Below are 55573 nucleotides of genomic sequence, written 5' to 3' on the forward strand. Positions count from 1 at the left end.
GGAGTGTCTCATTCCGTCCCAAAACCGGCGGCTGACCAGCGACTACGCGCTGTTTCGGCAACTGTTGCCAGCCTTTTGGGAAGCTTGTGGGGGGCGAGCCGACCCGCTGGTTCCGTCCTTCATGCCACTGTGACCGCACATGTGCCCGCGCTCGTAGCCCGCAATGGACCCCGACAGGTTGACTGTCACGCATGGTCACCGCGTCGGCAGCCCGGGCGGCACCCCGGATGCGGATCAGTCACGGGCTCTCGGCGTCGTAACACCTGGTGTTACGGTAATGGCATGGCGATTGTACGTTTCTCGATCAGCATGCCGGCCGAGGTGCGTGACCGGATAAGGGAGCACGCCGCAGCCGCCGGACTCGACGTTTCCACGTTTCTGGCGATCGCCGCCCAGGCGCAGATGGATCAGCAGGATCGGGTGAGGGAGATCTTCGAGCCCTTCCAGAAGGCGCGCGCGGAGGCCGAGGAGCAGGCCGGTGCGGGTGTCTGGGCGGGCGACGACATCGAGCCGACAGAGGCGGAACAGGCGGAGGTCGACGCGATTCTCGGCCGTACACCGCGCGGTGAGGCTGCCGCGTGAACGTGGTCGTGTACGACACGGGCATGCTGGTGGCGCTGGTCGGCCAGGACCGCCGGGCGCACATCCTGCACAAGGGGTTCGTCACGGCCGGCGGGCACAAGCCGATCGTCGCTGGTCCCGCACTGTCGCAGGCATGGCGGACAAGCCCGAAAACGGCCTACGCGTGGAAGCGTCTCCTCGCCGATGTCTTCGTGTACCCCGTTGACAGGACCCGGTACGCCGACGGTCTTCCGCCGCGCTGTCTCCCGTGTGCGGGCGGAGTGAACATCGAGGGCTGGAAGACACTCGGCGACATGATCGGTTCTGCCGCACTGCCGCCGAAGAAGCGCCCCGACCCGGTGGATGCCCTGGCCGTCTTCATCGCGGCAAGTCACGGCGGAGGCAGCGTTCTCACCTCCGACCGCGACGACATCGATGCGTACGCCGCCACACTGTCCGGCGGCAACGTCCTGGCCGTGGCCGTTTGACGTGCCCGACCGGTGTCCCGCCCACATCATGGTGCTGGGACGTCGGTGTCCGTCGGTTCTTTTTCACAGGGGTCGTGCAGTGGGGGGCGCCTCGAACGATGGCGGCGCGTCGTTCGTCGGGGTGCCCGTGTCAGGGTGATCTGGCGGACGGCCTGGTGGAAGCACGCGAGAGCAGAGATCCCCGGCAAGGCCGCTGATGTGATGTCGAGGAAGGTTTTGGGCGCCTCGTCGACGCACAAGAGGATGGCGATCGATGAAAAGAGAAGGATCACGCACCAGGAGTGCATTGTGCGGCGCTGATGCAGTGCGGCCCGGAGGACGGACAGTGAGGCGACCAGCCAAGGTCCGTACACCAGCAGGGGCCACCACGCCACGATGTCGCTCTGCATACGGGACATGGCCATGACGCGCAAAGGATCGTAGGCGGCCATCCCGCTGAAAAAGCTTACCGCGGAGGCGATGATCGCCGTCAGCGTGGCAATGAGGTAGCTGGTGGTTTGGAACGCGCTCAGGCGCTTGCGCTCACGAACCTTGCGGTGACCTTGGCTGATTTTCCGCAAGGGCGGAATTTCCGCCGTGATTTCTTGGAGGTTCCACAGGGGCGTGTTGGCGGTCGGGGTCGTGATGGATGTCTCGTCGCGGGCTGCGGGGATTCTCGGGAGCTGATCCGCCATGGCGTCCTGGAGCACCCAGGCCAGTTCTTCGACCGGATCCCAGCCCGCGTCCGGTGGCACCAGAGGTGCCGAGAAAACCTCGGTCGTGGGCGGGTGTCGGTGGCGGCCCGTGCCTCTGTCGCTGGACATCCGCAGGTCATGGGCGGAGTGCATTCGGGGATGATCGAATTCTTCGTCGTACATGACGCGGCCTGATCATTCCCTGCCTTAGAAGGCGTGCAGACCTTGGAATCTGGCCCATCGCCGGGTGAGATCAGCTTCTAGTGTGCTCATCACGTCCAGGAATTCCCGCAGAAGGGGTTCGGTGACCGCCAGTACGACTGGAAACCCACCCCGCGTCAGTGTGCCGTTCGTGGCGGCTGATGAGTGTACGGGGGCGGGGTTGTAGCTGTAGGGCCCCAGCGTCACCGTCACTCCACTGGCTTTCCGGATCTCCCTCTCTTGCTCGGCGAGAGGGTGTCGGAGCCGTTCCATGGTTGCCTCGGTCATGTCCCAACTAACGTCGTTTCCTTTCAACGGATGTGCGGCGAAACGGGTGAAGGAATTCTGGGTAATTATTTTATCTAGGGGTCATTCGGGCTCGTATATTCCTGTACGAAAAGCGCGATATGACTCCTGGTTGATCAGCGAATATGTGAGGTTGCGAAATGGAATGAATGTTTCTTCTTGTGGCTACCGTATGAACAGGAGAGGACTGGTCCTGTGCGTGGCCGAGACGGGGTGGGCGGGACGTCCGGGCCCCCTCCCGTCGCCGTTCCTTCGGTCGAATTGACCGGGACATGGCCTGTCATGGACTGCTCTTGGTTCCTGGACGGCCGGTGTGCGGCCACGATCTACGCGTGTAGCCATCGACCGCTCAGGAGTTCCCCCATGCCCATCTCGCCCCTGAACCGCCGCCAGTTCATGCACAAGTCGGCGGTCACCGGTGCCGCCGTTGCCGCCGCCGGGACCGTCGCGGCGGCGCCCGCGCAGGCCGCCGACCGGGTCGACGGCGCGCACTGCAAGCCGCCCCGCACCTGGTCGTTCTCCATCCTGGGCACCACCGACCTGCACAGCCACGTCTTCGACTGGGACTACTACACCGACGCCGCCTATACCGACAAGGCCGGCAACTCCGTGGGCGTCGCCCGGGTGGCCACGCTCATCAAGCAGCAGCGCGCGGAGAAGGGCGAGGACCGCGTGCTGCTCGTCGACGCGGGCGACATCATCCAGGGCACGTCACTGGCGTACTACTACGCGCGCGTGGACCCCATCACGGGCGAGAAGGGCAAGCGCGGCCCCGAACACCCCATGGCCGTCGCCATGAACGCCATGCGCTACGACGCCGCCGCCCTCGGCAACCACGAGTTCAACTACGGCATCGACACCCTCCGCAAGTTCGAGAGCCAGTGCCGTTTCCCGCTGCTCGGCGCCAACGCGCTCGACGCGAAGACCCTGCGCCCCGCCTTCCAGCCGTACACCGTCAAGCGCATCCGGGTCCCCGGCGCACCGGACATCAAGGTCGGCATCCTCGGCCTCACCAACCCCGGGATCGCCCTGTGGGACAAGGACAACGTCGCCGGGAAGATGGCGTTCACGGGACTCGTCGAGCAGGCGAAGAAGTACGTCCCGCGTATGCGCGCCCTCGGCTGTGACGTCGTCTTCCTCACCGACCACTCGGGCCTGGACGGCAGTTCGTCGTACGGGAACGAGCTGCCGTACGTCGAGAACGCGTCGAACCTGGTCGCGGAGCAGGTGCCCGGGATCGACGCGATCCTCGTCGGGCACACGCACACCGAGGTGTCGTCGTACACGGTGACGAACAAGGAGACCGGCAAGGACGTCGTCCTCTCCGAGCCGTACTGCTACGGCATGCGCCTGACCGTCTTCGACTTCGAGCTCGAACTCGAGCGCGGCCAGTGGAAGGTGACCAGCACGAAGGCGAAGACCCTCGACCCCAAGGGCGTCGAGGAGGACCAGCAGATCACCAGGCTGCTCAAGGCCGACCACGACCTGGTGGTGAAGTACGTCAACACGCCTGTCGGCACGTGTACGGCGGACCTGTCGGCGGCGGAGGCGTGCTGGAAGGACGTACCCGTCATGGACTTCATCCACCAGGTCCAGATGGCGACCGTGGCCGGCGGCCTGTCCACCGCGGACGCGGCCCTGCCCCTCATCTCCGTCGCCGCGCCCTTCAGCCGCAGCGCGGACATCCCCAAGGGTGACGTCACCATCCGCGATGTCGCCGGGCTCTACATCTACGACAACACCCTGTACGGCAAGAAGCTGACGGGTGCCCAGCTCAAGGACTACCTGGAGTACGCGGCGAAGTACTACCGCCAGGTGCCGGCGGGCACGGCGGTCGACACCGCCACGCTGACGAACGCCAACAACTTCTGGGACTACATGTACGACACGGCCGCGGGCGTCGACTACGACATCGACATCGCCGCGGCCGAGGGCTCCCGGATCAAGAACCTCTCCTACAAGGGCGCGCCGGTGGCGGCCGACCAGGTTTTCGTCGTCGCGGTGAACAACTACCGCGCCAACGGCGGCAGCGGCTACCCGCACATCGCCGCCGCCGACATCGCGTACAGCTCGACGAACGAGATCCGCCAGCTGATGATCGACTACGTGACGACCAAGGGGTCCTTGGACCCCGCCGACTTCGCCGTCACCAACTGGAAGCTGACGCAGGGCGGGACGCCGGTGTTCGCGGGCTGAGCCTCAGAAGCCCAGCTTCCACTTCTGGTAGCCGCCGTCGTTGCAGCCGATGGCGTAGGCGGCTCCGTTGTAGTCGCTGTCGGCGCAGGTCTTCGTCCACACGTTCAGGAGGCTCACCTGGTTCCAGCCGAACGTGCTGAGGCACAGGCCGTTGCCTTGTTCTTGACCTGGACGAGGTTGTAAGTGGAGTGGGACTCGTAAATGACCTCCCAGGTCTGGTGGTCGTCTCCTGTCTGACAGGGATTCGTGTAGACGCGGCCCACTCCACCCTCGTCGCCGGAGGCGGCGTCCAGACGCGGCCCGTCTCCCAGTTGCGCAGGAAGTTCGCAGCATCGCAGCGCTCCTGCCAGCGATAACGTCAAAGGTTCGATGGCTGCCCCGCGGGTCATGAACGCTGCCCGCTCTCCTCTCCCGACGACGACCTCCCGTCCGGCCAGCACTGATCCCCACTAAAGAAACGCTTGCGTTTCGATCGGGGGCGACGTAGCTTGTCGGTACGAAACCGTTTCGTATCGATGGGAATACGCGATGACGACCTCACCAGTGCTCCTGGCCGTCGCTCTCTCCCTCGTTTCCGCGCTCTGCTACGCCACCGCCGCCGTGGTCCAGGAGCGGACCGCCGCCGGAACGACCAACCTGCGCGGCGCGCTCGCCCGGGGGTCCTGGTGGGGAGCGGTGCTCCTCAACGGCGGCGGTGCGCTGCTGCACGTGGTTGCCCTGCGGTACGGGCCGCTGAGCCTCGTACAGTCCCTGGGCGTACTCACCCTCGTGGTCGCGGTGCCCCTGGGCTCGCTGGTCGCCCGCCGCCGGACCTCGGGCACGCAGTGGCGGGGCACGGCCCTCACGCTCACCGGTCTGACCGCGCTGCTGACGGTGACGGCCTCGGGCGGCACGCCCGACACCCTGAGCACGACCGGCCTCCTGGTCGTCGCGCTCGCCGCCGCCCTCGTCATCGCGGCGCTGGTACGCCTGGCCTCGGGCCCCTCCTCGCAGGCCGGCCTCGCCTTCGCGGCGGCCTCGGGCATCGCCTCCGCGGTCGGCTCCACCTTCGCCCAGAAACTCGCCGTCGGGACGACGCTGTCGTGGGACGCGGCGCTGGTCGCGGCGCTCACCGTCGGCTTCGCCGCGGGCGGGCTGCTGCTCTCCCAGAAGGCGTACGGCAGCGGCCTCGGCGGTCCCCTCGCGCTGCTGACCCTCGTCAACCCGGTCGCGGCCTCCGCCATCGGTGTCGCGCTGCTCGGCGAGGGGTTCCAGTACGGCGCGACCGGCACCCTGCTCGCCCTCGCGGGCGCGGTGGCGGCGGGCCGGGGGGTGGTCCTGCTCAGCAGGCCCCAGCATGAACGTCCCGTCCGCAGCGAGGCGCGTGTCTCGCAGCTGCGTCCTGCCCCGATCCTCACCGGCTCCGGTGTCGGCACCGGCGTCGGCACCAGCCGGGCGGCCTGAAATGGAGAACACGAAGATGATGATGATGACGACGACGACCATGGCGATGCCCGCGATGCCCGCGATGCCCGCCGTACCCGCGACGATCGTTCAGTCGCGGCCGTCGGCGGCCATACGCCCGGCGGGACTCGTGGACGTACCGGCACTGGTACGCATGATCGCGTCACCCCTGCCCTCGCCCACGCGGAGTGCCATGCGGCTGGTGCTGGCGCACTACGCCCTCGAGGAGGGCCGGATCTGGGTGGCCGAGCGGTCGGACGGCGGGCTTCTCGCGGCTGCGGTGTGGCTGCCGCCCGGGGTCGGGTCCGAGCCTCCCGACACCCGCTTCAGCAGTCTGCTCGCCCGTGAGCTCGCCATCGCCCCGGAGGAGTGCCCGGCCCTGCCGATGTGGCTGAAAGACGTCGGGCCCGAGGAGCCGCACTGGAAGGTGTTCGTCGTCGGCGCGCTGGACGACACGAGCGCCTGGGACCACACCGTGGCCGCCGATCTGCTGGCTCCGGGCCTGCGTGCCGTGGACGCCGACGCCATGGACGCCGTAGCGATCACGATGTCCCCCAGGCACGGGGACCAGCTGCGGTCCCTCGGGTTCCGCGGGCCGCGCGAGGTGGCCCTGGGGCCGGACGCGAGTGCGTGGCTCACGAGTCGACGTCAGTGAAACCACGCAATCGACTACGCAACTGATGAGCCGGGCGCCCGTGCTCGATCTCCACTGGCTAGCCTCACCGCATGCCTATCACCGTTGAGCAGTTGGCCGGATATGTGGACCGGGACCTGGACGCCGACCTGGCACGATGGTTTCCTGACGCGCCGCGGGCCGACATCCCGGCGTCGACCCGCCCGGTCGAACCGTTCCTCGCCAGGCTCCCGGGCGACGCCGCGACCGCGTTGGCCGGCTTCGACCGCAGGGTCCGGTCGGGAACCGTGCCGGCAGGCTTCCTCGACATATACGACTGGTCGTACGCCTTCGACTTCGCCGACAACGACTGCCAGATCCTCGACTCCGACTACGAGACGGAGCTTTCCGACGACGACGTGTGGTCCATCGGTGCCGACGGAGGAGGCAACTACTACGTCGTGCTCACCAACGGGCGGGTCGCGGTGTGGTTCCACGAGGAGGAGGTCATAGAGGACGAGACGCAGTTCGACAACCTCGACGTCTTCCTGTGGTCGGTCGTCCGATACCGCGCCGTACGGGCCGGAGTCCTCGAACTGGCAGAGGTCGAGGCCGACTTCCGCGCCCTCGGGCAGCCCGGAATGCTGGCGGAAGGGACCGGCCTCCTCGCCTCGCTGGTGTGAACGGACATGCGTCGGCATGGCCAGCGCCGGGCACAGGGCGTGCGGGGAGTCAGAGGCCGAAGGGGTCATTCCTGCCGGCGGGCCGGATGACGGGGGGTTGATTGACGGAGTCGTCGACGCTGGGGAGTTGGGGGGCGGAGTCCTGAGACTCGGGGGGCTGGTGTTCGGCGGCGTCGGTGCCGGCGTCTGCGGGGGCGAGGCGTTTGACCTTGCGGCGCCGGGTCCTGCGGGGCTGGGGGTCGGGATGCTGCGGGTCGGGAGGCTGGGTGTCGTCGGGCTGGGCGTCGGGATGCTGCGGGTCGGGAGGCTGGATGCCGGAGGGGTCGGGGTCGGGAGGCTGGATGCCGGAGGGGTCGGGGTCCGGAGGCTCGAGGTCGTCGGGGGAAGGTGCGTCGTCGATGGCAGCCCGTATGCGTTCGGCTCGTTCCGCAAGGTGCTGCCGGGTCACGTCGAGGACCGGATCGCCGGTGTGTGAGGACAGCGCCTTGAGGTGGTTGTCGGCGGCCTGGTAGGCCCAGCGGGCCCAGTCCCGCCTGGAGGCCTCGTGGTCGTCCCGCAGGCACATCTCGGCTTCGTCCAGCGCCGTACCCACCGCCACCGTCAGCAACTGGGCCTGCGGGACGGTCAGGGAGCCCGGCCTGTTGGTGAAGGCGTTGTGGAGCTCCTCCCGTGACGGCAGCAGGATGCCGGCCACCGAGGTTCCGACGGAGAGCACGGCGGCCGTGATGCCGCCCGCGACCGGGAGCAGCAGCGGCGCGCAGGCCACGGCGGTGGCAGTGGTGACGAAGGGCAGCAGACGGCGGGAGACGCGCAGTACCCCGCGGACGAGGGCGTGGGTGTGCCCGTGGGTGCCGGTGTGCTGGGCGTCGGCGATGCTCCGGCTGATGTCTGCCAGCGCCTCTCCGGCGTCGCGCAGTCGAGCTTCCGTTCCCCCTGCGGTGAGGTCGAAAGCGGCTTCCGTCAGCTGACCGAGCAGGACGGGGAGGGCGGGCAGGGGTGGGGTGACGTAGCCGGAGTGGACGAGCAGGGCCGGCACGGCCAGCCGCAGTGCGGTGGCGATCTCCCGGCTTTCCGGAAGAGGCCGGATCGCGACCGCCGCCGGGAACCGGGCCAGGACATCGATGAGGGTGCGGGCGCTGTCCAACAGCTCCTGGGCGGACCGCACATGGACGGCGGCGGGATAGCTGTACCGGTGGCTGACGGTGAGGTTCTGGCAGCGCTGGACGAAGTCGCTGTAGGCGACCAGCACATCATCAGGTGTCGGGTCCGGCATTTCTGTCCCCCTGGCTTTGGTGTCAGGGGTGAGTGTCCGTACAGGTGTCCTGGTTCGTCCAGATCTGCTCCGGCCACTTCGTGCTCTGATCGGCAGGTGGAATTCGGTGTGTTCCGACTCGTCGAACACGACCAGCGGCACGGCCGCGTCGATGCCATGGGCGGACCCAACGCTCTATGACGTACGGCGACTTGTGTCGACGTCGGCCGTCTTCGGGCCGCACGCGCCGCTGGCGACGGTGGCCGGTGGGGAGGCGGGTGCCGGGTCCAGGGCGTCACGGACGGCGGTCAGGATGTCCTCGGTGTCGGCGCCGAGCGCTCGGGCGGCGGAGGTGAAGTCCCGTGCCAGAGTGGTGAGTTGATCCGCGTCGTGGGTGTGCGGCCCGGACGGGAGGGTCGCCACCCGGGTGCCCGCGCCGCGCCGGGTGCGGATCAGTTCGGCGGCCTCCAGTTCGCGGTAGGCGCGGGCGACCGTACCCGGCGCCAGACCGAGGTCGGTGGCGAGCTGGCGCACGGTCGGCAGGCGCTCCCCCGCGGCCAGCCGGCCGGTACGGATCAGCGCGGCCAACTGCGCGCGGATCTGCTCGTACGGCGGTACCTGGCTGGTGGTGTCGACGCGGACGGTGGGGTCACTCATCGTCGAAGTCCCCCTCGCCGGCTGCCTCGTCGTCGACCGCCCGGGGTGCCACCACGGTGACCAGCGACCACCCGAAGGTGAACAGGCCGAGAAGGCTGAGGGGACTGATCGCCGCGATGGTGGCGGCGCCCAGCGGACCCGCACAGGCCTCCTCCGTGAGCGCGACAAAGATCATCAGTACGACGAGCAGCACCTGGCTCGACACCAGCAGCCCCCAGGCTCCGGTGATCGCCCAGGCGCGGTCGCGGCGCTGCTGGTCGTCGCCCTGACCGTGGGTGATGCGACGCAGGGCCCAGACGCACACGGGGGTTCCGACCGCGAGGGCGGCGAACATGGGGCCGCTGTAGTACAGGCCGGGCCAGGGTCCGAGGGAGGTGCGCATCCCCTCGCAGGTGACGTCGAGGACCCGCCCCGCTCTGCCGGCCTTGCCGGGATCGGCGGAGGCCGTGACCGCGCCGATCACCAGCAGGGTGATGAGGGACGCGGCCTGCAGAAGAATCAGAGGCGCCATCCGGGGCGGCACCTGATCCCGGACCAGACGCGGGGCGAGACTCGCGGTGCGTACCGCTTCCTCCGGGCGCAGGGTCAGGGCGTCACCGAGCAGGACACCGCCCACCGCGCACAGGCCGAACGCGGTGATGGCGAAAACGAGGGGCATCGCGATGTCGTCGCTGTCCATCGCGATCAATTGCTGCGCGACCACGATGCCGATGGCCAGACCGGACCAACGGGCGTAGTACTCGGCGTGGTCGAGGAACCGGGACTGGAGCGGGACGGTGTCGAGCATATGGAGATCCCCCCAGATCATCGAACATCTTGTACCAAGGAGTGGGTACAAGATGCCCCGGCCGGGATCTTGTGTCAAATGCTCGATACAAAAGGCGAGTTCGATGGGACGGCGGCGGGTGCACGCCCCAACTGCTCGACGCCGGGGTGAGGTTCAGGGCGTCGAGCGGTTGCGATACGACAGAGCGTCAGGGGCGTTGCATCACCCGGTCCACGACGGCGTCGACGGCCACGTAGGACCACTGCTCGTAGGTCTTGCCTCCTGCGCTGCGCTGATCGCGCATGCCGAGGTACTGATACGACTTCGCGTCGAAGACCAGCACCCTTCCGCCGTCCGCCCAGGGAGTGCCGGGCGGGCCGATGTACTGGATGCCGATGCCCGGGCGGCCCCCCGCGTCCGTCCGGCCCGGCAGCACCTTGACGCCGGGGACGGTGGCGAGTGCCTCGAACGCGGCGGGGCGCAGTCCCTTCGGCAGAACGGCCTGACGGAGTAGGCCGGAGAGGTAGAACTGGACGAACGGCCACTCGTCGGCTGTCACCGGTCGGCCGTAGTCCGGCTTCCCGACGAGGTCGCGCAGTGCGATCGGCAGCCTGCCCGGGTGGGTGGGCAACTGCTTCAGCTGCGACCATCTGCGCGGCGGCCAGATGCGCTGCCCCGGCTGGTCCGGCGGGACCCACTGGGTGTGGCCCAGCTCGCTGACGTAGGACTTCTTGGAGCCGTCGACCGAATTCCAGCTCTCGTCGACGTACGTCCTGCTCCGGCCGCCTCCGACCGGCGTCTCCTCGATGATCTCCTTGGTGTAGATGAACTGGTCGTCGCGCGGCGCGATCGGCATTTCGTGACTGCGTTCCTCGGCCGCCGCCGTTCGCAGCACGGTGGCCGCGCTCACGGTCTGGGTGTGGGGCGAGGTTCCCGTGTTCTGTGCGACCACGACGGTCGCGGTGACCGCCGCAGCCGCTACGGCGGCCACCGCGATCCGCAGCAGCGGGCGGCGGCCGATGGCCGTGGGAGCGGCGGACAGGGGGGCGGTGGGAGCCTGCATCGCCTGGAAGAGGCGGAAGCGGACACGGGTACGGACGGCGTCGGTGAGGGGAGGCGCGTCCGCGTCCCACTCCCTCAGGAGATCGAGTTCATTCATCGTCGGATTCCTCGGATTCCTCTCGAAGAGCACTTGGATCAGATCCGCCCAATGCCTCGCGAACCTTGCCGCGGGCTCTGTGCAGCCGCGACCGGACGGTGCCCACCGGCACCCCGAGGGCGCGGGCCACCTCCTCGTAGCCGAGGTCTGCCCAGGCGACCAGCAGCAGTACGTCCCGGTGGCGGGCGGGCAACCGGGCGAGGGCGCCCGCGAGTTCGCGTCCCACCGCCTGTGCGCTGACCCGCGCCGCCACCCGGTCCGCGACGGCCTCCTCGGCCCGGCCGCCGGTGGCATCCGGGGGCAGCCGGCTGAGCGCCTTCAGGCGTCGGGCCTCGGCGCGTCTGTGGCGGCTGATGAGGTTGGTCGCGATACCGAACAGCCACGGGCGGGCGCCGGCCTGCGCCGTGTCGTACCGGAAGCGCTGCTGGAACGCGGTGGTGAAGGTCTCGGCCATCACGTCCTCGGCCGCTTCCGCACCGAGCCGGCGTGCCGCGTATCCGTACACCGAGTCGGCATGGCGGTCGAAGAGCGCGGCGAATGCCTCGGGCTCGTCCCACGACCGTTCGACCACCGAGGCGTCACTGTCCTGCCCCAGCCTGACAACTGGCTCGACGGTCACCGGGCCTCCTTTCGTCGATTCGCCCACGCTGAAGTCCTGGGCTGTCACGGGTACTTCGCCGATGCCGGGAATCCGGTTCCGCACGCGTCGAGGAGCCGGGTCGGGTGACGGCCCTGACCTGCGTTCTTTCGGCCTGTTCGAAACTCGTGGACCGGCGTCGTCCCACCGAGCAATCTTTACTTCCGTCACAGGAAACGCACACCTCGGGAGAGACGACATGCGCACCAACCGTTCAGCCCTCGTGCTCGGCACTCTCGTACTCGCCGCCGGAGGAGTCCTCGCGGGAGCGCCCTCCGCCGGCGCCGCCGCCGCCGAGAGCAACTGCAACTACATCGCCGACAGCGCCCGGCCCACGGTTCACCCCGGCGACAAGGGCAACAACGTCCGCCAGGTGCAGTGCCTCATCAACTTCTACAGCAACTACTCCGAATACCTCACGGTGGACGGGGACTACGGCCAGAACACCGCGGCCGGCATCTTCTACGTGCAGACCTGTAACGGCACCACGGGCGGCGCCGACGGCATCGTGGGTCCCAGCACCTGGTCCCGTCTCTACAGCCCCAAGGCCGCCTGCGCGCTGTAGGCCCGTAACGGCGCTCCTCCGTTCCACCAGCTGTCCGCTTCCGTTCGAAAGATTCCTGGGATTCGAGGGATTCGAGGGAGCGGACAGCTTCGACCGGCCCGGCCCCCCCACAGAAGGAATCCCGCGATGACGGACCCGAACCCCGCAGATTCCCGACGCCCGGCCCACTCGGCCCACCCGGCCCAACCGGCCCACCCGGTGCCCTTGGTGCCGCGCCGCGTGTTCCTGGGTGCCCTCGGAGCCGCCGGAGCGTTGAGCGTCGTCCCCCGGCTGCCCGCCTCCGCCGCCACCTCCGCAACCTCCGCCGCCTCGGCCGCGTACACCTTGCTGTCGCGCACGGACTGGGGCGCGGACGAGGCCCTGCGGTACGCCGCCGACGGTACGGAGATCTGGCCGCCGGAGTACTACCCCGTCCAGACGCTCACCGTGCACCACACCGCCGACGGCAGCACCGATCCGGATCCGGCCGCGGTGGTGCGGGCGATCTACCGCAACGACACCGTGGGCAAGGGCTACGGCGACATCGGGTACAACTTCCTGATCGACAGGAACGGCCTGGTGTACGAAGGGCGTTGGTCCGGAACCGACGGTACGGCCGCCCATGACGCGACCGGGCGGATGGTCACCGGCGCGCACGTCCAGGGATACAACAGCGGGAACCTCGGGATCGCCCTGCTGGGCACGTTCACGACCACGCCGCCGACGACCGCCGCGCGCACAGCGCTCGTCCAGCTCCTGGCCGACCTCGCGGGGCGCCACGCGCTCGTCCCGACGGGTAAGGTGCTCTACCGCAATCCGGTGAGCGGAGTCACTCGCGCGGCGCCCGTCATCGGCGGTCACCTCGACTGGGCGGCCACCGACTGCCCGGGCACGATCTGGTCCCAACTACCCGCTATACGCACGGAAGTTGCCGCCCTGACAGCCGACTGACGGCTCGGCCCGTACACGTCATTGTCATCATGGGGCCGGTGGGGCATTCTCAACCCCAGCGGACAGCAATGACGCATGGGACGCATGGGACGCATGGGGGGACCGTGCTGAGGATCCATTTCACGGCGGAGGATCTCTCCCGGACCAGACTCGCCGAACGCCCCGACCCGTTGTGGGAGATCACCGCCAGCCTGCACCGGCTGCAGTCCAAGGAAGGGCGCTGGGCCCATGCGGCCTGGTACCGCGACGCCTGCGACGCCATCGCGACCCAGAAGCTGGGCGCCGTCGTACGTACCCTGCTGTTTCCGCTGTTTCCGCGCGCGTCCTACTTCCCCGACTTCCTCACGCCGGGCGAGGCGGGCCAGGGGCTGCGAAGCGGGCTCGGCGCCATCCTCGACACACCGCCCGCCCGGGTCCGCCACGAGATCGGTCTGCTGGCCCAGGTGCGGAAGGTGCCGAGCGAGATGTACCGCCTGGCCGACCGCGACACCCGCGAGGACCTGGTCACGGCGCTGCGCAGGTATCACGAGGCTGTCATCGCTCCGTACGACGACCACATGCAGGCCCGTATCGACGCCGAGGGCGCGCGCCAGGGCCGCGCTCTGCTGCACGGCGGAGCGGAGGTGCTGCTCGGAGGCCTGGGACCGGCCATGCGCTGGAAGGCGCCCGTCCTCGAGGTCGACTATGTGGGCGGTATCGATCGTGACCTGCGTCTGGACGGTCGCGGTCTGCTCCTGATCCCCTCGTACTTCTGCTGGCAGAAGCCGGTCTCCTTCGCCGACCCCGACCTGCCGCCGGTCCTGCTCTACCCGCTGGCCCCGGCCGACCGCGCGTCCCGTCCCGGCCCGTGCGAGGCTCCGCTGTCGGCACTGCTCGGACGTACCCGCGCCGCGGTACTGCTCGCCGTGACGTACGGAGCCACCAACTCGGAGATCGCCCGAGCGGTGTCGGTGTCCACCGCCAACGCCAGCCACCACACCACGGTGCTGCGCGACGCGGGACTCATCGCGAGCCACCGCCATGCGAACACCGTCCTTCACACCCTCACCCCACTCGGCGCCTCACTCCTGCGCCTGCCCGACCAGGACCGCAGGGTCACGTCGCAGGAGAGCCAGGGGTGAGCGGCGCGGGTGAGGGGGGACTGGCCGGGAAGGTCCCGTCGTACTGCCATTCCCCGGTGCTGCCCGCAGTTGGCCCTCGGCCGGCCGTACTCACGGCGCGGGGCCTCGGGAGCTGTACAGCTGTACGCGGCAGCTGAACCAGTTCATCAACCATGGGGAGCTGTGGTGGGACGCCGAGTTCTCCTGCGACAGCTGTGGCACCTGCCTGTGCGAGCAAGCGGGGCGGGGCCCAACTCCTCACGACGTGCGGGAGGCCCTGCTCGCGGCACACGGTCCCGCCAGACTGCGGTTGGCCGGGCCGGTGCCCAGTCTTGTCCCGGCGCTGAAGGTCTTCCGCGAGGCGGAGGCCGTGTCGTTGTCACAGGCCCGAGAGCTGGCCGAGCGCCTGAGCCGCGACGGGGTTATGGGCACGCTTTCCGAGATGGAACTTCTGAGGATCCGACTGCGACTTCGCGGTGTTCCTGTGGTCATCGACAGGAGTGGGGGTCGGTCTTGACGCAGTCGCCGGTGCTGTCAGTCCGAAAGGTGTGGGTCGGGTGTGATCTGCCAGATGCTGACGAGTTCCGAGCGCGGGGTGACCATGTAAACGAAGAAGCCGCCGTCCACGAACGCGTGCTTCGCCCCCTCGTCCAGGTCCTGGTAGGCGGGTCCGTGCAGGTACAGCGCCTCGGCGGCGCGGACCAGTTCCTCGACCTTCTTCTCTACCTCGCCGAGGAATGCGGACGGCGCACCGGCCGCCACCGTCTTCTCGTCCGGCACATACTCCCAGGCCCAGCTCATGCCCCGCGTACCGCCTCGGCCGCGTCGCGGTAAATTCCGCTCGCGATGATCAGGTGGCTGCGAGCCTCGTCCGGTGTGGTCGCGATGTGGGCGAGGTACTCCGCCTGATGGTAGGCCTTGGCGGTCTCGGGGTGGCGCTCGATCTCGATCAGCGAAGCCCAGTGGGCCAGATAGGCATGGAGGGGCCTGATCGAGTCCTGTTCCAGGGCGGTGGCCAGCGCTTGTTCCTTGGCGTGGTCGTAGGCGGCCAGGAGGTGTGGAGCGATGACGGCGCAGGCCGCTCGGAGGGCCGCAGGGTTGAGGTCCGGGCGGGGGATGACGGGAGCGTCACCCGTTTCGACGTGCTGTGAGCGCATGCGGCCGTCCCCTTCGTGTTGCCGAGGCCATGGACATCTGGACTGTATCGCGGGCATGGGAAATCCAGTCGCTGTTGACCAGGGCTCCTGAAAGCATTCCGGCATGAACACCGACCCCGTCGACCCCGTCGACCAGGCCCGGCGTCTCGCCGACGACCGTTTCCCCGATGCGCTCGCCGTGATCCTTGCCGGGGCGACGGCTGCCGGGCGGGGTACCGCCAGTAGCGACCTGGACTTGTTGGTTCTCGTCGACGACGGTGGGGAGACCCACCGGGAGACGATGCGGTTCGAGGGGCGGGTCGTCGAGCTCTTCGTCCACACCCGTGCCGGTCTCGTGGAGCTCTTCGCGGCGGACGTCGCCTCGCGGCGTGCGGTCCTGCAGAGCATGTACGCCGCCGGAATCGTCCTGGTCGACAGGGACGGTGAGGCCGGGCGGGCGCGTGCCCTGGCGGAGGCGGACCTCCGGGAGGGGCCGCCGGCGCTGGGCCCTGACGCGGTCGAGACGAAGAGGTACGGGCTGACGGACGCGCTCGACGACCTCGCTGACGCGAGCGACCGCATCGAGCGTCTGGCGGTGGCCGGCGTCGTTCTCGACGCGGCGGCGGAACTGCTCTGCGACCACCACCACGCCTGGATCGGCGGCGGGAAGTGGTTGCCGCGCCGCCTCCTGGCGGCGGACGCGGAGCGCGGCGCCGCCCTGCTGCAAGGCCACCTGACCCTGTGCGAGTCGGGAGACCCCCTGCCCATGATCGACGCGGTGTCGGAGATCCTGGTCCTGGTGGGCGGCCCTCTTCGGGAGGGGTACCGCCGGACCTGGCGTGGCGTCATCGAATCGACTGCGACCGCGGCTGCGGCCGGACCACCCGCACCCTGAGCGGCTCTCCGGAGGGGATTGCGTGGCCTCGTACCGGCTGCCGTCGGCCCTGTACCGGCTGACAGACAGGCTCTGCAGACCGGCTCCCGTTTATGTGAAATCTGTCATGATGTGATGTTGATGCCGCTTTTGTAATGTGCGGGCAGATCCGCACGACGTGGCTGGAGGCGACGGATGTGACCGTGATGACGTCACGGGCGGGGAACCTGCCCGCGGCGTTCAACACGTTCGTCGGCAGGCGCCATGACATCACCGAAGTGCACCGCGTCCTCGGCTCGGCGCGGCTGCTGACGCTCACCGGGCTGGGCGGCGTCGGAAAGACACGGCTGGCATTGGAAGTAGCGGCCAGGGCCGGGAACGCCTTTCCTGACGGGGCCTGGCTGGTGGACCTCGCACCCGTGCGGGAGCCCTCGGCGGTGGCGAGTGCGGCAGCCGCCACCCTGGGGATCGTGGAGCAGGGCACCCGGCCCACCCTCAGCCGGCTTGCCGAGCACCTGGCCGGGCGCCGAGCACTGATCGTCCTGGACAACTGCGAACACGTCGTCGACGCTTCCGCCGAGCTCGCCGCCGCGCTGCTGGCGGCCGGCCCCGGGGTGTGCGTCCTGGCGACGAGCCGGCAGACGCTCGGCATCGCCGGCGAGCACGTGTTCACCGTGCCGCCCCTGAAGGTGCCCGACGACGCGGTCGAACTCCTGCGGGACCGGGCCACCGCCGTACGGCCCGACTTCCGTGTCACCGACGCGAACTGGGACGCGGTCACCCGGCTGTGCGCGGACCTGGACGGCCTGCCACTGGCGATCGAGCTGACGGCGTTCCGGCTGCGCACGCTCAGCGTGGAACAGGTGGTGAACCGGCTGGCGGACCGTTTCAAGCTGCTCACCGGCGGCAGCCGGACCGTACGACCCCGACAGCGCACGCTGCGCGCGTTGATCGACTGGAGTTACGAGCTGTGCTCCCCGGCCGAGCGGCTGCTGTGGAACCGGCTTTCGGTCTTCGCCGGCGGCTTCGGCCTGGACGCGGCCGAGGAAGTCTGCGCCGACAAGGGCGACAGGGGCGACGAGGGCTATGCGGGCGTCCCCGCGCACGAGGTGCTGGACCTCCTCGACCGGCTGGTCGCCAAGTCCGTCGTCCTGCCCGCCGGGCACGAGGGCCAGGGGCCGCCGCGCTACCGGCTGCTGGAGACCATCCGTCAGTACGGCCAGGAGAGGCTCGCCGAGTCCGGCGAGGAGGAGCGCCTGCTGCGGCGGCACCGCGACTTCCATCTCGCTCTCGCCGAGCGGATCGCCGACAACTGGTACGGCCCCGGCCAGGAGGAGGCCCTGGCCCGCCTGCGCGTCGAGCACCCCAATCTGCAGGCGGCACTCCGCTACGACGACGACCCGCAGGCCACCCTCTCGCTGACCGCGGCACTGCGCTTCCACTGGTGCGCCGGCGGATTCCTCGGCGAAGGACGGCGACAGCTCGAGCGGGCGCTCGCCGCCGCGCCCGAACCCACCCCCGCCCGTGCCCGGGCGCTGTGCGCCGCGTCCTGGGTGGCACTGCTCCAGGGCGATCATGTGGCGGCCGAACAGTGGCTCAGCGAGGCCGGTGAGCTGGGTGAGCAGCAGGACGATCCGGTGGTGAGCGCGGACGTCATGACCTTCCGCGGCTCATTGGCGGCCTTCCGGGGGCGGCCGGAGGAGGCTGTGAGCCTCTTTGAGGACGCGGTCGCCGCCCGTCCGGCGGCCGAGGGGGGAGCCTCGGCGGTCTTCCCGCTGTTCCAGCTGGCCGCCGCACGGATCAGCCTCCGGGACCCGCGCGCGGTGGAGGCCGGCCGCCAGGCGGTCGCCCTGGCGGAGGCGCGCGGTGAGCGGTGGGGTCGTGCGCACGCGCTGTGGACGCTGGCCTATGACGCCCAGGAGCGCGGCGACCTGGAGGAGAGCCTGGCGCTGATCCGGGCCGGGCTGGAGATCGAGCGGGGCTTCAACGAACCGCTCAGCGCCGCGCTGATGCTGGAGACGCTCGCCTGGGTCACCGCTTTGCACGGTGAGTACGAGCGGGCGGGACTGATGCTGGGTGCCGCGCGCAGATTGTGGCGGGACACCGGCACCAGCATCTCCGCCTTCGACCCGGTGATGGCCGAGCACCACGCACGGTGCGAACAGTCGATCGTACGAGCTCTGGGCCCGGAGGCATACGAGCGGGCCCTCGTCATCGGAGGCGCCCACGACAGCCCGGCCCGCGCCATTGACCATGCCTTGGGCACGAGCACCCCGACCCCGGCTCCAGCCCCGGCCCCGGCCCCGGCCCCGGCTCCAGCCCCGGCCCCGGCCCCGGCTCCAGCCCCGGCCCCGGCCCCGGCTCCTGCCTCGGCCCCGGCCCCGGCCCCGGCTCCTGCCTCGGCCCCGGCCCCGGCTCCTGCCTCGGCCCCGGCCCCGGCTCCTGCCTCGGCCCCGGCCCCGGCTCCTGCCTCGGCCCCGGCCCCGGCCCCGGCTCCTGGCTCGGCCCCGGCCCCGGCCCCGGCCTCGGCTCCGGCCTCGGCTCCGGCCCCGGCTCCGGCCTCGGCCCCGGCTCCGGCCTCGGCCCCGGCTCCGGCCCCGGCTCCAGCCTCGGCCCCGGCTCCTGCTCCAGCCCCGGCCTCAGCTTCGGCTCAGGCTCCGGCCTCAGCCTCGGCTCAGGCTCCGGCCCCGAGCGTCCTCAGCGGCCGGGAGCGGGAGGTGGCCGCGCTGGTGGCCCAGGGCATGAGCAACCGGCGGATCGCCGCCGAGCTCTCGCTCTCGACGCGCACGGTCGACTTCCACGTGGGGAACATCCGGGCGAAGCTCGGCTTCGGCAGCCGGGCGCAGGTGGCTGTCTGGTGGGCCAGGCAGGAGCCCCCCACCTCGTAGAAGTACCGGGTCGGCGGAAAAACCGGTATTCGCACGAGTAGTGGGACAGATACCCCGGGCCCGACTCTTGTGCCACGTCACGGCGGGCCGAACTCCCGGCGCACGGCGGCCTCGAAGGCCTGCCGGGCACCGCGCCGTGAGGGGGGTCGTGATGCGCCGGTACGCGCCTGCCGCAGCCGTCCGTAGACGCCCCGAAGCGGTCAGCCGCAATCCTGCACATCACGCACCTGGGGAGCGCAGAGCCCATGAACAGACGTGTCATCGACGAGGCCCCCGCCTCGCACCGTGAACCATCGGCCGCGCCGCCGCGCCGGTCCCTGAGCCTGGTCAGCGGCGGCCCCCTCGCCAGGCCCCGCACCATCACCCTGCTGGCCGCCCTTGTGCTGGGGCTGATCGCCACGCTGGTCGGCCCCATGGGGAAGGTGCCGACCGCACGTGCCAGCGACGGCAACCCCGTGTTCCGGATCGGGATCGACGACGGCATCGACTACGTCGGCTTCATCAACGAACTCCGCAGACGCCTCAATGACGGCCTCACCTCCAGGGTGCCCGGTGCCGGGGATTCCTACATGGTGCAGCACACCAACACCACCCTGGCGCCCGGAACGAACTTCCCCGCAGGCCGCAACCGCCACGATGCGTACCTGCAAGTGGACATCCAGATGTGGGGCAACCCGAACTTCGTGCGGCTGCAGTTGCAGCGGTCGAACCTGTACATCATCGGCTGGTGGGACCGCAACAACGTCTACCACTACACAGGCAGCCAAACCGTCCCGCAGGAGGAGCGCGAGCGCATGGACCACGGCGCGATGCGCAACGCCTCGTCCATCCGTAGAGCCCCCTTCGGAGAGAACTACGTCAGTATCGAGGGCGAGGCCCACGAGGACCGCGAGTGGATGCCGGTGAATCGCGACACGATCAGCGCTGCTGCCTGGTATCTCTTCGACGCCAACAACGACCAGAACATGGCGCGGGGATTCCTGAGGATGGCCCAGTTCGTCGCGGAAGCCGCCCGGCTTCGCCCCATGCGGGACGGCATCGCCTTGGTCATGGGCAATGCCGCGACCTACCACATACCTGCGGGATTTGTCTGGCTGCAAAACAACTGGGGCCGTCTGAGCGACCGCTTCAACTGGCTCCTCGGCATGCCCCAGGGCTACCGCGACACCCAGCCCATCAGAGCTTACAGACGAGATGCGTGGGGCGATGCCGTGCAGATCGTCCTCTACACGGCGATCCAGTACGCGCAGTACGTCCTCGGAATAGCGAATGGGCGTAGATGACTCCTGCGATCGCGGCTCGCGCGGAAGTCCCGCGCAAGAGCCGAGGCCTGCGAACCCGCGGCTGACACTTCGCCGCGCCCCGACGCCGACGGGTGTCGAACCGTACTTCTGTGCCTGCCCTCTTCGGGCCCGTCCGGGCGGGAACGCCCAGTACCGGGCCGTCGAGGTCGACAGCTACGTGCAGCTCTGAAAGGAAAGACGATGCGAAGAAGGATTCCGGCAGGCACGGTGCCCGCCGTCGGCACCGCCGACCCCACCCCGAGACGGCGGCGGAGGTCCGCCGGTCTCGTCGCCACCGGCCTGTGCCTGTTCCTGGGCGCCGGCACTGCACTGATGACCGCCGCCCCCGCACAGGCCGATATCACCAACGGTCTGATCCTGGACTACAAGCTGGACGAAACCTCCGGCACGGTCGCCCACGACTCCTCCGGCCAGAACCACGACGGCACGGTGGGCGGCACCGCCGACTGGAAGGGCGATCAGGGGCTGAGCTTCAACGGCTCCAACACCTACGTCAAGATGCCGGACAACATCATGGCCGGTCTGAACTCGATCACCGTCGACTTCGAGACGTGGATCGACCCGACCATGGGCAAGCCGTACTTCCTGTACGGGATGGGCAACAAGAGCGGCACCGGTATCAGTGGCTACGGCTATCTGTTCACGACCGGCAACGAATTCCGCACCGCGATCACGCCGAGCACCTACGCCTCCGAGCAGAACACGCGCCCGTCGGACACGACGTACCAGCTGACACGCGGCATGTGGAAGCACATCACGTACACCCAGACCGGCACCACCGGCATCCTGTACGAGAACGGCGCGGAGAAGGCCCGCAACACCAATGTGACGATCACGCCCGGCTCGATCGGCAATGGGACGACCGTCGCGAACTACATCGGACGGTCGCTGTTCGCCAACGACAAGTACTTCAAGGGCCGGATGCGCGACTTCCGCCTTTACAACCGGGCGCTGTCCCCCTCCGAGGTGCTGACGAACGCCGGTGCCACCGAACTGGAGTGGGCGCAGATAAAGGCCATCACCTCCTACAACGGCGCGCTCACGGCCTTCCAGGACAACACCGGGTACGGACCCGTGATCATTTTCCCCAAGGACTACGCCGGTGACTGGAACAACCCGGAGATGCCGCCCGGGTGGACCGACGAATACGGGAACACCCCCACCTCCTGGCCCGACTTCACGCGCGGGATCAGTCAGCTGTTCACGACCGACGACCTCTACGCCATCGAGGACGCGGTCACCGCTCAGGTGCAGCCGAACGGCGACAGCACCTACCGGCTGGACATCTCCTACGACGGGTCGATCGACCAGGTCGTGGTGAAGACCAACGCCCCCTCCTCGGTCACCGACCCGTTGACCACCCGGTACCCGGGCAAGCTCCGGATCGAGAGTGACAAGGCCCCGGACGGCAGGTGCGCACCGTACGAGACCGCCACGGCCAACGACATCGCCGACCCCGCAGCGCCGAAGAGCGGTGTCAGTGACGGACGGACCTCGCTGCAGTGGCAGCAGGTCCAGGCCCTGGCCGACTACAACTGCGCGCTCACCGCGTTCGACGACCCCGCCGTCGGACCGGTGATCGTCTTCCCCTCCGACTACACCGGCGACATCAACAACCTGGCGAAGCCGCCCCACTGGACCTCCACGGACGCGCAGCTTCCGACCGACTGGCCCACGCCGACCACCGCGAAGAGTGCTCAGTTCACCTTCGCCCAGATCAAGGCCGTCCAGACCGCGGCCGTCGACCGGATCGCGGGCGCCAGCAGTGACACCACCAACTACGGTGTGACCGTCCGCTACGACGGCGTGAACGACAAGGTCGTGGTGCGGACCGACGCTCCCGCGTCCGTCACCGACCCGCTGGTGGCCGCCTACCCCGGCAAGGTGGTGATCAGCACGATGCCGGCGGCCACCTTCAGCGACAGCTAGAAGGCTGCTGAAAGTCTTGTCGCGGGGCTGTCCGGCCGGAGGCCGGGCGGCCCCACAGCCGTCTTCTAGTCGCGCTGCGCCGCGAACAGTTCGAGGTGCGCGCAGTAGGGGCAGCGGAAGGCGTCGATCTGCCAGTGCGGCCGCCCCATTCTCTTCGCGCCGCCCAGCGGGCCTCGCTCAAGGGCGCCCTCGATCCACCGCGCGAACCCGCGAGCGCCCTGCCCGGAGTCCTCGACGAAGCCCTGCTCCAGCCCCACGGCACCGCACTGCGTGCACCGTATGTTGTTCATCGGCCACCTCCGGAAGTCGATCTCCTGGGAGCAGGCTAAGTGCCCGGACAGCGGGGTGGGCAAAGGGGATGCCACGCTGGTCAGCGGGTGGGTAAAGACCGTGGCAAAGGACGCTCACAGCAAGATCGTCCGGAGAAAGGAGAGTTCGTTACGGCCGAGAACGAAAGACAGGACAATGACGCCTACGTCCCCCAAGCGTTCCCGTCGAGCAAGGATCGCGGCCCGTGTCGGCATGGTGCTGACCGCCATCGCGCTCGCGCTCGGCATCACCGCCGGAACGGCCCTGGCCGCCACACCGCAGTACAGCGGCGACTTCAGCTGGCGCGCCACGGCGGTGAAGCGGCTGGCGAACTGCGCCTCCACCCACTGGTACAACGGCACGCAGCAGGCCGCGGCCTCGACGGGCGACGCCTCGACCGGGAGCAAGCTCACCGCCTGCGACGGCGCCGCGTCCGACTCGTACTGGGACGGCATGCACCTCCTCGCCGCCACCGCCCTCACCATCAACGGCAGAAAGGTCGGCTACCGCTCGGACCAGAGCTGCCCGACCAAGCGCGGCTTCCAGTACATCAAGTGCTGGTACGTCGGCGGCAAGACGAAGGGCAACCCCGTCATCACCGTCTCCATCCTGTCGACCGGCATCGGCGGCCAGGACGTGGCCGTGGACTGGTACTACCTGTAAACGATGAACGCGGCCCAGGCCTCACCGGCGACGGTGAGGTTTGGGCCGCCGGGGTTTTTGGAGTCGCGGATGTGTATCGAGGTGGTGGGGGAGTGGGGGCAGGGGGCGATCTCTACGCAGTCCCCGCCACCGCCGTCGCTGTAGCTGGACTTGAACCACCGCAGTGCATGGGCATCGCTCATTGTTCTTCTCCTGCCAACCGTTCGATGAGGCTGAGTGAGTCGTCGGGGCTCAGCGCTTGTGCGCGGATCTTCGCATAACGGTGGGCCAGTTGAGCTACTTCCGGTGGGTTACTTACCAGAATGCCCTGGTCCTCGATCTCCATGAAGACAACGTGGTCGTGGTCCTCGGTGACGACAAGTTTCATGGGGCCGCGCTCACCCGCGTGAGTACCGCGCAGCCCGCGGTTCATCGGGAGCACCTGCAAGCAGATGTTATTCCGTTGGGCGTCGTCGGCCAGCGAGCGCAGTTGCTCGCGCAGAGTGGCCCAACTGCCGAAAGGTCGCCGCAGGACGCTCTCTTCGAGGATCAGCTCGATCATCGGGGCCGGATCTCGTTCGAAGAGCGCTCGGCGGGCGACCCGTGCCTCGACGAGTTCGTCCTCCTTCTGTGCGGAGACGGGCGGATAGCTGCCGTGGATTACGGCCCGGGCATACGCCTCGGTCTGGAACAGCCCGTCGAGAACGAAGCTCGCGTACGAGCAGATGGTGACCGCGCCCCGCTCCAACCCCGCCATGCCCCGAAACCGCGCCGGATACTTCTCCAGCAACATCCACTTCCGCGCCTTCTCGAAGACCCCGAGTCCGCCCCCCAACACCTCCTCCAGCTTGACGAGCATCTTGTCGCTGGCGGGCTGCGCGCACGTTTCCATCGCGCTGATCGCTGACGCCGTGTAGCCGATCAGCTTGCCCAACTCCTCCTGCGTGTACCCCATTTGCTCGCGCAGCGCCTTCGCGAGGGCGGCGACCATGTGTGCCGTGCCGCCCGCTTCCACCTTGTTGCCCGAACTCGCCATCCGGTCACTCCCGAACTCAACCGAACTCAACTGGTCACCACCGACCCGCGTCGATTTCCGACAGCTACGCACCCTCGACGCAGAGTTATGGAAGAAGCTAGACCTGCCCACCCAGACTGTCCCCATGAACACGGAAAGTGACGAGGTAAACCTCGACGACCCCCCACTCGCCCCGGAGATTGCCTGGGTCCCGCCCACCGGCATCCAACTCCGCAAGGCAGGCGTCCAGTTCGACGCCGTGCGCGTGGACGGTGACGAGGGCAGAGCTGCGGCGGACCGGCTGGCGCGGATGACCGGCGGGGCGCCGGGGCCGGTCGTGGAGGAGGCGAACGGGAGCCGTGCCGTCTACTTCCTCGTACCCGTGGGCGCGACCTCCCACCGGGCCTGGCCGCCCGGGGTGACCTGTCTCGCGTCGGGGCCGGGCCGCATCGCCTACATTCCCGTCCCGGCACTCAACGGGCAGACGTGGCCGCTGACTTGGCGTTATCGGCCGACGGTGAGGGATCACTTCGTGCACGCGCTGCTCTTGAAGGCGGCGCTTCACCCCGAAGAGTGAAGAACGCGAACTTCCGCCCGGGGAAAGCCCGTTCAGCTTGCTTTCGCCGCTCTGCGTGCCCCTAGAGTCGCGGCAACGGAAATGCCCCCGCGGTGCGCCAACACCCGGGGGCTCGACATCGAGAGACAGACCTCCCAATGCGCATTCATCGTACGACGCCCCCGCGCGCCTTCGTGGTCCCCTTCGGTGCCCTTCTCCGCCAACGGAGTCTCTCCCGGTGTGCGGTAGGCGTACTGGTGTACCTCCTGAGCGGCGTCCTCGCCACCGTCAAGCGGCGCCAGGAAAACCGCACCCAGACCGCCGCCGCCCTGCGTGAGCTGGAGGAATCCCGGTATCTGCGGCGGGTGACGCGCAAGGTCGAGAGGGCCGGGCAATTCGCCATCGTCAACGAGGTGTTCGGCACCTTGTGCGAGGGCGGGGCCCCCGCGGGTGAATCCGAAGAAGTTCGGAATCTGACCCGAGCGCCGCTGCGGCGGCCTGCGCCCGCGTAGGCGCAACACAGACTCCCGGCCGTACATCCGTGCGGCCGGGTCAACCCACCCGGAAGGAAGCAGGATGACCGCATTGCTTGAGCGGCCCGATACGGTATACCGGCGGTATACTTGCGTCATGGCTGACACCACCGTCAAGGTCGACCCCGCAGTCCGTGACCGTCTCATGGTGCTCGCCCGCGAGCGCGGGATGACCATGCGTGACCTCATCGCCGAGTTGGCGGGAGTCACGCCCACGCAGGAGGAGCTGCGGAAGCGGTACGAGGAGACCAAGGCGTACTGCGAGACGCACTTCGGGGTCACGCTCACCGACGAGGACCACGACAGGGTCGAGAAGGTGTGGCAGGACCTGGAGGCCGGAGTGGAGGTGGAGAGCCTGTGAGCGCCGCCAAGGGGGCCACGGGTCCCGGATCGACCGGTGTCGTCTTCGACGAGTCGGCACTGCTGGCGCTCGGGTCGGGGAACTCGCTCGCCTCGCAGTTCGTCGCGAACACCGAACACGGGTCCGTCCGGCATGTGTACGTGCCCGCCCTCTGCCTCGCCGCCGCCGACGGCATGCGCAAGGGGCTGGCCGAGCACATCGGCGCCCTGCCCGCCGTCGAGATCGTCGAGTTGGACTTCGCGGGCGCGTCCACCGTGGGCGCGTTGCTGCGTGACGGGGTGGAGTGGCGGCTCGGGCACGCGGTCCACCTGTCCCGGCCGACGGTGGACTGGCCGAACGGCCGGCGCGTGCTGACCGTCGACCCGGATCTGTACGCCGACATGCCTCTCGTGCGGACACTCAGGCTGCCGCGTCAGCGGTAACTCCTGCCAGGGAGGGGCCCGCGCCCCCTGGGGACGCGGGCCCGGGCCGCCGAGCGTGGATATCGGGCATATCCTGATTTGACGCGAGTGTGTACTCGCGGGTGTCAACCAAAGAGGGTGAGTGCCATGCGCGTTCTGTTCAAGGCACAGTTCGACACGGACAAGGGCAACGAGGGCATACACAGCGGCGAGATGCCGAAGATGCTGAAGGAGACCCTGGACCACCTCAAGCCGGAGGCGGCGTACTTCGGCCCCGAGGACGGGTGCCGGACCTGCTGGCTGTTCATCGATCTGGAGGACTCCTCCCAGATCCCGGTCATCGCGGAGCCGTTCTTCAGCCAGCTGAACGCCAGGGTCTCGTTCACCCCCGTCATGAACACGGACGACCTGCAGAAGGGTCTCTCCCAGATCCGCTGAACCGCTGAGCCGCTGAACCGCTCAGCTGAAGACGATCATCGACCCCTGTGCCAGACTCCGGGTCGCCGCCGCGTTCAGGCCCAGCCACACATGCCGTTCCCGGGCGAACGGGCTGTCGTCGTAGGGGGCCGGTGCCGCCGGTTCCTCCAGTGACGTGGGGGTCAGCGGCGGGGCGGGTGCCAGCGGCGGGTTCGCCGGGTTGATGCCGATCGAGGGGGCCACGAACTCCAGCTCCCGCAGCAGGGTCTGGGACGAGCCCAACGGGCCGCCCCCCGCCAGGAGTTCATCGCTCGAGAGAGGGTGCGGGAAGTCCACCGGGACGTAGGCGCCCGCGTGGTCGTAGTGCCAGACCAGGTGCGACTGCTGGGCGGTCGCCTCGAACATCTCCAGCAACTGCTCGTAGTCACCGCCCAGTTCGCCCACCGGCGTCACCGGCAGCCCGCACACCTGGAGGAGGTAGGCGCGGCGCAGGAAGTGCAGCGCGTCGTAGTCGAAGCCCGCGATGGGACCCACGTCGCCGGTGAGCCCCGGCATGTACGAGTACACCGGCACCGGTGGCAGTCCTGCCTCGCCGAGCACCTTGTCGTAGAGGGCGAGTTCCTCGGCGAAGGGGTTGTCGGGGGTGTGGCACAGCACGTCGACGAGTGGGACCAGCCACAGGTCACAGGCCAAAGGAGCACTCCTCGCGTCTCGGACGTCAGCGTAGTTAAGGCAGCGTGGTCAGGGCAGCGTAATAGGTCGGGGGCAGGTCGGACCCCTGTGTTGCGGGCCAGACACCGTCAGGAACAGGTCACCGGGTCATCAGGTCACCGGGTCACACGTCATGACCCGTCGTGCAGGTCCCATACCCACACGCCGCCCGTCCACCTACCCGGCTTGCCCGTCAGCTTCTCCAGCGTCTCGCGCAGCACCCCGTCGTTGCCCTGCGGGGCCAGCACCAGCACGCCCGCCTTCCAGTACGCGAAGTCCTTCTTGGCCTGCGCCCGCCAGTTGGGGCCGATCGTCGGGGCGACGCCCGTGTAGCGGACGTCCCGCAGCATGTTGGAGGTGAAGCGCGGCGAGGCACCGTAGATGCCGACGCGCTCGGCCCCGTACGGCCCGTTGAAGTACCCGCCCGGCAGTTTGAAGCCGAGGCCGGCCACCGTCTGCCAGTGCAGCGCCTCCGCGTTGCCGGGATCGGGCAGCGGCACCGGCACGAGCGACTCGCCCTTGCCGACGTACGACTTCCACGCACCGTCCGCGATGAAGGCGGGCACGGGGGTGCGCTCCACCGACTTCAGCGGCGCCGGGATGATCGGCAGTACGGCGAGGAGGACCGCCAGGGTGCCGAAGTACTGCGTGGGCAGACGGCGGGTGGCCGCCAGCCGTTCCACCGCGAGGGCCAGCAGCATGCCGAGCGCGGGGGCGCAGATCATCGCGACCCGGCCCTCGATCACCGACTCGAACAGCGGCTTCTTGGCGAGCAGCGCCCAAGGACCGGGCAGCACGGTGTCGGTCAGCGGGATGCGGAACTCGGGGCCGAGGGAGAGGAAGGCGGCGGCGACCGCCGTGAAGGCGAGCGCCTTCACCAGCGTGCGCTCCCACAGCCGTACGCAGATCGCGAAGGCCAGCAGGACCAGCGGCCAGCCGTAGAAGGCGTTCTGCTCGGTCGGGTTGAGGGAGAGGGCGTTCGCGCGGTCCCGGTCGCCCGCGATGAGGGAGCGCTCGGCGAAGGACAGCAGCGCGAGCGGACTGTTGCCCGCGTTGTCGCCGTGCAGGACGCTCTTGTAGCTCTGCGGCCCGAAGAACTGCCAGCCCAGCGGGAAGGCGACGATCGGGAGGCAGACCGCGCCCCCGATCAGCAGGCCGCGCAGCAGCGGACGCCAGGCGGCCTTCGCGACGTCCCGGTGCAGGACGGCGTAGGCGAGGGCGAACAGGCCCATCCCCATCGCCGCCAGCAGCAGCGGCTCCTCGCCGAGGAAGATCTGGTACGCCGCCATCAGGCCCAGGATCACGCCGTTGCGGGTGACCCGCTCGCCCTCGCACAGGCGCAGGGCGCGGTCGATGATCAGCGGCATCATGAAGAGGATGACGAAGTTCGGGTGCGCGTTGGCGTGACTGATCATCGGGGGCGCGAAGGCGGCCAGGGCCGCGCCGGCGAAGGCCGCTCCCCGCTGCCGTACGACCCTTTTCACGATCAGCCAGTACCAGGCGGCGGCGGTCACCGCGAGGCCCAGGGTCATCACCAGGGCCAGGGAGATCGCCGGACCGGCGAGGAGCGTGACCGGTGCGAAGGGGACGGAGAGGCCGAGCATGACCGTGTTGGCCATGAGGTTCACGCCGTCGGGGAAGCCCTGGAGGTCGGTGAAGAGGGGGTTGCGGAAGTGGCTGATGTTGTCCGCGGTGACCGCGAAGAACCACTCCCACTGGTTCTGGTCCTGGAGGGAGTCGGGGAGGTAGCGGTGGGCCGGGTCGGCCCAGCGGCCCGCGTACAGGGCGACCGCCATGAGGAGGAACAGGGTGAGGGCGAGGAGGTCGGCCGGGCGGAGCGCGCGCGTCTTGAGGGCGGTCAGTTCGGCGAGGACGCGGGCGTAGTCGAGCGGGCGTACCTTCGAGCCGGACTGGTGGGCCCAGCGGACCGGTATCTCGGCGACCGGCCAGTCCGCGCGGCGGAAGTGCTGGAGGACCTCGACGTCTATGCCCCAGCCGTTGAGCCGGGACGCGGCGAACGCCGTACGGGCGCGGTCGCCGTCGAACAGTTTGAAACCGCACTGGGTGTCCCGTATGCCGGGGACCGCGACCCGGCGTATCAGGAGGTTGCCGGCCCGGCCGAGGAGTTCACGCACCCGGTGCTGGTGGTGCTCGATCGTCGACCCGGGCACGGAACGGGACCCGATCGCCGCCGCGTTCCCCTGGGTGAGCGCCTTGTCCAGGACTTCCAGTTCCTCTATGGGCGCGGCCAGATCGGCGTCCGTGACGAGGACCCGGGCACCGCGCGAGGCGGCGACGCCGAGGCGCAGGGCGTTGCCCTTGCCCCGGTTGCGGGGGCTGGTGACGAGCTGGACGCGGGGGTCGGCGAGGCCGGTGACGAGGTCACGGGTGCCGTCGGTGGACCCGTCGTCGACGACCACGACCTCCCAGGTGCCCCAGCGGCCCTCGTTCTCCCGGAGGTGGCCGGTGATGGCTGCGAGGGTGGGGCCGAGCCGCTGCTCCTCGTTGTAGGCGGGGACGACGACGGTCAGATCGAGGGTGCCGGTGGTACGGGTGGACGTGCTCATACGAGGGTGCCCCCGTTCCCTCCGGGAGCCGTGCCCTCGAGGAGGGCGAGGGAGTGGGCGTCGTACTCGTCCACGAGGCGGTGGGCGTCGGCGAGGTCGCGGCGGGTCAGCGCGTCGACGACCTCGGTGTGGCCGGACCACAGCCGGCCGCGCAGGTCGTCGAGCCGCCGTAGGTGCTGCACCGCGCACACCCAGCACTGGACGTGCAGCCGGTGCAGGAAGTCGGTGAGGTACGGGTTGCCGAACAGGGCGCCCAGTTCGCGCCAGAAGCGCAGGTCGTAGCCGATGAGGATGTTCAGCTCACCGGCGGTCGCGGCGCGCCGCGCCTCCTCGCCCCGGCGGCGGACACCGGCGAGGGCGGCGGCGGCCCGGGGGTCGCCGACGCGGACGAAGAATCCGCGTGGCCCGGGGCTGTCACTGGCGAAGCCGGTCACCCGGCCGCCTGTCCCGCTGCCCGCCGGACCGGCCGCGGCCAGCCCCTTCGCCAGGCCGTGGAACATGCCGTCCGTGACCAGGCCGCGGGCTTCGATCATGCCCTGGAAGTCGGCGAGCGAGTACTCGTGCACGCGGAAGCCGCGGTGCTGGTCGGCATCCAGCAGGCCCTGGGCCGACAGATCGACCAGGGCCTCGCGGACGGGCGTCGCGGAGACGCCGTACTGCTCGGCGATCTCCTTGACCGTGAACTCCTGACCCGGCTGGAGACGGCCGGCCAGCACCTCGTCGCGGAGCGCGTCCGCGATCTGCTGCCGCAGGGTGCTGCGGGTCACGGCACCGTTGCCGCTGCTGGCGGGCATGCTCGGGGCCCTCCCCCTTCACGCGTGTGGATGACTACTCGCATATGTCTACGAGCACGTCACCTTACGCGTTCGGGTTCCGGGCAGACTTTCCCGTGCGGTTACCCGACTTACCCGATTACCGCCGTCTCCGATTACCCGGTGTACTCGTCCGCGACAGCCAGTGCGGCGTCCAGCGCGGCGAGCCCTTCCTTGGCCTCCGCCTCGGTCACATTGCAGGGCGGGACGACATGGGTGCGGTTCATGTTGATGAACGGCCACAGCCCGTTCGCCTTCGCGGCGGCGCCGAACGCGGCCATGGGCGCGTTGGCCTCCCCGGCCGCGTTGTACGGCACCAGCGGCTCCCGGGTCTCCTTGTTCCGTACGAGGTCCAGGGCCCAGAAGACACCCGTACCGCGCACTTCGCCGACGCTCGGGTGACGCGCGGCCAGCTCCCTGAGCCCCGGTCCGAGGATGCTCTCGCCGGTGCGGGCGGCCTGTCCGACGATGTCCTCCTCCGCCATCACGGTCAGCGTGGCGACGGCGGCGGCGCAGGCGAGGGGGTGCCCGGAGTAGGTGAGGCCACCGGGGTAGGGGCGAGTGGCGAACGTCTCGGCGACGGCACCCGAGATCGCGACGCCGCCCAGGGGCACATAGCCGGAGTTGACGCCCTTGGCGAAGGTCATCAGGTCGGGCACGACGTCGAACAGGTCGGCGGCGAACCACTCACCGGTCCGCCCGAACCCGGCCATGACCTCGTCCAGGACGAAGACGATCCCGTACTGGTCGCACAGCGCCCGCACCCCGGCGAGATAGCCGGGCGGCGGGATCATGATGCCGGCGGTGCCGGGGATGGTCTCCAGGATGATCGCCGCGATGGTGGCGGGCCCCTCGAAGGTGATGGTGTCCTCGAGGTGCTGGAGCGCCCGCGCGCACTCCTGCTCCTCGGTCTCCGCGTAGAACCTCGACCGGTAGAGATAGGGCGCCCAGAAGTGGACGACACCGGCGGTGCCGTTGTCGGAGGGCCAGCGGCGGGGGTCGCCGGTGATGTTCACGGCCTGCTGGGTGCCGCCGTGGTAGGAGCGGTAGGCGGACAGCACCTTGGGCCGGCCGGTGTGCAGCCGGGCCATGCGCACGGCGTGCTCGACGGCGTCGGCGCCACCGTTGGTGAAGAAGATCTTGTCGAGGTCGCCAGGGGTCCGCTGGGCGATGAGCCGAGCGGCCTCGGACCGCGCCTCGACGGCGAACGCGGGCGCGAACGTCGTCATCCGCCCGGCCTGCTCCTGGATCGCCGCGACGACCTTCGGATGCTGGTACCCGATGTTCGTGAACACCAGCCCGCTGGTGAAGTCCAGATACCTTCTGCCGTCGTAGTCCCAGAAGTACGCCCCCTCGGCACCGGCGACGGCGAGCGGGTCGATGAGCTCCTGCGCGGACCAGGAATGGAACACGTGCGCACGGTCGGCGGCCTTTACGGCGGCACCCGTCTGCGGGCTGGGCTGAGGGGTCATGCCGGGAGAGTAGGTGTCCGGGGCGACGGCTGGATATCGGCGTACTGTCTGCGGTCGGGCGCTTTGTGCGACAGGTTGTCGCGTGTCCCGGAGGGGAAGTAGGGGGGGTGCGGGGGAGGGGGACGGGCGTGTGGGACATGGGGGAGGCGGCGCGGGCATGGACAGGCTCCGGGACGGGGATCCGGCGCGAATAGGGGCGTACCGGCTGGTGGCGCGGCTCGGCGCGGGCGGGATGGGGCAGGTGTACGTCGCGCGCTCCGAGCGGGGGCGCACGGTCGCCGTCAAGCTGGTCCGGCGGGAGCTGGCCGAGCAGGACGAGTTCCGGGACCGGTTCCGGCGGGAGGTCGCCGCCGCGCGACGCGTCGCGGGGCGCTGGACGGCACCCGTCCTCGACGCCGACACCGAGGCCGAGGTGCCGTGGCTCGCGACCGGGTACGTGGCCGGGCCGAGCCTGCGGCAGATCGTCGAGTACGACCACGGGCCGCTGCCCGAACGCTCGGTACGCGTCCTCGCCGCCGGGCTCGCCCACGCCCTCCGGGACATCCACGCCGCCGGGATCGTGCACCGCGACCTGAAGCCGTCCAACGTGCTGGTCACCATCGACGGGCCCCGGGTCATCGACTTCGGTATCGCCCGTGCCCTGGAGACCGTCGCGGAGGGCGGCCTCACCCGCGCGGGCGCGCTCATCGGCTCACCCGGGTTCATGGCGCCCGAGCAGGTGCGGGGCGACCGGATCACGGCAGCCGCCGACGTCTTCTGCCTCGGTTCCGTCCTCGCGTACGCCGCGACGGGCACCCTGCCCTTCGCCACGGCCGGCAGCGGGGCCCACGCCATGATGTTCCGCATCGCCCAGGAGGAACCCGACCTGACGGGCGTCCCCGAGAGCATGACCGCCCTCGTCCACGCCTGCCTCCACAAGGACCCGGCCCGCCGCCCCACCCCGGCCCAGATCCTGGAACGGACGGGAGTGTCGGCGGACGCGGTGGCGACCGGCTACGAACGCGACACCTGGCTGCCGGCCCAGCTGGTCGCCCAACTGGGCCGCCACGCGGTGGAGTTGCTCGAGGCGGAGGCGAAGACGGAGGCGGAGGCGAAGCCGGGCGAGTCAACACGCGAATACACCTCAGCCGCTCTGCCGCACCCCCCTCACGCCCCCCAGCCCTTCGCCGCCACCCCCGGCGACCACCAACGGCCCCCTGTCTGGCCGGGTGACCCGACGCTCGAGGAGCCCGCCGTACCGGCCGCGTGGAGCACGGTGCCGCCGGGGACTCCCATGCCCTATGCGGTGGGGCGGGCGGAGCGTGTGGAGGAGCGGGGGAGGAGATCCAGGCTGTCGCTGGCCCTCGGCGCCGCCGCGCTGGTCGTCGCCCTGGGGGCCGGAGCGTCGATCGTCGCCCTCCTGAACAACGACGACGATCCCTCGACTCCGACTCCGACTCCGACTCCGACACCGAGCCGTACGACGAGCGCGCCGGCCCCGTCTGTCAGTCCCTCGGCGGCTGCCGCGGATGCCGTACCGCCCGGATTCCTCGGCACCTGGACCGCCACGATCGACAACGCGGAGGGCCACAACACCCGCCAACTGACCATCACGCGGGGCAAGGTGGGCGAGGACGTGCTGACCCTGGTCGCCGACGGCCTCACCGACAAGGGCGTCTACCACTGCGAGTTCATCGCCCCCCTGGCCGAACGCCCCGCCAAGGAAACCCTGTTGAGCATCGGCCCGTCCCAGGTCACGTCGGGCGAACCGGCCTCCGCCTGCACCCCGGGCGCCGCCTCGACCCTCACCCTGCTCGGCGACGGCAGGCTACGACGCGAGACGACGAAGGGCGACGGGCAGCTGACGTACGAGAAGGACGGCTGAGCCACTCCACCTCACCGAGCCCCACCCCGCCCCAACCCACCTCACCGAGCCTCCGGTGGCCGCTGCCGGGGCATGTTCGGGCGGGTGCCCGGGGCCACCCCGAAGCGTCCCTGATGCACCGTCGCGTCCTGGCGGGGGGTTCCCAGGCCCGTCGACTGGATGCCCAGGGGGGCGGAACCCGTGCGGAACTCGACCATCCAGTCCGCCGTCTCCGCCCGGACCAGCTCCGTCACGTCCTCCGAGAACCTGCGCAGCACCCCGAGGCACCGGTCGGCCGCCTCGCCCGCCGTTCCCTCCGTCGGGCCCAGTACCTCTCGTACGCTCTCCGACGCCCAGTCGAACTGGAGTACCTGAAGCCGCCGCTGGACGGCCTGCGCGGTGGCGACGTCCCTTATCCAGCCCGAGGTGACGCCGAAGAACCGGTCGACGCCCACGCACGCCACCGCGATCAGCAGCGCCAGATATCCCCAGGGGGCGACCCCGCCCATCACGCCGGTGAGATCGAGCAGCGGCAGCGACGCCCCGGAGATCGCCCCGAGCGCGGCTCCCGTACGCAGGGCCCGGGCGCCCCGCCGCTTCCAGACCCGGTCGGCGAGATACCAGGCGGACGTCTCCAGAGCCCCCTGCTCCACCCACCGGTACAGCTCGTCGAGGCGCGGCGCGGGCTCGCCCCAGTCGCCGAGAGGGAACGGCCGGCCGGTGAGGTCCCCGGGCCGCAGCCCGGCGAAACCCGGGCCGGCGGGACCCAGCCCGACGGGCCCTTCGCTCCGCCCGCCATCATGATCATGCGGCGGTCTCTGGGACGGCCCCTCGGGCTGCATCTCCGGCTGGCTCACCCGGCACTCCCTCACCTGAGCAGACTGACCACAATCCATCACCGTGCGTGACACCGTACGGGTGTCCGCGTGATGTCCGGTGCTGTTGTAAAGCTGTCGCGCCGCCCCCTTCCTACCGCCCAATGGGTGGCGGCGACCTGGCTTTCGTAACTTTTTCGCTCGGAAGACGCCCTTGATCAGGTATAGGCCACAGGACCGGCTCACTCGAAAGAGTGCTGGAGCGACGGCCGACCCGACCACGTAGGCTCGTGCTGAAGCCGAATTTCGTACGGACGACGAGGAGCTGATCGTGATCCCCGGTGGTGGCCAGCCCAATATGCAGCAGCTGCTCCAGCAGGCCCAGAAGATGCAGCAGGACCTGGCGAACGCGCAGGAGGAGTTGGCGCGTACCGAGGTCGACGGGCAGGCGGGCGGCGGTCTGGTCAAGGCGACCGTGACGGGCGCCGGCGAGCTGCGGGCCCTCAAGATCGACCCGAAGGCGGTCGACCCCGAGGACACGGAAACTCTCGCCGACCTGGTCGTGGCGGCCGTACAGGCGGCGAACGAGAACGCGCAGCAGCTTCAGCAGCAGAAGCTGGGCCCGCTCGCGCAGGGTCTGGGCGGCGGCGGAAGCGGCATCCCGGGCCTGCCGTTCTGACGTTCGCCCCGCGCGCCCCCCGTCCCGCCTTCCTCAGTCGGGCAACGGCCAACTACGGTACGTAGGAACGAACTCAACGCCCGCTCAGCATTCAGGAAAGTCAGCATTCAGGAAAGGCAGTCCGTTGTACGAAGGCGTGGTCCAGGACCTCATCGACGAACTGGGGCGACTCCCCGGCGTCGGTCCCAAGAGCGCGCAGCGGATCGCCTTCCACATCCTGCAGGCGGAGCCCACGGACGTACGGCGGCTCGCGCACGCGCTCCTGGAAGTGAAGGCGAAGGTCCGCTTCTGCGCGACCTGCGGGAACGTGGCGCAGGAGGAGCTGTGCAACATCTGCCGCGACCCGCGCCGGGACACGACGGTCATCTGTGTCGTCGAGGAGCCCAAGGACGTCGTGGCGATCGAGCGGACGCGTGAGTTCCGCGGCAAGTACCACGTCCTCGGCGGTGCGATCAGCCCGATCGAGGGGGTGGGCCCGGACGACCTCCGGATAAGGGAGCTGCTGGCCCGCCTCGCGGACGGCGCGATCACGGAGCTGATCCTCGCCACCGACCCGAACCTGGAGGGCGAGGCCACAGCGACGTACCTCGCCCGCATGATCAAGCCCATGGGCCTCAAGGTCACCCGCCTGGCCAGCGGCCTCCCGGTGGGTGGCGACCTGGAATACGCGGACGAGGTGACCCTTGGCCGCGCCTTCGAGGGGAGACGACTCCTAGATGTCTGACGCCACGCTGCACGACACGACGCGGGACCCCGACGACTTCGCGGTCCAGATCGCCGACCAGGTGGAGAGCTTCCTGGTGGCCGTCACGGAGGTGGCGAAGGGCGACGAGCCGGACTCGGCGGTGCCCTTCCTCCTCCTTGAGGTCTCCCAGCTACTGCTGGCCGGCGGCCGCCTCGGCGCCCACGAGGACATCGTCCCGGACGAGCGCTACGAGCCCGACATGGGCCCGGAACCGGACGTGGACGAGATCCGCGAACGGCTGGCGCTGATGCTGGACCCGGTGGACGTCTACTCGGAGGTCTTCGACCCGTACGAGCCGCGCAAGGCCCCGGTCCCGGCGCGTATCTCCGACGACCTCGCCGACGTCATCGCCGACCTCCGCCACGGCATGGCCCACTACCGCGCGGGCCGCACCACAGAGGCCCTGTGGTGGTGGCAGTTCTCCTACTTCTCCAACTGGGGCTCCACAGCCTCGGCAACCCTCCGCGCGCTCCAGTCCCTGGTCGCCCACGTCCGCCTGAACCAGCCCCTGGCCGAACTGGACGGCCTGGACACCGACCAGGAACTCGGCGACGAAACCCTGGCGGAGGAGGCGGGCAAGGTGATGGAGGAGGAGATCGCTGAGCCGCTGGGGCTGCGGACGGTGAAGTAGGCGTCAACCAGGTTGTGTTGAGCGGCTGGGCGGGCGGGTATCTGGGCCCGGGTGGAGGCCGGGCGGCCGGATGCCGGTGAACCTGCCCACCGCGCGCCCAGGAACGCCGGCCTACGGCCCCACAGCCTCCAGCACCGCCCGCAACCGCCCAGCCTCCACGAACGGCGTCGTCGCCGTCGGCTCGCTGTACCACCGCAACGGCCACGTGTTGCCGTCCAGTGCCGGGATCCCGATGTACGTCACGGTGCGTGATCCCCTCTCGCCGAACCGCTGTACGCCCTGAGGCCAGTCGTGCTTCCGTACCTCCCCGGGCGCGAGCAGGAAGTACATCCAGCGGAATCCGGTCACCTCGCAGACGACGGGCCCGCCGTCCCCGTCGGCCGCCTCGACGAGGTCGGCGGCGGCCTGCTCCCCACGTACGCCCTGGACGCGGATCGTGTCGAAGTGCACGCCGGACAGGCGGAGGTGGTGGCCGGCGAGGGGGACCCAGGCGGGGCGGTGGTGGGGGATCGCGTTCGTCATGGTCACACGGTGGCGTGTATCCGGCTACGCTCGGTAGCGACTGAGGTGATACACACCGGGGTGTATCAGTCGGAGGTGGCCGCTGTGTCAGTCCAGTGCAACTCCAAGTCACAGCCGTCGCCGGGCACCTGGCGCTACCGGGCTTCATCGGCAGTGCATCGGCGTTCATGCCGGTGGTGAAGCCGATCTCGTGACTGTGGCGCGGAGCGCCGCAGTGTCGTTCCGGCGGAGCCGGACAGTGCGGCCGGGGGGTGAGGCGGGGAACGGATGTTCCCGGCGACATCGGGTGTCGCCTGTTCGTACGATCACCGCATGCACCTTCGGTACGCCTTCCGGTTGTACCCGGAGCCCGGCCAACGCACCGCGTTGGCGAGGGCGTTCGGGTGCGCGCGTGTCGTGTACAACGACGCGGTCAGCGCCCGTGAAGACGCCCGTAAGGCCGGGCAGCCGTTCCCGAAGGCCGGGGAACTGTCCACGCGTCTGATCACCGAGGCCAAGCGGACCGTGGAGCGGTCCTGGCTGGGTGAGGTGTCCGCGGTGGTGCTCCAGCAGTCCCTGCGGGACGCCGAGAGTGCCTACCGCAACTTCTTCGCCTCCCTGAAGGGCGACCGCAAGGGACCGAAGCTGGGTGCGCCCCGGTTCAAGTCCCGCAAGGACGCCCGGCAGTCGATCCGGTTCACCGCCAACGCCCGCTGGAAGATCACCGACAGTGGCCGGCTGGACCTGCCGAAGATCGGGGCGGTGAAGGTGAAGTGGTCCCGCACCCTGCCCGCCACCCCCACCTCCGTCACTGTCATCAAGGACAGCGCGGGCAGGTTCTTCGCCTCGTTCGTCATCGACACCGACCCCGCCGCCGACGCGGCCCGGATGCCCGCGTCGGACCAGAGCATCGGCATCGACCTCGGCCTCACACACTTCGCCGTCCTGTCCACCGGCGAGAAGATCGACTCACCCCGGTTCCTGCGCCGGGCGGAGAAGAAACTGAAGAAGGCCCAGCGGGACCTGTCCCGCAAACGGAAGGGATCGAAGAACTGGGAGAAGGCACGTCTCAGGGTCGCCCGCGCCCACGCCAAGGTCACCGACGCCCGCAAGGAGTTCCATCACCAGCTCTCCACCCGGCTGATCTCCGAGAACCAAGGAATCGCCGTGGAGAACCTGTCGGTGACGGGACTGGCGCGCACCCGGCTGGCCAAGTCCGTGCACGACGCGGGCTGGACGGCGTTCGTGAACATGCTGGAATACAAAGCTGAGCGGTACGGGCGCACCCTGGTGAAGATCGGCCGGTTCGAGCCGACGAGTCAGGTCTGCTCCAGCTGCGGCGTCAAGGACGGTCCCAAACCCCTCACCATCCGGGAATGGACGTGTACCGCCTGCGGCACCCTCCACGACCGGGACCACAACGCCGCACTCAACGTCAAACAGGCCGCCGGACTGGCGGTAACAGCCTGCGGAGCGCCAGTAAGACCAGAACCCGTTCTGGCACAGCGCGAAGAAACAGGAAGCCACGGATTCTCCTCCGGAAACCGCGCCGCGTAGCGGCACGGCAACCGGTGGAGAAGGCCAGAATCCTCGCCCTTCAGGGCGAGGAGCATGTCAAAAGGTGATCGCCGCCGAGCACCCTTACTACGGCCAGCAGGCCGTACGCGTCTCGATGGGCCGCATCACCCTCGCCGGCCACCTGCGCTGGATCAAGGAGCACATCACCGCCGAGGGCAACTCGATGCGGTGGGTGACGCGCACGTACTGGTCGCGTACCCGCAGGTCGGCCGAGTGGTGGGCGGAGTTCGTACGGGAGCGCCGCGGCAGGGACGTGACCGGCTGCTATCAGTCGGGTCTGGCCCGTGTCGAGGAGCCCGACGAGTCCGAGGGGCCTGCCGCTTCCGAGGCAACCGAGGCGCGGGCCCCGGAAGCCATGCGACCGGAGGCGGACGGCAAGTCGGGACACGAATCGGACGAACAGCCCGCGGAACAGCCCGCGGAACAGCCCGCGGAACAGCCCGCGGAGCGGCCCAGCCCGGCCTACCAGGTACTCGCCGAACTCCGCGCCGCCGACGCCCGTATGCCCCTGTCCGACGGCGACTGCCGTTCCCTCGAATCTCTCGCCGCGGAGTGGCTGTCCCGTGGTGCGAGCACCCACGACATCACCTGAGCCCTGACCGACGGCCTCCCGCCCGACGTCTCCAACCCGGGCGGATTCGCCCGCAAGCGACTGGAGAGCAAGATGCCGCCGAAGAAGTCGACGTCGGGACCGCAGGCCGTCCGCCGCGCCCGGGTGAGCCGCGTGATCGCGGCCTGTGGTCTGTGCGACGCGGACGAGCGCACTGCGAAGATCGTCAGCGGACTGTGCCCCGAATGCCTGGCGATGTGCGAAGCGGCCGGGCCCGTGTACGCGCCCGTCCCGGAGACGTTCCTCCCCGGCCCGCGCGTCGGCGGCCTGCCGGGTGCCGACGAGGTCGTGGACGTCACCGACCGCGTCGACGCACTGCGCCGCGCGGCGGGGCTGCGGTGAGTGTGCAGGACGTGCCGGTCAGGGCACCATGGAGTCGAGGAGGCGACGCCATGATCCCGAGGACCGAGCACCCGCCGCAGATGACGGCCGAGGAGTTCGAGCACCTGGAACGCCATGCCCCGGAGACCGTGCGGCTGGAGTTCGTCAAGGGGAAGGTCCAGGTCAAGCCCGTGCCGGACGGCAACCACAGCGAGATTTACATGTGGCTTCTGGAGAGGTGTATGCAGTCGCGTCCTGACCTCCGTCTCTACCCCGAGCGGGGCCTGAAGACCGAGGCCTACCGCAAGGGGCGGGCCCGCGCGGACGCGATTCTCGTCCCCAAGGGCAGTCTCAAGGGGCGTGGCGAGTGGTCGAACGGGGAGGACGTTCTCATGGCCGTGGAAGTCACGTCGTACGACTCCGACACCCATCAGCGTGACCGAGTCGAGAAGCCCGACGGCTACGCGGCCGCCGGCATCCCCGTCTACCTCCTCATCGACCGGGACGACGGCTCGGTCGTCGTGTTCAACCAGCCCGAGAACGGCCGCTACCGTCACGAGGAGAAGCTGCCGTTCGGCGCCACCGTCAAGCTCCCCGACCCCGTGAGCATCTCCCTCGACACCGAGTCCCTCAAGGAGTTCGTGGACTGACGCTCCGGCCCCCGTCCTGTGCGTCCACGGCGAGCAGGACCGCGTCGTCCACCGCCTACCACCTCCCGGTCATCCCCCACACACCCTTCCCCAGCGTCGTCAGCCCGCCTGCCAGGGCCAGTAGGAGGACCAGGAGGCGGGCCCGGGGTTCCGGGATGCGGCCGGCGAGGGTACTGCCGACGAGGGCGCCTGTGAGCATGGCCGCCGCCGAGGACGCCCACAGCGGCGGGGACAGGTGGGGGAGGCCGTTCGACGCGACGGAGACGGCGTTCACCAGGACGCCGTAGAACATGGCGTTCGGCACGAACTCCCGTACCGTCCAACCCGCGTTGACCGCGTAGAGCGACACCGGGGGGCCGCCCACCCCCGCCGCCGAGTTCATGAAGCCGCCCGCCGCGCCTGCGGCCACCGCTCCGGCTCTGCCGCGCAGGGCGGCCACCCGGGTGCCGCGCAGGACCAGGACGACGGCTGTCGTCACCAGTGCGCCCATCGCCGCGAGCAGCACGGGCTCGGGCAGGCGGCGGGCCAGCCAGGTGCCCGCCGGAACAGTGCAGGCCGCCGCCGCGCACAGCGGCACCATCGCGGGCAGTCGCACATGCCGCCAGCCTCCCGCCAGCCCCACCAGGCAGATCGCCCCGGACGCGCAGTTGGCCAGGACGACACCGTCGACGGGACCCAGAAGCAGAATCAGGACGGGGACCGAGACCAGCGCGAAGCCCATGCCTGTGAGCCACTGCACGCACGACGCGAGGGCGACCGTCGCGGTGAGTATCAGTTGCGTCGCCAACCCCGTTGTCATCGGCGGATGTTACTGCGAGTCCGCGATCCGGTACTCGCGTACTCGCCTGCCGTCACCGACGGCTTCCCCGTTCTCGGGAGGGCACTCCGGAGCGTGATCGACCTGTTGCCGTACGTGAATTGGCATCGCCCTTCCCGGGCCCTGTACGTCCCTTGGACGGGCGCTAACCAGCGAAAAGCGAAGCTGGAGTCACTTCCACCGCAGGAGATGCGGAGGGGGAAACTACCTCACACGTACAGGAGTTGCCATGACCCGTCAGTCGCGCAAGCGCGCAGCCCTCATCACTGCCACTGCCGTTCTGACGGCCGCCACCGCCACCATCGGTGTCAGCGTCGCGAGCGCCGACTCCAAGTCGGCGAAGCCCTCCAAGAAGGAGATAGCCGCCCTCTTCGACGGCTGGAACAAGGCTCTCCAGACGGGCGACCCGGAGAAGGTCACCAACCGGTACGCCGACGACGCGGTACTCCTCCCGACGGTGTCCAACAAGATCCGGACGAACCACGCCGAGATCGAGGACTACTTCCACCACTTCCTCGAGAACAAGCCGGTCGGCACGAAGACCAAGACGATCATCAACGTCCTGGACAACAACTCGGCGATCGACACCGGCTCGTACTACTTCATCCTCACCGACCCGAAGACCGGCGAGAAGCGACGGGTCGACGCCCGCTACACGTACGAGTACGAGAAGCGGAACGGCAAGTGGAAGATCGTCAACCACCACTCCTCGGCGATGCCCGAGGGCTGATCAGCCGGCGCTCTTCCGATCCGCCGCCCGCAGGCTGATCACCACGCACAGCCCGCCCCCGGGCGCGTCCGTCAGGGTCACCGTTCCGCCGTCGTCCGTCACCAGTTGCTTGACGACGGCGAGGCCGAGACCCGAGCCGGAGCGCCCGGTGAGGCCCTGGCCCCGCCAGAAGCGGTCGAAGGCGCGGGACTTCTCGGCGTCGGACATGCCGGGGCCCCCGTCCGAGACCGTCAACTCCATCTCGTCGCCCCGAGGTTGGGCCCGTACGGTGATCGTCCCGCCGTCCGGTGAGACCTCCAGGGCGTTCGACAGAACGTTGTCCAGTACCTGGTCCAGATGACCGGGGCTGGCCAGCACAAGCAGCCGGCCGTCGGCAACCCCACTCCCCCTGAGCGCGATGGTGACTCCGCGCTCGTCGGCGGCCGGCCTCCACACCGACAGGCGTTCATCCACGATGTCCCGCAGGGACAGCGGCTCCGCCGCCGTGACCTTCGCCTCGGCCCGGGCCAGCACCAGCAGCCCGTTGACCAGCCGGCTCATCCGGACGACCTCCGCGGTCGCCTGCTCCACGTCCTCCCGTACGAACTCGTCGTCCGTGCCGTCCGCGATGTTGTCCAGCGACAGGCGCAACGCCGTGAGGGGCGTACGGAGTTGGTGGGAGGCGTCCGCCACGAAGATCCGCTGCGAGGCCACCAGCGTGTCCAGGCGTTCCGCGCCCTGGTTGAGGGTGCGGGCCAGCGTCTGTGTCTCCGGCGGGCCCGTCACCTGCGAGCGGGCGGTCAGGTCGCCGTCGCTGAACTTGCTGGCCATACCGTTGAGTTCACGCAGGGGAGCGGTGATCCGGCGGGCGGCGTACGCGCCGATCGCGGCGGCGGCCGCCAGGACGAGCACGGCGAGGCCGGCCCGGAAGCCCCAGATGCTCCACAGTCGCTTGGTCATGTCGGACGTCGAGTACACGATCCGTACGGCCGATGCCCCCTCCGCGGGGACGGTGACCGTCAGATGCTTGCCCCAGATGAAGTCGGAACCCCAGTCGGTCGTGGACATGTTGTCCCGTACGGCCAGGGTGAGGGCCGCGTCCGTCTCGGGCCTCGGCAGCTTCGGGGCGCAGTCGCCGGTGGTGGTCGCCTGGACCGTGCCGAGCGTTTCCTCGTCGTACGCCGCGGCCACCTTCTCCAGGGCGTCGCAGGAGATTTTGTCGCCGTTGCCCAGGAGCAGCGCCATCGTCTGGGCTTCGCGCTGGACGGACACCTTGGTGTCGTCGCGCAGTTGCTTGGTGAGCGTGAAGGCGACCGGCACGGTGAAGAGGAAGATCGCGACGGCGACGAGGAGGATGTAACTCCGGATGAGCTGACGGTTCACGAGGGGTCGGTGTCCCGTCCGGTGTCCTTGATGGTCTCGTCCTTGACGATCTCCAGTCGGAAGCCGACTCCCCGGACCGCCTCGATCGCGATCGCGCCCTTCAGCTTCCGGCGCAGCGCCGCCACATGGACGTCGAGGGTCTTCGTCGGCCCGAACCAGTTCGCGTCCCAGACCGCCTCCATGATCTGCTCGCGCGACATCAGCGCGCCCGGCTCCTCGGTGAGGAAGGCCAGCAGGTCGTACTCCTTGGGGGCGAGGGCGACCTCGTCGCCGTCCAGCCGGACGCGGGCCGCCTTGCGGTCGATCGTCAGCCGGGTGCCGTACCGGTCGGGGCCGGCCTCGGCGGCCTGGGCGCGCGGCTGGACGCGCCTCATCACCGCTCTTATGCGCGCGATGACCTCTCGTACGCCGAAGGGCTTGGAGACGTAGTCGTCGGCGCCGAGTTCCAGGCCTACGACCCGGTCCGTCTCGTCGCTGCGGGCGCTGATGACGATGATCGGGACGTCGCCGCGTTCGCGCAGCGCCTTGCAGACGTCCAGGCCGTCGGTGTCGGGCAGGCCGAGGTCGAGGAGGACGACGTCGTAGGGCTCGGTGTGGCTGAGCGCCGCGCCGCCGGTGGACACCCACGCCACCTCGAAGCCGTAACGCAGCAGGCCGCGACGGAGCGACTGGGCCACCGGTTCATCGTCTTCCACCAGGAGTACACGCACAGCCCGAACCTTAGTCCTTGAAACTTAATTCACAGTGGTTACGCGTATCAGGCGGGCGGGTGGGCATGAGCCTCGCTGAGCGGCCGAAGATCGCTGGGTGAGCGGGACATCTCACCATGCGATACCCCAAGGGGGGAATTCGGCCGCTCGTTAGACTGAGCCGACCGCAGACGGACTGAGCGAGGAGCGCACGTGGGCCTTGTCGTGCAGAAGTACGGAGGCTCATCCGTAGCCGATGCCGAGGGCATCAAGCGCGTCGCCAAGCGAATCGTGGAAGCGAAGAAGAACGGCCACCAAGTGGTCGTCGTCGTTTCCGCGATGGGCGACACGACGGACGAGCTGATCGATCTCGCCGAGCAGGTGTCTCCGATGCCTGCCGGGCGTGAATTCGACATGCTGCTGACCGCCGGAGAGCGGATCTCCATGGCACTGCTGGCCATGGCGATCAAAAACCTGGGCCACGAGGCCCAGTCGTTCACCGGTAGCCAGGCAGGCGTCATCACCGACTCGGTCCACAACAAAGCCCGGATCATCGACGTCACGCCGGGCCGTATCCGGACCGCGCTGGACGAGGGCAACATCGCCATCGTCGCCGGGTTCCAGGGCGTCAGCCAGGACAAGAAGGACATCACGACCCTGGGTCGCGGTGGTTCCGACACCACGGCTGTCGCGCTCGCCGCGGCGCTGGACGCCGAGGTGTGCGAGATCTACACGGACGTCGACGGTGTGTTCACCGCCGACCCGCGTGTGGTGAAGAAGGCCCGGAAGATCGACTGGATCTCCTCCGAGGACATGCTGGAGCTGGCCGCGTCCGGCTCCAAGGTGCTGCTCCACCGGTGTGTGGAGTACGCCCGTCGTTACGACATCCCGATCCACGTCCGATCGTCCTTCTCGGGACTGCCGGGCACCTGGGTCAGCAACGAGAAGCCCGAGTCGCAAGGGGACCAGCAGGTGGAGCACGCCATCATCTCCGGAGTCGCCCACGACGTCTCCGAAGCCAAGATCACGGTCGTCGGGGTTCCGGACAAGCCGGGTGAGGCCGCGGTGATCTTCCGTGCCATCGCGGACGCGGAGATCAACATCGACATGATCGTGCAGAACGTGTCGGCGGCGTCGACGGGCCTGACGGACATCTCCTTCACCCTCCCCAAGGCAGAGGGCCGCAAGGCCATCGACGCCCTGGAGAAGGCGAAGGGCGGAATCGGCTTCGACTCGCTGCGCTACGACGACCAGATCGGCAAGATCTCGCTGGTCGGCGCGGGGATGAAGACCAACCCGGGGGTCACCGCGTCCTTCTTCCAGGCGCTGTCCGACGCGGGCGTGAACATCGAGCTGATCTCGACCTCCGAGATCCGCATCTCGGTCGTCACCCGCCAGGACGACGTCCCGGAGGCCGTCCGCGCGGTCCACTCGGCGTTCGGCCTCGACTCCGACAGCGACGAAGCGGTGGTCTACGGAGGCACCGGCCGCTGATGGCCATGCCCCGACAGCCCAGGCACAGCTGGCCCACCGACGCCGCCGACTGGTCCGATCCGCGACCAGCGGGGGCGCGGCTGGCTGCGGGGCCTGGGCTGACCGGTTCCCGGCCGCCTGCGCTCGACGCGGGGGCGTCGGCCGGCCCAGAGCCGACCCCGAGCCGGTTGTCCGTGTCGGGGTCGGGTGCTGTTCCCCGGCCGTCCGTGGCTGGGCAGGCTCCCGCGCCCCGCGCCTCCGCGCCCGGGGCGCCTGTCCCGCCCCAGGGCCCCGCGTCCGGGGTGGCTGTCCCGCCCCAGGGCACCGCGTCCGGGGTGGCTGTCCCGCCCCAGGGCACCGCGTCCGGGGTGGCTGTCCCGCCCCAGGGCACCGCGTCCGGGGTGGCTGTCCCGCCCCAGGGCACCGCGTCCGGGGTGACTACCGCGTCCCAGGTGTCCGTGTCCGGGGCGGCTGCCGTGCCCCGGGCCTTCGTGTCCGGGGTGGCTGTCCCGATCCAGGCCTCCGTGTCCGGGGTGACTACCGCGACCGAGGCCTTCGTGTCCGGGGTGGCTGTCCCGATCCAGGCCTCCGTGTCCGGGGTGACTACCGCGTCCCAGGTGTCCGTGTCCGGGGCGGCTGCCGTGCCCCGGGCCTTCGTGTCCGGGGTGGCTGTCCCGATCCAGGCCTCCGTGTCCGGGGTGACCACCGCGACCGACGCGTCCGTGTCCGGGGTGACCACCGCGACCGAGGCCTCCGTGTCCGGGGCGGACGCCGAGCCCCGGGCCTTCGTGTCCGGGGTGCGTGCCTCGCGGGTGGGGTGGTCCTCGTGAGTGCGGGGTTCTCGCGGCCCACTCTTGCCGTCGTGGGGGCCACCGGCACCGTTGGTGCCGTCATGCTGCAGATTTTGTCTCAGCATGCTGATATCTGGGGCGAGATCCGGCTCGTTGCCTCTCCGCGTTCCGTCGGTCGCAAGTTGACCGTGCGTGGGGAGGAGGTCGAGGTCGTGGCGCTGTCGGAGGAGGCCTTCGACGGCGTCGACGTCGCCATGTTCGATGTCCCGGACGACATCGCCGAGCAGTGGGCGCCCCTCGCCGCCGCCAAGGGTGTCGTCGTGATCGACAACTCCGCCGTCTTTCGGATGGACCCGGACGTGCCTCTGGTCGTCCCGGAGGTCAATCCGCACGCCATCCGGCAGCGCCCTCGCGGGATCATCGCCACCCCGCACTGCACCACCCTGTCCATGATCGTCGCCCTCGGCGCGCTGCACGCCGAGTACGGCCTGCGTGAGCTGGTGGTCTCCACCTACCAGGCGGTGAGCGGGGCCGGCCGGGCCGGCGTCGACACCCTGCGACGGCAACTGTCCCTGGTCGCCGGTACGGAACTGGGGACCAGCCCCGGAGACGTACGGCGTGCCGTGGGCGACGGGACGGGCCCGTTCCCGGAGCCGGTCGCGCTGAACGTCGTACCGTGGGCCGGTTCGGCGCGCGCCGACGGCTGGTCGTCGGACGAGATGCAGCTGCGGGACGAGTCCCGCAAGGTTCTCGGGCTGCCCGCCCTCCCCGTCGCCGTGACCTGCGTACGCGTGCCGGTCGTCACCGCGCACGCGCTGACCGTCCACGCCCGCTTCCAGGGCGAGGTCACCGTCGCCGGTGCGCGGGAGATCATCGCGACCGCCCCCGGAGTCGTCCTGTTCGACAACCCGGACGCGGGGGAGTTCCCGACCCCCGTCGACGTCGTCGGCACGGATCCGACCTGGGTCGGCAGGGTCCGGCGGTCACTGGACGACCCGACCGCCCTGGAGCTCTTCGTGTGCGGGGACAATTTGCGCAAGGGATCAGCGCTCAACACCGCACAGATCGCCGAGCTGGTGGCGGCCGAGCAGGCCTGACGAATCCCTCCGGTGGGTCACGATTTGTTGATCTTGGCGGAAATCGCTCTGGTGGTGGCATAAAACGTTTGTAGGATTCACGTGAGAACTGAGGTGCGGTCCGACAAAAGTCCGCATCCGGGACCCGGGACCTTCGGCGTTCGAGGATTTTGCTCCCCGCCCTCCGCAACCACGCGAAGGGCGGGGAGCGTCTTTGCGGTCGTCCTTCCGGGGCGTGGGGACGCCGTGACCATGCGTGGGGACGCAACGGTCACCTTGGATTTAGGGGAAGAGCGGGACGCATGAGGGTGGCTGTGTCGGATGACGCAAGAATGATGCCGGATGCGTACAACCCTGATGAGGGTAGGCGTGTCCAACATGCGTGGCAGAGGTACTCGACTTCAGAGCGGCGACGCGCGGCAGCGCCCTGCGTCCACCGCGCCGACTCCGCGTGCCCGGGGCGCCCGGCGGCCTGCCGGTGATCGCGCCGATGCCCGCAGCGCGGCCGGCCCGCATACCCAATCAGCGTGAAGGCGTCGACGACAGCGCGGCGGCGGGAACCACGGTCGATCACCTGACCGAGACGTACCGCGCCCACTACCGCTCCCTCCTCGGCCTCGCCGCGCTCCTCCTCGACGACACCGCCTCCTGCGAGGACGTCGTCCAGGAGGCCTTCATACGGGTCCACTCGGCACGCAAGCGCGTCCGTGACCCGGAGAAGACGCTCGCCTATCTGCGCCAGACGGTGGTGAACCTCTCCCGCTCCGCGCTGCGCCGCCGCATCCTCGGCCTGAAGCTCCTGTCCAAGCCGATGCCGGACATGGCGAGCGCCGAGGAGGGGGCGTACGACCTGCTGGAACGCGACTCCCTCATCAAGGCGATGAAGGGTCTCCAGCGCCGCCAGCGCGAGGTCCTCGTCCTGCGCTACTTCGCGGACATGACCGAGGCCCAGGTCGCCGAGACGCTCGGCATATCGCTCGGCTCGGTGAAGGCGTACGGCTCGCGGGGGATCGCCGCGCTGCGCATCGCCATGGAGGAACCGGCATGAGCGACCAGGACCGGGAACGGGAGTGGGAGCGGGGGCCGGGGCAAGGAACGGGGCCGGGAACGGGGCCGGGGCACGAGCGGGATCCGGCCGGGGATCAGGATCAAGCACAGGCGCAGGCGCAGGAACCGGGCGAGAGCCAGGGCCAGGGCCGGAGTCGGGTTCAGGGCGAGGACTGGAGTCAAGGCCAGGACCAGGACGAGGGCCAGGATCGGGACCAGGGCCAGGGCCAGGACCAGGACCAGGGCCAGGGCCCGGACCCCGATCAGGGCTGGGGGCAGGTCCATGGGCTCCGGAGCCGGGGGCCGGGAGCCGGTGGGCTTCGGGGGGCCGGGGGTGCCGGCGCGGGGAGCGGCGGTTTCCGGACCGGGGAATTCCGGGCCGGTAGGGTTTCTTCCAACGGGGCCCGATCCAACGGGAGTTGGCCGGCCGGAGTCCATGGACCAGGTCGCCACGAGCAAGAGCACACGCAATCGCACGCTGGGAACGGAACTGTGAACCACGGCCCCGACGACCAGAGCCTGGACGGGCTCGACTCGGAAGAGCTGGCACTGCGGAGGATGCTGCACCAGGCGGTGGGCCAAATTCAGCCAACCGACGCCGTGCTGGAACACCTTCGACGTGCCGTGCCCGCCCGCCGGGCCCGCAAGCGGCACGCCGCCATCGGCATGGCCGCCGCCGCGCTGCTCATCGGCACGGCCGTCCCGGCTTTGCTGCACGTCTCGAATGTGACCGGTACCGCGTCCGACCCCTCCGTCATCGCGGGCCACGGCTCGCAGACCAAGGAGGACAAGAACAGCAGCACGGGCCCGGACGGCGGCGAGAGCACCTCCGGCGGCAACACCTCCGGCTCGGTCGAGAGCAAGCCGTCGAGCAGCGTCCCCTCGGGCGGCGCTGCCACCCCGGACAAGGGCGGCAGCGGCGGCAGCACGACCGGGGCCACCAGCCCGATGGACACTCCGGGCCCCCCGGCGACCTGCGAGGCGACCCAGCTGGGCTCGGCCACCGGCTCGGTCGGCGACCCCGACGCCACCGGAGCGGTCTACGGCACGTTTCGCGTCGTCAACGTCTCCACCACCCCCTGCACGGTCAGCGGCGACGGCACCGTGGCGACCACGGCGCAGGGCGCGGCCGACCCGACGAAGGTGAGCAGCGCCGCCCACTCCGCGGGTGACGCGGCCGTCAACCTGCCCGACCCGTCCCTCGCGGTCAGCGGACTGGTGCTGCAGCCCGGCGCGGCCTACACGGTCCAGTTCGCCTGGGTGCCCTCGGAGGCGTGTCCCACGACCGGCACCACCACCGACGGCGGCACCACCGGCGGCCCCACCGAGTCGCCGAGCCCCACGCCGACCGAGAGCCCCGACACGACCACGACCACCGAGGGCGGCGACGGCGGCCCCTCGACGCAGTTGGTCACGGAGGACGGCACCCCGGCCGACGGCAGCGTGGCGGTGTCCTACACGACGGACGCCGGCTCGCCCACGGTGACGGCGACGGTGGCGAACGCGTGCGCGGGCGTGGTGTACAAGACGGGCGTCCTGGCGGAGACCACGTAATCGGACCGGACCACGTGAGACCACGTGACCGGGGTCAGGCGGGTCAGGCGGGGGCGCCTTCCCGTGCGGGTTCCTCCGTGGGCGTGAGCCCCAGCTCCGCGTCCCGGGCGAACTCCACCTCGCGGCGCACCAGCCGGAACCACATGAAGACGACGAACCCCGCGAAGACGAACCACTCACCGGTGTAGCCGAGGTTCTGGAACGCCTTCAGGTCGAGCCCGGTGTCCGCGGGCGCGGTCGCCGGTACGGCCCGCATCCCCGAGTCGCCCTTGTCGAGGGTCACCCAGGCGTCGTACACGTCGTACGGCACGAGGTTCACCAGCGAGGCCGCGCTGATCGCGCCGGTCTGCCCCGCGGGCAGGCCCCCGGCCGCGCTCACCCCGTTGGACCCCGGTGTCTCGGACGCCTGGAGCGCGCCGGTGACGGTGACCTCCCCGGCGGGCGGGGCGGGAGCCTTCGCGGTGTCGGCGCTCCCGGGCAGCCAGCCGCGTACGACGGGCAGTGCCTTGCCCTCGTCGGTGCGCAGCAGGGTCAGCACGTAGAAGCCCTCGCGGTCGTCGAGCTGCCGGTCGGGAACGAGCAGTTGCCTGCCGTACCGTCCGCTGACGGTGACGCGGTCGCCGGAGGTCTTCTTGTCGACGGGCAGCAGCTCGGCCAGTGGCCGTGCGGCCTCCTCCTTCTCGGCGGAGACCTCCTCGGTGGCGGTCCTGTGGTCCTGCACCCGGTCCTCGAACCGGCTCAGCTGCCACGACCCCATGAACACACAGAAGGGGATGGCGAGCAGCACGAAGACGTTGATCCCCCACCAACGGGGCGTCAGCAGAAACCGGTACACGCCTCCCAAGGTACGGGGCGGGGGCGGGCGCCGGGCTCGCGGGGTCAGTACGGTCGCGTCAGTACCGTTCCGTCAGTGCCGCCAGGTGGTCCCGGCTCGCCGGGGGCTCGTAGGGCTCGGGCCAGAAGTCGGTGACGGTGGCTATGCGCCCCTCTCCGTCACCGGTGAAGAAGGTCAGGGCGTCCATCTCCTGCGTGCCCACGGTGAAGCGCAGCCAGGTGACGACCTGCCCCGGTTCGGCGACCACGCGTTCCGTCCGCAGGTGCCAGTCGCTCGGATACTCGCGGTTGAAGCGGACGAACCGCTCCTTTCCGCTGATCCGCTCGCGGGTCTGGGGCATGGTGTAGACGACGTCGTCGGCCAGGGTGTCGGCGAACGCGTCCCAGTCGCGGTCCTCGGCGGTGGCCCAGAACCTCTCAACTGTCTCGCGGAGGCGGAGATCGGTTGTCTCGCGCAGATCGGTGGTGTCGGTCATGCGGCAGAGTCTGCACCCCGGCACTGACATCGGCTTCGGCCTGTGGATATCTCGGTCGCCTCGCCCGCGGAGTTTTCCACAGGCTGGGGACCTCGGCGGCGGAATGTCGTGGTGGGCGGGCAATATGGGGCCATGACTGAGAGCAACGGGTCCATGCCGAGCACCACCACGCCGGACACCCTCACGCCGGACACGGCCGTGCCGGACTGGGAGAAGCGGTTCCGGGCGCCGCGGGTGTCGCTGCCCGACTGGGCGGAGGACGCGCCGGACCGGTCCCTGTTCGTGTCCAACGCGACGGGGACGTACGAGCTGTACGCCTGGGACCGCGCCACGGGAGAGCAGCGCCAGGTGACCGACCGCCCGAACGGCACGACGGACGGCGTGCTGTCGCCCGACGGCGAGTGGATCTGGTGGTTTGACGACAAGGACGGCGACGAGTACGGCGTATGGCGCCGGCAGCCGTTCGGGGGCGCGGCCGAGGGCGGCGAGGACGAGCCGGCGACCCCCGGTCTGGCGGCCTCCTACCCGGCGGGGCTCGCGCTGGGCCGGGACGGCCGTACGGCGGTCGTGGGGCGCTCGACCGACGAGGACGGTACGACGATCCACCTCTCGGTGGCAGGTGCGCCCCCGGTGGAGATCTACCGGCACCGCGAGTCGGCGGGCGTCGGGGACCTCTCGCACGACGGTTCGCTGATCGCGATCGAGCACACGGAGCACGGCGACGCGATGCACTCGGCGCTGCGCGTCGTGCGCCCGGACGGTACGACGGTCGCCGAGCTCGACGACACCAAGGGAGGTGCGAAGGAACTGGGCCTGGAGGTGCTGGGCTTCGCGCCGGTGGAGGGCGATGCGCGGCTGCTCGTCGGGCATCAGCGGCGCGGGCGCTGGGAGCCCCTCGTCTGGGACGTGGCGACCGGGGAGGAGACGGACCTCGCCCTCGACCTGCCGGGTGACGTGAGCGCGGAGTGGTATCCGGACGGCTCCGGGCTGCTCGTCGTGCACGGCTTCGAGGCGCGCAGCGAACTGTTCCGCTACGACCTGGCCTCGCGTGAGCTGGTGAGGGTGCCGACGCCGGCCGGCACGGTCTCGGGGGCGACGGCCCGGCCCGACGGCAGCGTGGAGTACCTGTGGTCGTCGTCGGCGCAGCCGTCGTCGGTGCGCTCGACGACCGGAGCGGTGGTCCTGGACCCGCCCGGGCCGAAGTCGCCGGGTTCGGTGCCGGTGGAGGACGTGTGGGTGGAGGGGCCCGGGGGCCGCATCCACGCCCTGGTCCAGAAACCGGCGGGAGCGTCCGGGCCGTTCCCGACCGTCTTCGACATTCACGGCGGGCCCACCTGGCACGACAGCGACTCGTTCGCGGCGGGCCCGGCGGCCTGGGTCGACCAGGGGTACGCGGTGGTGCGAGTCAACTACCGGGGCTCCACCGGGTACGGGCGTGAGTGGACGGACGCCCTCAAGCACCGGGTCGGTCTGATCGAGCTGGAGGACATCGCGGCGGTCCGGGAATGGGCGGTCACCTCGGGCCTCGCGGACCCGGACCGGCTGATCCTGACCGGCGGTTCCTGGGGCGGCTACCTCACGCTGCTCGGCCTCGGTGTCCAGCCCGAGGCGTGGGCGCTGGGCCTTGCGGCGGTGCCGGTCGCGGACTACGTCACGGCGTACCACGACGAGATGGAGGCGCTGAAGGCGATGGACCGGACGCTGCTGGGGGGTACGCCGGAGGAGGTTCCGGAACGGTTCGAGGCGTCGTCGCCGTTGACGTATGTCGACGCGGTGCGGGCGCCGGTGTACATCTCGGCGGGGGTGAACGACCCGCGCTGTCCGATTCGGCAGATCGACAACTATGTGAAGCGGCTGGAGAAGCGGGGGGCGGTACACGAGGTGTACCGCTATGACGCCGGGCACGGATCGCTGGTTGTGGACGAGCGCATCAAGCAGGTCCGGTTGGAAATGGAGTTCGTGGAGCGGCATCTGGGGTCGTAACGGATTTCCTTCGCCCCCGCCGCCCCTACCCGTCCCATCCTGTCCCTGGGGGCTGCGCCCCCAGACCCCCCTTCGCGCTGAACGCGCTCGTCCTCAAACGCCGGACGGGCTGAACTACTCAGCCCCTCCGGCGTTTGAGGAGCGGGGGAAACTACGCCCCCGCCCGCTCACCCCGTCGCCTCCCCAACAGTTCCGCCAACCCCCGCCGCGTCGCCGCCAGCACCACCCGGTCCTCCGCCCGCAGCACATACGTCGCCGGCAGATCCCACACCAGCCCCGACGGCCGCCCGTCCTCCCCGACCGCCCCCACCCCCGTGTCCAACGCCAACACCCGCCAGGACCCCGCCCGAAACGCCTCCCCCACCGTCCGCCCCTCCAACTGCACATGCCCGCCCACCCGCATCGCCGCGAACAGCAACACCCGCCGCTCGACGGGAATCGTGCCCAGGATCTGCGTCTGACGCCCCATCATCGCCCCGGCGAACGCGGGCGCCGCCAGATGCGAGACGCTCCGGCTGCGGGTGGTCGCCCCGGGGTGCGCCGCCCGCAGGGTGCGGTACACGGCGGTGGCGAAGTCGTCGTCGTACAGACGCAGGACGACGCGCAGGTCGGGCCGTACAGAACGCCCGTACAGCACCGCCTCCAGGTTCGTGGTGTCGGCGCTGGTGAGGGCGAGGAGGGCCTGGGCGCGGTTGACCTTCGCGGCCTCCAGGACGCCCTCCTGGGTCACGTCGCCCAGCACCACCGGCACCCGCAGCCGCCGAGCCGTCGCGAGCCCGCGTGCCTCGGGGTCGGCCTCGACGCACACCACCGGGATGTCGAGTTCGCGCAGCCGGGTCAGCACCCGGGTGCCGATCTTGCCGAGTCCGAGGAGGACCACGTGCCCGCTCAGCCCGCGCGGCGGCTTCCGTACCGCCGACGCGCTGCGGAACGTACCGAGCGCCTCGAGGACGGCGGCCAGCAGTACCGGCAGCAACAGCAACCCGACCAGCCCGGACAGGAGTTGGAGGATCTGGCGGGACATGGAGGCCCCGAGCGCGGGGTCGTTGATGGCGAAGAGGTCGAGGAGGGTCAGGTAGGTGGCGTGGACGGGGTGGTCGCCGGTGGCGGCGGACAGCGCGATCGCGAGGGCGATCACGCACCCGACCATCCCGGCCAGCGACCACCGCAGCCGGCGCGAGAAGATCGAGGCGAACGGCGGCACCACGCCCCGCCCCCGCCCGGCCGACATCGACGTCCCGGAGTACGCGTACGCCACCTGCTGGAGTACGACGGTCCCGCGCCCGGTCGCCGCCGCCACCGCGGCCTCGTCGGGGAGCAGCCGGGGCCCGTGGGCGCCGCTGCTCTCGGAGCCGTCGGCGCCGGCCGGGTCGCTGCTGGTGGCGGAGAGCAGGGCGAGGGTGTGCAGGCCCGGGTCGGCGACCTCGCCCGGCGCGGGCGGCTGCCGTTCCACCGCGCGCAGCAGCAGCCGGTCGGTCTGGACGACCTTGCTGGTACCGGTGATCGCGGTGGCGGCGAGCGCGGGGGCGGCGGTGTCGGCGTCGGACAGTACGGTCGTGGACGCGTCGAAGTCCTCGTCGGGACCACTGCCCCCGCCGTCGCCGTCACCGTCGCCGTCCGTACCGTCGGCGGTCGGGGCCGCCAACGCCGCTGCCTGGTCGAGGAGTTCCTCGATGTGCTGGCCCAACCGCCGGTTGTAGAGCCGCAGTACGAGGCGCAGGCGTGGGTTGAGGCGGCGGGCGGTGAGTGCGGCGCGGATGTTGGTCTCGTCGTCGTCGTACACGAGGGCCAGGGCGGCGGCCCGTTCCGCGCCCGCCTCGGCGAGCACGGCCTCGGTCAGCTCGTCGGCCTCCAACACCCCTGTGTGCGACCCGGGTTGGCCGGCAGTCGTAGCGGTCTGGTTCGTCGTGGTTCCGTTTCCCGCCGCCCGGTTGACGGCGGCGGACATCCGGTCGAGCAGCGCCGACGCGGTCCCGGCGGCCCGTACGACCACCGGCGGCCGTACGGTGCGTTCCGAGGGCGGGACGACGAGGGTGACGTGCTCGCCGTACACATTGCGCAGCTCGTGGGCCAGCCGGTGCGCGAGCCCGTCGTCACCGCACACGATCATGTGCGCGGCGGGATCACCGGCCCGGGGACCGTTCGGCGCGCCCGGTCCGTTCGACCCGCTCTGACTCGGAAGGTTCCCCATGATCGCCACAAGGAAGAAG

General features: G+C 69.9%; 56 protein-coding genes and 1 pseudogene. 34 read left to right on the forward strand and 23 right to left on the reverse strand.

What is annotated here, in order from left to right; translation table 11 throughout:
• The first annotated feature begins 282 nt into the window (after positions 1–282).
• Together ABZ855_RS42650 and ABZ855_RS42655 are read left to right on the forward strand one after the other, a co-directional pair.
• The gene (locus ABZ855_RS42650; protein ID WP_360817482.1) at positions 283–582 is read left to right on the forward strand and encodes a hypothetical protein; all 300 of its coding nucleotides are present in this window, start codon (positions 283–285) and stop codon (positions 580–582) included.
• Entirely contained in the window at positions 579–1049 is a 471-nt protein-coding gene (locus tag ABZ855_RS42655; RefSeq protein ID WP_360817485.1) for a hypothetical protein, read from the forward strand. Before ABZ855_RS42650 ends, ABZ855_RS42655 begins: the two co-directional genes overlap by 4 nt.
• Before the next feature lie 26 nt (positions 1050–1075).
• On the opposite strand, the gene ABZ855_RS42660 is transcribed toward ABZ855_RS42655, so the two are convergent.
• Positions 1076–1906, reverse strand: coding sequence for a DUF2637 domain-containing protein (locus ABZ855_RS42660; protein ID WP_360817487.1), 831 nt, complete (start codon positions 1904–1906; stop codon positions 1076–1078).
• 687 nt (positions 1907–2593) lie between these two features.
• Between ABZ855_RS42660 and ABZ855_RS42665 the strand changes: the two genes are divergently transcribed.
• From ABZ855_RS42665 to ABZ855_RS42680, 4 genes are all read left to right on the forward strand, one after another.
• Entirely contained in the window at positions 2594–4426 is a 1833-nt protein-coding gene (locus tag ABZ855_RS42665; protein WP_360817490.1) for a 5'-nucleotidase C-terminal domain-containing protein, read from the forward strand.
• Between the two features lie 528 nt (positions 4427–4954).
• Positions 4955–5869, forward strand: a complete 915-nt coding sequence (locus ABZ855_RS42670) for a hypothetical protein (RefSeq protein ID WP_360817493.1) — start codon at positions 4955–4957, stop codon at positions 5867–5869.
• A 1-nt stretch (position 5870) separates the two neighbouring features.
• Positions 5871–6524: a hypothetical protein gene (locus tag ABZ855_RS42675; RefSeq protein ID WP_360817496.1), complete on the forward strand. Its 654-nt coding sequence runs from the start codon at positions 5871–5873 to the stop codon at positions 6522–6524.
• 71 nt (positions 6525–6595) lie between these two features.
• Entirely contained in the window at positions 6596–7165 is a 570-nt protein-coding gene (locus ABZ855_RS42680; protein ID WP_360817499.1) for a hypothetical protein, read from the forward strand.
• Between the two features lie 49 nt (positions 7166–7214).
• Here ABZ855_RS42680 and ABZ855_RS42685 read toward each other — a convergent pair whose 3' ends face one another.
• The 5 genes and pseudogenes from ABZ855_RS42685 to ABZ855_RS42705 all read right to left on the reverse strand — a co-directional run bounded on the left by ABZ855_RS42685 (position 7215) and on the right by ABZ855_RS42705 (position 11618).
• Positions 7215–8438 carry a hypothetical protein gene (locus ABZ855_RS42685; RefSeq protein ID WP_360817502.1) on the reverse strand — a complete coding sequence of 408 codons (1224 nt, stop codon included), beginning with the start codon at positions 8436–8438 and terminating at the stop codon, positions 7215–7217.
• A gap of 261 nt (positions 8439–8699) precedes the next feature.
• Positions 8700–9074 (reverse strand): annotated as a pseudogene (locus ABZ855_RS42690) (GntR family transcriptional regulator); the annotation flags it as partial.
• Positions 9067–9861 carry a hypothetical protein gene (locus ABZ855_RS42695; RefSeq protein WP_360817504.1) on the reverse strand — a complete coding sequence of 265 codons (795 nt, stop codon included), beginning with the start codon at positions 9859–9861 and terminating at the stop codon, positions 9067–9069. The gene ABZ855_RS42695 and the pseudogene ABZ855_RS42690, both read right to left, overlap by 8 nt.
• Before the next feature lie 187 nt (positions 9862–10048).
• Positions 10049–10999, reverse strand: a complete 951-nt coding sequence (locus ABZ855_RS42700; protein ID WP_360817507.1) for a CU044_5270 family protein — start codon at positions 10997–10999, stop codon at positions 10049–10051.
• Positions 10992–11618: an RNA polymerase sigma factor gene (locus ABZ855_RS42705; RefSeq protein ID WP_360817509.1), complete on the reverse strand. Its 627-nt coding sequence runs from the start codon at positions 11616–11618 to the stop codon at positions 10992–10994. The genes ABZ855_RS42700 and ABZ855_RS42705 overlap by 8 nt, the downstream gene beginning before the upstream one ends.
• Before the next feature lie 217 nt (positions 11619–11835).
• On the opposite strand from ABZ855_RS42705, the gene ABZ855_RS42710 reads away from it, so the two are divergent.
• The 3 genes from ABZ855_RS42710 (at position 11836) to ABZ855_RS42720 (ending at position 14252) form a co-directional block, all read left to right on the forward strand.
• The gene (locus ABZ855_RS42710) at positions 11836–12201 is read left to right on the forward strand and encodes a peptidoglycan-binding protein (RefSeq protein ID WP_360817512.1); all 366 of its coding nucleotides are present in this window, start codon (positions 11836–11838) and stop codon (positions 12199–12201) included.
• 126 nt (positions 12202–12327) lie between these two features.
• Positions 12328–13131 (forward strand): N-acetylmuramoyl-L-alanine amidase, encoded by an 804-nt coding sequence (locus ABZ855_RS42715; RefSeq protein WP_360817515.1) that lies wholly within the window; start codon positions 12328–12330, stop codon positions 13129–13131.
• Between the two features lie 104 nt (positions 13132–13235).
• Positions 13236–14252 carry a winged helix-turn-helix domain-containing protein gene (locus ABZ855_RS42720; protein WP_360817518.1) on the forward strand — a complete coding sequence of 339 codons (1017 nt, stop codon included), beginning with the start codon at positions 13236–13238 and terminating at the stop codon, positions 14250–14252.
• A 513-nt stretch (positions 14253–14765) separates the two neighbouring features.
• Here ABZ855_RS42720 and ABZ855_RS42725 read toward each other — a convergent pair.
• Both ABZ855_RS42725 and ABZ855_RS42730 read right to left on the reverse strand, forming a co-directional pair.
• The gene (locus ABZ855_RS42725) at positions 14766–15032 is read right to left on the reverse strand and encodes a hypothetical protein (protein ID WP_360817521.1); all 267 of its coding nucleotides are present in this window, start codon (positions 15030–15032) and stop codon (positions 14766–14768) included.
• Entirely contained in the window at positions 15029–15388 is a 360-nt protein-coding gene (locus tag ABZ855_RS42730) for a DUF6247 family protein (RefSeq protein WP_360817524.1), read from the reverse strand. Before ABZ855_RS42730 ends, ABZ855_RS42725 begins: the two co-directional genes overlap by 4 nt.
• 103 nt (positions 15389–15491) lie before the next feature.
• On the opposite strand from ABZ855_RS42730, the gene ABZ855_RS42735 reads away from it, so the two are divergent.
• The 4 genes from ABZ855_RS42735 to ABZ855_RS42750 all read left to right on the forward strand — a co-directional run bounded on the left by ABZ855_RS42735 (position 15492) and on the right by ABZ855_RS42750 (position 22362).
• Positions 15492–16262 carry a nucleotidyltransferase domain-containing protein gene (locus ABZ855_RS42735; RefSeq protein ID WP_360817527.1) on the forward strand — a complete coding sequence of 257 codons (771 nt, stop codon included), beginning with the start codon at positions 15492–15494 and terminating at the stop codon, positions 16260–16262.
• 134 nt (positions 16263–16396) lie between these two features.
• Positions 16397–19129, forward strand: coding sequence for a LuxR C-terminal-related transcriptional regulator (locus tag ABZ855_RS42740; protein WP_360817530.1), 2733 nt, complete (start codon positions 16397–16399; stop codon positions 19127–19129).
• A 245-nt stretch (positions 19130–19374) separates the two neighbouring features.
• On the forward strand, positions 19375–20412 hold the full coding sequence (locus tag ABZ855_RS42745) for a ribosome-inactivating family protein (RefSeq protein ID WP_360817533.1): 1038 nt from the start codon (positions 19375–19377) through the stop codon (positions 20410–20412).
• A gap of 201 nt (positions 20413–20613) precedes the next feature.
• Positions 20614–22362 (forward strand): LamG domain-containing protein, encoded by a 1749-nt coding sequence (locus ABZ855_RS42750; protein ID WP_360817536.1) that lies wholly within the window; start codon positions 20614–20616, stop codon positions 22360–22362.
• Between the two features lie 65 nt (positions 22363–22427).
• On the opposite strand, the gene ABZ855_RS42755 is transcribed toward ABZ855_RS42750, so the two are convergent.
• Positions 22428–22652: a hypothetical protein gene (locus ABZ855_RS42755; protein WP_360817539.1), complete on the reverse strand. Its 225-nt coding sequence runs from the start codon at positions 22650–22652 to the stop codon at positions 22428–22430.
• 232 nt (positions 22653–22884) lie between these two features.
• Between ABZ855_RS42755 and ABZ855_RS42760 the strand changes: the two genes are divergently transcribed.
• Positions 22885–23334, forward strand: coding sequence for a hypothetical protein (locus ABZ855_RS42760; RefSeq protein WP_360817542.1), 450 nt, complete (start codon positions 22885–22887; stop codon positions 23332–23334).
• Here ABZ855_RS42760 and ABZ855_RS42765 read toward each other — a convergent pair.
• Positions 23325–23516, reverse strand: a complete 192-nt coding sequence (locus tag ABZ855_RS42765) for a DUF397 domain-containing protein (RefSeq protein WP_360817544.1) — start codon at positions 23514–23516, stop codon at positions 23325–23327. The two genes, ABZ855_RS42760 and ABZ855_RS42765, sit on opposite strands and share 10 nt — an antisense overlap.
• On the reverse strand, positions 23513–24349 hold the full coding sequence (locus ABZ855_RS42770; RefSeq protein WP_360817547.1) for a Scr1 family TA system antitoxin-like transcriptional regulator: 837 nt from the start codon (positions 24347–24349) through the stop codon (positions 23513–23515). Before ABZ855_RS42770 ends, ABZ855_RS42765 begins: the two co-directional genes overlap by 4 nt.
• Positions 24350–24473: 124 nt before the next feature.
• Between ABZ855_RS42770 and ABZ855_RS42775 the strand changes: the two genes are divergently transcribed.
• The 5 genes from ABZ855_RS42775 to ABZ855_RS42795 all read left to right on the forward strand — a co-directional run bounded on the left by ABZ855_RS42775 (position 24474) and on the right by ABZ855_RS42795 (position 26617).
• On the forward strand, positions 24474–24905 hold the full coding sequence (locus ABZ855_RS42775; protein ID WP_360817550.1) for a hypothetical protein: 432 nt from the start codon (positions 24474–24476) through the stop codon (positions 24903–24905).
• 137 nt (positions 24906–25042) lie between these two features.
• Positions 25043–25396, forward strand: a complete 354-nt coding sequence (locus ABZ855_RS42780; protein ID WP_360817552.1) for a hypothetical protein — start codon at positions 25043–25045, stop codon at positions 25394–25396.
• 118 nt (positions 25397–25514) lie between these two features.
• Entirely contained in the window at positions 25515–25778 is a 264-nt protein-coding gene (locus ABZ855_RS42785) for a hypothetical protein (protein WP_360817554.1), read from the forward strand.
• Positions 25775–26200 (forward strand): hypothetical protein, encoded by a 426-nt coding sequence (locus tag ABZ855_RS42790; RefSeq protein WP_360817557.1) that lies wholly within the window; start codon positions 25775–25777, stop codon positions 26198–26200. The genes ABZ855_RS42785 and ABZ855_RS42790 overlap by 4 nt, the downstream gene beginning before the upstream one ends.
• A 126-nt stretch (positions 26201–26326) precedes the next feature.
• Positions 26327–26617, forward strand: a complete 291-nt coding sequence (locus ABZ855_RS42795; protein WP_319205639.1) for a hypothetical protein — start codon at positions 26327–26329, stop codon at positions 26615–26617.
• Between the two features lie 21 nt (positions 26618–26638).
• Here ABZ855_RS42795 and ABZ855_RS42800 read toward each other — a convergent pair whose 3' ends face one another.
• The 4 genes from ABZ855_RS42800 to ABZ855_RS42815 all read right to left on the reverse strand — a co-directional run bounded on the left by ABZ855_RS42800 (position 26639) and on the right by ABZ855_RS42815 (position 32158).
• The gene (locus ABZ855_RS42800; protein WP_360817560.1) at positions 26639–27289 is read right to left on the reverse strand and encodes a hypothetical protein; all 651 of its coding nucleotides are present in this window, start codon (positions 27287–27289) and stop codon (positions 26639–26641) included.
• 149 nt (positions 27290–27438) lie between these two features.
• Positions 27439–29874, reverse strand: coding sequence for a dolichyl-phosphate beta-glucosyltransferase (locus tag ABZ855_RS42805; RefSeq protein ID WP_360817563.1), 2436 nt, complete (start codon positions 29872–29874; stop codon positions 27439–27441).
• Positions 29871–30668, reverse strand: a complete 798-nt coding sequence (locus ABZ855_RS42810; RefSeq protein WP_360817566.1) for a GntR family transcriptional regulator — start codon at positions 30666–30668, stop codon at positions 29871–29873. Before ABZ855_RS42810 ends, ABZ855_RS42805 begins: the two co-directional genes overlap by 4 nt.
• Positions 30669–30802: 134 nt before the next feature.
• Positions 30803–32158: an aspartate aminotransferase family protein gene (locus ABZ855_RS42815; RefSeq protein ID WP_360817569.1), complete on the reverse strand. Its 1356-nt coding sequence runs from the start codon at positions 32156–32158 to the stop codon at positions 30803–30805.
• A 157-nt stretch (positions 32159–32315) separates the two neighbouring features.
• Here ABZ855_RS42815 and ABZ855_RS42820 point away from each other — a divergent pair, with 157 nt between their 5' ends.
• Positions 32316–34022, forward strand: coding sequence for a protein kinase (locus ABZ855_RS42820; protein ID WP_360817572.1), 1707 nt, complete (start codon positions 32316–32318; stop codon positions 34020–34022).
• A gap of 41 nt (positions 34023–34063) precedes the next feature.
• On the opposite strand, the gene ABZ855_RS42825 is transcribed toward ABZ855_RS42820, so the two are convergent.
• Positions 34064–34858 carry an SLATT domain-containing protein gene (locus ABZ855_RS42825; protein WP_360817575.1) on the reverse strand — a complete coding sequence of 265 codons (795 nt, stop codon included), beginning with the start codon at positions 34856–34858 and terminating at the stop codon, positions 34064–34066.
• Between the two features lie 289 nt (positions 34859–35147).
• Here ABZ855_RS42825 and ABZ855_RS42830 point away from each other — a divergent pair, with 289 nt between their 5' ends.
• The 3 genes from ABZ855_RS42830 (at position 35148) to ABZ855_RS42840 (ending at position 36871) form a co-directional block, all read left to right on the forward strand.
• Positions 35148–35495 carry a YbaB/EbfC family nucleoid-associated protein gene (locus ABZ855_RS42830; RefSeq protein ID WP_006373444.1) on the forward strand — a complete coding sequence of 116 codons (348 nt, stop codon included), beginning with the start codon at positions 35148–35150 and terminating at the stop codon, positions 35493–35495.
• Between the two features lie 124 nt (positions 35496–35619).
• Positions 35620–36219: a recombination mediator RecR gene (gene recR / locus ABZ855_RS42835; protein WP_319205622.1), complete on the forward strand. Its 600-nt coding sequence runs from the start codon at positions 35620–35622 to the stop codon at positions 36217–36219.
• Positions 36212–36871 carry a DUF5063 domain-containing protein gene (locus tag ABZ855_RS42840; RefSeq protein WP_360817579.1) on the forward strand — a complete coding sequence of 220 codons (660 nt, stop codon included), beginning with the start codon at positions 36212–36214 and terminating at the stop codon, positions 36869–36871. Before recR ends, ABZ855_RS42840 begins: the two co-directional genes overlap by 8 nt.
• A gap of 111 nt (positions 36872–36982) precedes the next feature.
• Here ABZ855_RS42840 and ABZ855_RS42845 read toward each other — a convergent pair whose 3' ends face one another.
• Entirely contained in the window at positions 36983–37393 is a 411-nt protein-coding gene (locus ABZ855_RS42845; protein ID WP_360817582.1) for a hypothetical protein, read from the reverse strand.
• Positions 37394–37705: 312 nt separating this feature from the next.
• On the opposite strand from ABZ855_RS42845, the gene ABZ855_RS42850 reads away from it, so the two are divergent.
• The 4 genes from ABZ855_RS42850 (at position 37706) to ABZ855_RS42865 (ending at position 40531) form a co-directional block, all read left to right on the forward strand.
• A complete protein-coding gene (locus tag ABZ855_RS42850) occupies positions 37706–38929 on the forward strand; it encodes an RNA-guided endonuclease TnpB family protein (protein ID WP_360817585.1) in 1224 nt (407 codons plus the stop codon).
• Between the two features lie 64 nt (positions 38930–38993).
• The gene (locus tag ABZ855_RS42855) at positions 38994–39542 is read left to right on the forward strand and encodes a hypothetical protein (RefSeq protein ID WP_360817588.1); all 549 of its coding nucleotides are present in this window, start codon (positions 38994–38996) and stop codon (positions 39540–39542) included.
• 72 nt (positions 39543–39614) lie between these two features.
• The gene (locus tag ABZ855_RS42860) at positions 39615–39902 is read left to right on the forward strand and encodes a hypothetical protein (protein ID WP_360817591.1); all 288 of its coding nucleotides are present in this window, start codon (positions 39615–39617) and stop codon (positions 39900–39902) included.
• 50 nt (positions 39903–39952) lie between these two features.
• A complete protein-coding gene (locus tag ABZ855_RS42865) occupies positions 39953–40531 on the forward strand; it encodes a Uma2 family endonuclease (protein ID WP_360817594.1) in 579 nt (192 codons plus the stop codon).
• 55 nt (positions 40532–40586) lie between these two features.
• Here ABZ855_RS42865 and ABZ855_RS42870 read toward each other — a convergent pair whose 3' ends face one another.
• On the reverse strand, positions 40587–41330 hold the full coding sequence (locus ABZ855_RS42870) for a sulfite exporter TauE/SafE family protein (protein ID WP_360817597.1): 744 nt from the start codon (positions 41328–41330) through the stop codon (positions 40587–40589).
• Between the two features lie 247 nt (positions 41331–41577).
• Here ABZ855_RS42870 and ABZ855_RS42875 point away from each other — a divergent pair, with 247 nt between their 5' ends.
• On the forward strand, positions 41578–42078 hold the full coding sequence (locus ABZ855_RS42875) for an SgcJ/EcaC family oxidoreductase (RefSeq protein WP_360817600.1): 501 nt from the start codon (positions 41578–41580) through the stop codon (positions 42076–42078).
• Here ABZ855_RS42875 and ABZ855_RS42880 read toward each other — a convergent pair whose 3' ends face one another.
• Positions 42079–43440 carry a HAMP domain-containing sensor histidine kinase gene (locus tag ABZ855_RS42880; protein WP_360817603.1) on the reverse strand — a complete coding sequence of 454 codons (1362 nt, stop codon included), beginning with the start codon at positions 43438–43440 and terminating at the stop codon, positions 42079–42081. It abuts the gene before it with no gap.
• On the reverse strand, positions 43437–44150 hold the full coding sequence (locus tag ABZ855_RS42885; RefSeq protein WP_360817606.1) for a response regulator transcription factor: 714 nt from the start codon (positions 44148–44150) through the stop codon (positions 43437–43439). The genes ABZ855_RS42880 and ABZ855_RS42885 overlap by 4 nt, the downstream gene beginning before the upstream one ends.
• Positions 44151–44342: 192 nt before the next feature.
• On the opposite strand from ABZ855_RS42885, the gene ABZ855_RS42890 reads away from it, so the two are divergent.
• From ABZ855_RS42890 to ABZ855_RS42910, 5 genes are all read left to right on the forward strand, one after another.
• Positions 44343–45623 carry an aspartate kinase gene (locus tag ABZ855_RS42890; protein ID WP_319205603.1) on the forward strand — a complete coding sequence of 427 codons (1281 nt, stop codon included), beginning with the start codon at positions 44343–44345 and terminating at the stop codon, positions 45621–45623.
• 314 nt (positions 45624–45937) lie between these two features.
• Positions 45938–46432: a hypothetical protein gene (locus ABZ855_RS42895; RefSeq protein WP_360817610.1), complete on the forward strand. Its 495-nt coding sequence runs from the start codon at positions 45938–45940 to the stop codon at positions 46430–46432.
• On the forward strand, positions 46420–47490 hold the full coding sequence (locus ABZ855_RS42900) for an aspartate-semialdehyde dehydrogenase (RefSeq protein ID WP_360817613.1): 1071 nt from the start codon (positions 46420–46422) through the stop codon (positions 47488–47490). Before ABZ855_RS42895 ends, ABZ855_RS42900 begins: the two co-directional genes overlap by 13 nt.
• Before the next feature lie 361 nt (positions 47491–47851).
• Entirely contained in the window at positions 47852–48517 is a 666-nt protein-coding gene (locus ABZ855_RS42905; protein ID WP_360817617.1) for a SigE family RNA polymerase sigma factor, read from the forward strand.
• Between the two features lie 491 nt (positions 48518–49008).
• Positions 49009–50070 carry a hypothetical protein gene (locus tag ABZ855_RS42910; protein ID WP_360817620.1) on the forward strand — a complete coding sequence of 354 codons (1062 nt, stop codon included), beginning with the start codon at positions 49009–49011 and terminating at the stop codon, positions 50068–50070.
• 43 nt (positions 50071–50113) lie between these two features.
• Here ABZ855_RS42910 and ABZ855_RS42915 read toward each other — a convergent pair whose 3' ends face one another.
• Positions 50114–50905 (reverse strand): SURF1 family protein, encoded by a 792-nt coding sequence (locus ABZ855_RS42915; protein ID WP_360817623.1) that lies wholly within the window; start codon positions 50903–50905, stop codon positions 50114–50116.
• Between the two features lie 58 nt (positions 50906–50963).
• On the reverse strand, positions 50964–51380 hold the full coding sequence (locus ABZ855_RS42920; protein WP_360817626.1) for a nuclear transport factor 2 family protein: 417 nt from the start codon (positions 51378–51380) through the stop codon (positions 50964–50966).
• A 132-nt stretch (positions 51381–51512) separates the two neighbouring features.
• On the opposite strand from ABZ855_RS42920, the gene ABZ855_RS42925 reads away from it, so the two are divergent.
• Positions 51513–53363: a prolyl oligopeptidase family serine peptidase gene (locus ABZ855_RS42925; protein ID WP_360817629.1), complete on the forward strand. Its 1851-nt coding sequence runs from the start codon at positions 51513–51515 to the stop codon at positions 53361–53363.
• A gap of 151 nt (positions 53364–53514) precedes the next feature.
• On the opposite strand, the gene ABZ855_RS42930 is transcribed toward ABZ855_RS42925, so the two are convergent.
• A complete protein-coding gene (locus ABZ855_RS42930; protein WP_360817639.1) occupies positions 53515–55473 on the reverse strand; it encodes an NAD-binding protein in 1959 nt (652 codons plus the stop codon).
• Positions 55474–55573: the final 100 nt, after the last annotated feature.

The organism is Streptomyces sp. NPDC047042 (assembly GCF_040644035.1).
In the GTDB taxonomy this organism is placed as follows: domain Bacteria; phylum Actinomycetota; class Actinomycetes; order Streptomycetales; family Streptomycetaceae; genus Streptomyces.

What these genes read in the sequence shown, in the direction of transcription:
- ABZ855_RS42715 (WP_360817515.1), top strand. Translation starts at nt 12,328, where the DNA reads ATGACGGACCCGAACCCCGCAGATTCCCGACGCCCGGCCCACTCGGCC.
- ABZ855_RS42925 (WP_360817629.1), top strand. Translation starts at nt 51,513, where the DNA reads ATGACTGAGAGCAACGGGTCCATGCCGAGCACCACCACGCCGGACACC.
- ABZ855_RS42695 (WP_360817504.1), bottom strand. Translation starts at nt 9,861, where the DNA reads ATGCTCGACACCGTCCCGCTCCAGTCCCGGTTCCTCGACCACGCCGAG.
- ABZ855_RS42805 (WP_360817563.1), bottom strand. Translation starts at nt 29,874, where the DNA reads ATGAGCACGTCCACCCGTACCACCGGCACCCTCGATCTGACCGTCGTC.
- ABZ855_RS42675 (WP_360817496.1), top strand. Translation starts at nt 5,871, where the DNA reads ATGGAGAACACGAAGATGATGATGATGACGACGACGACCATGGCGATG.
- ABZ855_RS42840 (WP_360817579.1), top strand. Translation starts at nt 36,212, where the DNA reads ATGTCTGACGCCACGCTGCACGACACGACGCGGGACCCCGACGACTTC.
- ABZ855_RS42685 (WP_360817502.1), bottom strand. Translation starts at nt 8,438, where the DNA reads ATGCCGGACCCGACACCTGATGATGTGCTGGTCGCCTACAGCGACTTC.
- ABZ855_RS42680 (WP_360817499.1), top strand. Translation starts at nt 6,596, where the DNA reads ATGCCTATCACCGTTGAGCAGTTGGCCGGATATGTGGACCGGGACCTG.
- ABZ855_RS42745 (WP_360817533.1), top strand. Translation starts at nt 19,375, where the DNA reads ATGAACAGACGTGTCATCGACGAGGCCCCCGCCTCGCACCGTGAACCA.
- ABZ855_RS42795 (WP_319205639.1), top strand. Translation starts at nt 26,327, where the DNA reads ATGCGCGTTCTGTTCAAGGCACAGTTCGACACGGACAAGGGCAACGAG.
- ABZ855_RS42710 (WP_360817512.1), top strand. Translation starts at nt 11,836, where the DNA reads ATGCGCACCAACCGTTCAGCCCTCGTGCTCGGCACTCTCGTACTCGCC.
- ABZ855_RS42920 (WP_360817626.1), bottom strand. Translation starts at nt 51,380, where the DNA reads ATGACCGACACCACCGATCTGCGCGAGACAACCGATCTCCGCCTCCGC.
- ABZ855_RS42670 (WP_360817493.1), top strand. Translation starts at nt 4,955, where the DNA reads ATGACGACCTCACCAGTGCTCCTGGCCGTCGCTCTCTCCCTCGTTTCC.
- ABZ855_RS42770 (WP_360817547.1), bottom strand. Translation starts at nt 24,349, where the DNA reads ATGGCGAGTTCGGGCAACAAGGTGGAAGCGGGCGGCACGGCACACATG.
- ABZ855_RS42725 (WP_360817521.1), bottom strand. Translation starts at nt 15,032, where the DNA reads ATGAGCTGGGCCTGGGAGTATGTGCCGGACGAGAAGACGGTGGCGGCC.
- ABZ855_RS42845 (WP_360817582.1), bottom strand. Translation starts at nt 37,393, where the DNA reads ATGACGAACGCGATCCCCCACCACCGCCCCGCCTGGGTCCCCCTCGCC.
- ABZ855_RS42700 (WP_360817507.1), bottom strand. Translation starts at nt 10,999, where the DNA reads ATGAATGAACTCGATCTCCTGAGGGAGTGGGACGCGGACGCGCCTCCC.
- ABZ855_RS42810 (WP_360817566.1), bottom strand. Translation starts at nt 30,668, where the DNA reads ATGCCCGCCAGCAGCGGCAACGGTGCCGTGACCCGCAGCACCCTGCGG.
- ABZ855_RS42735 (WP_360817527.1), top strand. Translation starts at nt 15,492, where the DNA reads ATGAACACCGACCCCGTCGACCCCGTCGACCAGGCCCGGCGTCTCGCC.
- ABZ855_RS42755 (WP_360817539.1), bottom strand. Translation starts at nt 22,652, where the DNA reads ATGAACAACATACGGTGCACGCAGTGCGGTGCCGTGGGGCTGGAGCAG.
- ABZ855_RS42765 (WP_360817544.1), bottom strand. Translation starts at nt 23,516, where the DNA reads ATGAGCGATGCCCATGCACTGCGGTGGTTCAAGTCCAGCTACAGCGAC.
- ABZ855_RS42820 (WP_360817572.1), top strand. Translation starts at nt 32,316, where the DNA reads ATGGACAGGCTCCGGGACGGGGATCCGGCGCGAATAGGGGCGTACCGG.
- ABZ855_RS42815 (WP_360817569.1), bottom strand. Translation starts at nt 32,158, where the DNA reads ATGACCCCTCAGCCCAGCCCGCAGACGGGTGCCGCCGTAAAGGCCGCC.
- ABZ855_RS42780 (WP_360817552.1), top strand. Translation starts at nt 25,043, where the DNA reads ATGCGCATTCATCGTACGACGCCCCCGCGCGCCTTCGTGGTCCCCTTC.
- ABZ855_RS42665 (WP_360817490.1), top strand. Translation starts at nt 2,594, where the DNA reads ATGCCCATCTCGCCCCTGAACCGCCGCCAGTTCATGCACAAGTCGGCG.
- ABZ855_RS42930 (WP_360817639.1), bottom strand. Translation starts at nt 55,473, where the DNA reads ATGATCGTGTGCGGTGACGACGGGCTCGCGCACCGGCTGGCCCACGAG.
- ABZ855_RS42775 (WP_360817550.1), top strand. Translation starts at nt 24,474, where the DNA reads ATGAACACGGAAAGTGACGAGGTAAACCTCGACGACCCCCCACTCGCC.
- ABZ855_RS42760 (WP_360817542.1), top strand. Translation starts at nt 22,885, where the DNA reads ATGGTGCTGACCGCCATCGCGCTCGCGCTCGGCATCACCGCCGGAACG.
- ABZ855_RS42860 (WP_360817591.1), top strand. Translation starts at nt 39,615, where the DNA reads ATGCCGCCGAAGAAGTCGACGTCGGGACCGCAGGCCGTCCGCCGCGCC.
- ABZ855_RS42750 (WP_360817536.1), top strand. Translation starts at nt 20,614, where the DNA reads ATGCGAAGAAGGATTCCGGCAGGCACGGTGCCCGCCGTCGGCACCGCC.
- ABZ855_RS42875 (WP_360817600.1), top strand. Translation starts at nt 41,578, where the DNA reads ATGACCCGTCAGTCGCGCAAGCGCGCAGCCCTCATCACTGCCACTGCC.
- ABZ855_RS42785 (WP_360817554.1), top strand. Translation starts at nt 25,515, where the DNA reads ATGGCTGACACCACCGTCAAGGTCGACCCCGCAGTCCGTGACCGTCTC.
- ABZ855_RS42730 (WP_360817524.1), bottom strand. Translation starts at nt 15,388, where the DNA reads ATGCGCTCACAGCACGTCGAAACGGGTGACGCTCCCGTCATCCCCCGC.
- ABZ855_RS42650 (WP_360817482.1), top strand. Translation starts at nt 283, where the DNA reads ATGGCGATTGTACGTTTCTCGATCAGCATGCCGGCCGAGGTGCGTGAC.
- ABZ855_RS42740 (WP_360817530.1), top strand. Translation starts at nt 16,397, where the DNA reads ATGTGCGGGCAGATCCGCACGACGTGGCTGGAGGCGACGGATGTGACC.
- ABZ855_RS42870 (WP_360817597.1), bottom strand. Translation starts at nt 41,330, where the DNA reads ATGACAACGGGGTTGGCGACGCAACTGATACTCACCGCGACGGTCGCC.
- ABZ855_RS42660 (WP_360817487.1), bottom strand. Translation starts at nt 1,906, where the DNA reads ATGTACGACGAAGAATTCGATCATCCCCGAATGCACTCCGCCCATGAC.
- ABZ855_RS42865 (WP_360817594.1), top strand. Translation starts at nt 39,953, where the DNA reads ATGATCCCGAGGACCGAGCACCCGCCGCAGATGACGGCCGAGGAGTTC.
- ABZ855_RS42850 (WP_360817585.1), top strand. Translation starts at nt 37,706, where the DNA reads ATGCACCTTCGGTACGCCTTCCGGTTGTACCCGGAGCCCGGCCAACGC.